We start from the raw sequence: 40,671 nt of genomic DNA on the forward strand, positions 1-40,671 counted from the left end.
GCGCTGTTGCGAGTGGTGCTTGCACAGCCGGTGCTGTGGGGGGTGCTGTGGGTGAAGCCACTGCTATGCTCCAGTTTAAACTGTCGACCAAAAATTTTATACAAAAAGAAATAGCAGCATTGGATGGTCGTGTTCCAACGGCAGAAGAACAAGCGCGTATCAATGCAAAGATTGAAGCACAGTTTTCTGATTTTAATGATCATGCCATTGATATCGCGCGCATAGCGGGGGGCTTTGCTGCTGCCCTTGCTGGTGGTGATGTCAATACTGGCGCGGATGCCGCTGGTAACGCCGCGGAGAATAATTTTCTTCCTGTGGTAGCAGCATTAGCAGCATTCATTGTATCGCTTACACCAGAAGAGTTGGCAGCTCTGTCTCTTTTTATGGCTGGCGGAGCAACTGTTGTTGGATCCTCTAGCAATGGGACGGCTATAGCTGATTTTCTTGCCTATTGGTTTGCATCAAAAAATGCAGAAGAAGATAGCGAAAAAACAAACCAAAACTCACAAGAAGAAAAAAATAAAGATTCTCAGAAGGAAAGTAAAAATAAGAAAAAAAACGGAAACAATAAAGAACCACAAAACAATAATGATGGAAAGGGTAACATACTTGCACAAGTCAGGAAGCATCATGACAAAAAGCGCGATGAAAAAAAACAAGAATTCAGGGATGAAGGATGTAGAATATGTAAAACAGAAATAGTATTCAAAACTAAGACGGATAAGGGGGTAGTAAGATCTCGTGCGGATATTGTTGGTATAAAGGATGGTAAACTGTTTGTTGGTGATGTAAAAACGGGAAAAGCTGGTTTAAGTGGAAACCAAAAGATTTTGAAAGAAGCATATAAAGAAGGAAATGCAGAGCCCACAAAAGGAAAACTTATAGAATTTTTTAAAGAGAACAAAGAGTTCTTAGAGAAATATCAAAAAGATTTCAAAGATTTTAAAGGAAGTAAGAAAGAATTGGAAAATGAGAATAGAAAATGGATTAAAGAACAATTGAATAATAAGTTAGACAAAATGGACTTTTACACTTTTCATTATCCAGGACTTTTTGAATGAAAGTGAATAGCGATGCGAACTAAAGACGTGACAGAGATTTTAAAAACGCTTGGCTGGGAACCTTATCGTGCTGAAGATGGTAGTATGTTTGCGCATTATCATCTTCCCGATCGCATTGTAGGCATTAGTTATGATGTTGTAGATTATGGAGAGGATGGGGGAAAGTTTCGGCTATCGGCTAATCTTACCACTGCTGCTTATTGCCTTGCTTGGGAATATGCTAGTGGTGAAGTATCACAGGATAAGTATGAAGATACGCTATTTTCTGCGAAAGAGGATTTCGATGTTACAGCTTTAGATCTCTCAGAAAGCCATGTTAAGGAATCTTTAAATAGGGTTATTGCTTGGGCGCAAGCACAAGATATTGAAAAAAAATTACATGAAGAAGCTGCTAATCATTCTGCTGTTGCAGAAGCATTACTTGGTGATATTGAGGCTTTAAAAAGTTCTAAGTTTACACCCCAATTACATGTACCAGAATTTGCAGATTACAAAACAATAGGGTGGATTGAGCGCCTCATTCTTTTTGCGCAAGCTTATAAAAACGGGGAGTTAGATGACACTTTAGCGTGTAAAAAACCTAAACAGTGGTCGATGAGTCTTACAGCAGCAACTCGCATTTTTAAAATTCAAGGGTGGTTTGCTACAGAGCTTGGGAAAATGTGGTTGGTTTTGCCGGATCGTTTTATTAAGTTAGATTTTGGCTTTGTACATCTCTATGATCAGTACAATATTCATCTCGAAGCTGAAATATCTAATGAAGAGATTTCTTTGGCTTGCTTGTATATTCATTTTTGTGGACAACGTAATCTTGTACGACCTACGGATATTTATCGATCTTTTAATACAATTGGAGGAGAGAATTTTCGTGGGGTTGATAAAGGAATTGATATTTGTGTAGAGATATTGAATGAGCAAGAGTTGACAAAAATCTCTGAGCGGGTGATACAGTGGGCACGTGCCCAAGATTTACAAGCATCAATAGAAAGCAAAACGCTTATCCAAAAATATAGCTATTATCCAGCTGTGATTTGGCATTTGGCTTGTTTAGCATTGACAGGTCAAATTGATGTCCTAAAATCCTATCAAGATTCTATCGCAGAGGATAAGATTCCTGAGCATTTGCAAAATCTTGATGAAGAACTGGAGGGGTATGTTAATCACGCTGTTGAATTTGCTGAAAGACATCTGAAAATCCTTAATGAGCGAAAAGCCATAGATGATCGTCTTAGTTTACAAGGTTTGTCTTTTCTTAATACAGTTTCTGAAGACTTAAAAAGGATAGACTGGACAGTCTATCGTGATAAAAATTACAATTGCAATGCTTATTTTATAAAGAAAGATCGTATCATTAATATAGTGTACGACCTTGATAAAAAAGGAGAGACACCATTTGTTACCTTCAAGGTTTCTCTTTCAACACTTGGTTTTTCTACAGCTTATCGATCTATTTTCATCGATACTCCCCAATATACAGTTCTTAAAGAATCAGAAGATGTGTATACAGTTTCTAGTACTGAATTGGATGAAGATAAGCTGAAACAGATCAGTGCGGATATTCTTGAATGGGCTGATAACCAAAACACCAACCAAATCATCTATGATTATGCGGCTTTGCCAACAAATAGTGAATATGATCTTATAATACGCCATTTTATTGCGCTTATTCTTATTGGGGATGTTGAAAAGCTCAAATTTTATAAAGAGAATTTTAGAAAGGGAAACTCTTTAGGCTTTGTGGAAGGTATCACGAAATATACGATTGACAACGCTCTTACTCTTGCACGGGGTTATCGAGCGGGTTTTCCAAAAAATGCTCCGATTTTGTCCCTTGATTCCCAAACAGCATCTGTTGCTTCTAAAACAACTTCTGTTGAAGTGGCAGAGGAAGTGGATGACACTGATGATCGTCTCACCATGGAAAGTGCTCATGCACTTTTAAAAAGCCTAGGCTGGTCAACCGAGAAAATCAATGAGAATGACCATATGGCAAGCTATCAATTGGCTGATCGTGAAGTAGACATTCTTTATAACGACGAAATTGCCAAAGATTACCCACAATTTGATAGCGCCTTTATGATTAGCACGGGCATTCTTTCCACCGCTTGTAAATTCATTGATCCTACCTACACGGAAGATATTCCAGATTTACAGCTTAATTTTGAAGCAAAGGGTTTAGAAATCTTTGAACCAGAAGTTACTGCGGATCGCTTAAAGCAAGCACTTGATGACGCGCTAAAATGGGCGGTAACAGACATTGACCTTTCTAAAAGACTTCGCTCTGATTATGGCACTGCTCCTTGGGAAAAAGGCGCCACGTCTAAAGCAGATGATACGGATTATGCTTTGCTTCATCTTGGCGCTCTTGCCTTATTGGGCAATATTGAGACCTTACAATCTTATCAGCAAAGCTTTACGGCAGGTGATCACCTAGGCTTTGACGAAAGCATCAACAAAACCCACCTTGAACGTGCATTAGCTTTAGCCAAAGAAGTAGCAAAAACCAAACAACTGAGCTACGCTTTAATTAAACAGGTGGCAAAAAAGCTTGATGATCACTCAGAGCTTTCTAGCGAGGAATAACCTCGCTCTTGGAAGGAGAGTTTATTTAAGTCTATTTAGAACAAAGAATAAATTGATTATTTTGAAAAAATCGAGGGGATTATGAATCATGAAATGGATAAAGAAAAAAAGTATGGGGGCAGCTGAGCCGGTGGAATTTAAAAGTCAAAAAGTTTATCAGGAAGATGAACTGTTTGAGCCCGAAACAGTTTCTTCTTGGAAAGAAGAAGGACAGATAGTAACGGGTACAAATGTGGAAAGAATGGTATCAGGAAGAGCACCTATTGGAGTCGATTTTAGACCTATTATGTTACATCCTGTGACACAAGAACAAGATAGTCCTCTCGTTGAGGTTCTCTACTCATTTTATCAAGGCAGGAGTTTGGTTGCTCCTATGAATCCAAAGACAAATTTTATCAGAAAAGTTATTTGTTGGATTTCAAAAAAAATTCCTAAGTAGGAAAAAAGAAAGAGTAATTATTGCAAATATTGAAATAATATCCCTAAAAGGCGCTCTCTAAACTTTAATGATCACCTCCTTTAATTCCATCATATATTGTAAATGCGAGATGATTGTACAGAGACAGATGAGAAAAGAGCTCCGTCAAGAACATATCTCTTATGATTTTATCAATCTCATCTCAATTCCATTGGCTATAGTAGAAAAAGATTGATCATTAGGAACACTCATTATGAGTAAAAACACGCTGTGACTTATGGAGAAAAATTTATGAAAAGTTATACTTTATCAGATGTTGCACAATATGTTGATATGTATAGGCATGTTATTAATTTTGGTACTCAAGATAATGCCCCTGATGATGTACGGATTAAAACAGCTGAGAACACTCTTGGTTTACAATTTACCTCTTCCTATAAGAATTTTTTAAAAAATTATGGAGGAGGAGAAATTGGAGGTGAAGAAATATTCAGTATTTATGAAATCTGTGCAGGTATTCCTGCTGGTGATATTGTTTACCGAAATTTGCTCGATAGAAGAGATGGCTTTACGGACCCCAAACAACTTGTTATCTGCACAACTGATTTTGGTGAAACCTTTTATTTTGATTATACGCAGTTTCGGGATGGTGAATGCCCACTCTATCTCAAGTATACATCTGAAGATTCCGAATATTACGCAAGTAATTTTTATGAATTTCTCTGCAAAAGAATTAAAGAGTATGCAGGGGAAGATTCATGAAAACCTATACCTTAGATGATGTTATACAACTAGTTGATAAATAGGATAATTGCGATTTATGAAAACATCTCAATAGAAACTGATCATTATAGAGATGAGCAAAATACCTTTTAATAGACCGTGTCAGTGTTGTCAGTTCTTTTTAGACCCTATATTATTTTTTTAATGATAAAAAAATTAAAACATTATATTTCAATAGGTTAGTGTTTTAAAAACATAACTCATATCAAGAGTACAACCTTTAAAGATAACCATGATGTGAATTGATTAAAACTTGTCAGTTATGTGTCAGTAAATTGAACTGACAAAATAGATTATTTTAGTGAGTGATTAAAATGTGCTTTATGATAAAGTATGTGATCCTTTAAAGCCTTTCAAAAGATAGCTTGTAATTCATAAGAAGTACTATCAAGACCATTATGGTTATGAGTTTTGAGTATTTTGAGGGTTCCTTTTACCCCCCCCTTTACATATTTTTCAATAAAAAATAAAAGTCATTATATTTCAATATATTATTTTTTATCAATTTTTCAAAAAACAACCTATATCAATAATACAACCTATAAATTCAACTAATGATGTATGTTTTGTAAGGGTTTTGAGGGTTTAAGAAACCTTCAAAACCTATAAGTAATATAAGAAAATGAATATACATAACCCTCTTTAAACAAAGCTTTTGATAACAATAAAGCTATCATTTTAGATTACGATATAACATCTTAAAGGCAATGTAAAAGAAGCGTATTCACTTTAAGATGGGATTTCTTAAAAGTCTTAAAGCAATCAAAATAAGAGTATTTAATAGTGCAAGTTTCTTCTTTTTAGAATAACGCATATAAACACTCCTTTTAAAGATTATATGTAAGCAATTTATAAAAGGGATATAATAACCTATAGGTATAAGACCTTATACCCCTTGTGAGTTTATTATACTCATCATGTGAGCATGCATTATAAGTTATTCAGTTTCTCTAATTTCTAGTTTTGGTAGGTTCTTAACGATTTTCATTGTCTCTAAACTTATGGTAATAACCCTCTGAAATAACTCTAGAGGGTAGGCAGGGTTGCCAATGGTTTCAACAGCATAGTGATTGGCATCATTCACAATACCACTCTTTTTATCAGTCTTTACGCATTGACGCCCCATAACCCATTCAAGAGCAGGTTTGCCATTGACGATATACTCATAAGTTTCAAGAGGGATATCTGTTATTGTGATATTGCTGTTATATATAACTGTTTATTTATCTTTCTCTTTACCTACTTTTGCGAATTTCATTTCTGTAACGTAATAGAGTTTCTCAGAATTAGAGATCTCTGTTTGTTTTGGATTACCCTTTTTAAATGTGACTGGATAAGGCTCTACATCTTCATAGTTTACATGCAAATGACCCAGTTTACGCCCTGCTGTTACAAACTTCCAAAAATCATTAGCACTCTTTACGCAAGGGATACGAGGCAATTCTTTAGAGAGGTTATCAGCATAACGAGTACGGTAATCTTCCGAATGAAGTAGACCGTAAACGTAATAGAATAGATCATCTTTTGTTATGGTCTCATTAGGATAAGCAGCTTTAAAATATGTTAGCCCTTCATCCGTAATGGCATCACGCTTCTGTAAACCAGCATTGATGCTTTTTTCTATAGAATTGGTAAATAAATGAGTTTGTTTCTTGTTTCTATCTTTTGAGACCGTAGTGTCTTCGTAAATATAGCGTGGAAAGCATTGCCCCGTATCTATTGCATGAAAATCAGGTAGATCTCTAGTCATAATAACAGAAAATCCACTTCTTGCTCCTATAGCAGAAACTTGTATCACTGTATTTTTGATCATTTTTTCTACAGGAAAGATACGAGGCATTTGATAAATTGCTTCATTAAAAATGCGATTATAATAAAGCCACTGTCGTGTAAAAGGACGATATAAACTTTGAACAAAACCATCTTCTTCAAATTTTAAAATATTACCTCTTGCTAATTGTTTTTTATATTCAAACTCCAACTTATCTTGCTTGTATCTGAATTAACAAAATTATCTACAGCCTTTGTACGTGATTTACTGTCAGTGTGCGCATAAGCATTATTAAAACGTTCTGCTTCACTGTTATAGAAGGCAATCATGTTACTCATATTTTTCGCTAAAATTGCACGACTTGAATTGTATGCCCAAAGATCACGACTTGTCATAATACCACGAGAAAACGTTTCAAACAGTTTTTTGTCATGCCCTTTCTTAACACCCAAGGCTAGAAATGTTTCAAAACTGTTATCACGTTGATTTATCCAATCCCCATGTTCATCCGGAGTAATTACTTTCCAACCGTTTTCACATGTAATACCACCAATACTACCAAAATATTGAAGCCTCTTAAGTTTTTTTTCGGTAGAAAGATTATCTCCAATATCATGATAGTAAATTTTACAATCTCCAGAAGCATTGGGATTTTTGATAAATAGCGTTACCGCAATACCCGTCATACTACCATTGCCGAAAATATTTTCACCTTCTTGAGCAACTCCATTGCTTAACATATTCTTGCGAAGATCCACTCGTAAATTAAGTACATAAATGCTCGTAAATTCTTTGGCTAAAGATTTTCGTAAACTGTTCATTGTCGATTTTTCTACGTAACCAGAGCCAGAAACAAAGCCGATTACCCCAGCATTATCAATACGGTCACTAGCCCAGCGTATAGCACGAATATAACTGTCATAAAAATTTCGCGTATTCATTGATTTAGATTGAGAAGCATAAGTCTCACTGATTCGTTTATCTAAAATAGGATAAGGAGTATTCTTCGCACTGTCATTGGCATTTTTTTGTCCCACTGAATAAGGAGGATTGCCAAAGATAACTTTGATATTTAGATTTTTCTGGAGTTCCAAATATTCACTGTTTTCTTTAAATAATTCTTGTAACAAATCTTTCTTTTCAAGCATTCGAAACGTATCAGCCAAACCAATATGCTTAAAAGGAATATACTCACCTTTCATAAGACTATGATAAGTCGATTCAATGTTAATGGCTGCTATGTAATAGGCGAGAAAGACAATCTCGTTGGCATGGATATCATGACGGAATTTATATTCCATGTCCTCTGGTTTGATCAGTTTAGATTGTAAAAGCTTTGTGATAAAGGTACCTGTTCCAGTGAAAGGGTCGAGAATGGAGACTCCTCGTGACCCCAAGCTTTTTCCAAACTCATTACGCAACACATCATCAACAGAATGAATGATAAAAGCACAGTTAAGATGAGAGAGCGTTCGACCAGAGTTAGAACGTTTCCATTGATAACCCAGGAGTAAATACTCCACGGAATAAAAGAGATTATTATGTTAAACATGGCGCATCCTCCTTTTTATATTTGATAGAAAACTTACCGCAAGTGCTTCGTTTTTTAGTTTCCGTATGAATATAAAAAACGCCACCCGGTTCACACTCTGTATCCTGTTTAATGGTCAACTGATAGGTATCTCCCGGATAAACTGCTTCAATGAACTTTACTTTTTTCAGCGCAACAGATGCGATATTTTTCGCCCTACCCTGCGTGGACAAAGCCAGAACCATCTCAATCAATAGTGAACCAGGACATACGGCGCGGGAGGGGAAATGTTCCTCAAAAAGCGGGTGATGCGCATTAAAGGAAAAAGTACAAGAATCTCCGGTTACGGAGGAAATCTTACATAAATCGCCTAGTAATGGAAGAGCGGCTTTCTCAGAACACGAGCTAAGGAAGCAGACCTTACTGACCATGATGATTGGCTGCGCAATAACGGCCCTGCCATTGCCGTATGGGCTGGCCTTACAGTGAATACGGTAGGTCTCATTAATGCGTTCAATATGTTCTTCAACGCATAACCGATCGCTATCAAAATGGGTGGTAGAGAAAAACTGTTCAACCATAACAGGGAGATAGCGATAAGTGAGATCCGAGTTTTTAGCCACCACGGTGGCGAATCGAACTGAAAACTGATGCAAGGCTTCGAGTAACAAGCCCTGTTTCAAATAGTTATGGGCTAAATTCCATTGAGAAATATCGATTTGTCCGCAAGCACGCATCGGTGCGGTTAAGGTGATACTCTGACATATACTCAAGAAATTTGGCTCGGTGCGATGCTTTATAGCCATAATTGGGGGACTTTTTTATATTTTTTTCTTAAATCCTTTGATGATAAATCGAAGGAATGAGCACTAAACCGCGCTTGATAGTGCGCGAGAAGTATCGGCATACGACAAACGAAAAAAGCCAACAATCCCAGCTCAGGAGAAGCCCGATGTTTGCTCATGATGCTTGCAATTAGAAAATCGACATTGGGTTGCAGTCCTGTATTGTCCGAAATAGATCGCGCAAGCGAACTGAAGGGGCGCATAGGCATCTGAAAGCGTGAAAAAAAGAAATCAACTCGGACATCCCGTTGCATAATCGGGTGACCAAACCCTAGCCAGGGTTTGTCTTTGCAATAATGCGTTACCGCCGGCCTCAAGATTCCCGGCTTCAATCTCATGGAGGACACTAGAAAGTCGCATGATAGCATATTTGCAGGCTCCCATATACGCGCCGGGGCCAGTGGCACAAAACTCACCGATTAGTGCAGAAATGACGTCGCTCTTGGTACTGGCAATAAATCTTATCGTGGTGGTTGTGGGTGTCACAATACCAAACCCGCCCAGCAGTAGAGACATGCACCGGCAAAGCATATCAATATCCCAGTCGGAAGAAGCTTCCTTGCTAGTTAATGCTAACCAAAAAGCACGCTCAAAGGTATTGCAATTTTCGATCTCCGGCAAATCGGAAAACTGTTGGGAAGAGCGCGCCAATGCAATAATCCACGGCATCAGCAAGATAATTTTAAGACAACCACCGTCGCTTACGGGAGCCATGACCTTACCCTGAGCCGCCGAAACCTCAACTTGCGATAATAACATCATAAAGCGCTGCGTTAAACTCAAAGATGGCAATGCATTGATCAGTTGATGCATCGCCTGCAGTTTGGCTGTAGGGTTCGTCTTTGCAGTTCGGCGCTAGCATTCTGAATCAGCCGATCCATCTGTTCTTCATTAAGAAGGTTGCCGGTCAGTGCAAACCATGCGTTCTGCAAATAAAGGTTTTCATCGGCAATATCAATCAAATTACATCCACGAATAAACAATACGTTATTATCTAAATCATAATTATCAATAACATCATCTGACATGATTTACTCCTGCTGCTCCGGTGACACGCTATAAAACCTGATGTTGACATTTATCGTATGCGAATTCCCTGATACAATTTCATTACACAAATTATCAAGTTGCATTACAGGACTCCCTTGCGTCATAAACTAGCAGGCATTTCCCTCTGGATGAGAAAAGAAAATCGCTATATTCGACGAGGGTGAGATTAATACGCCCGCGCTTTTTCATATAGGCTTCATAAATATCCGGCAAATGATAGATTTCCTCAGTTAGTTCGGACAAATCAAGGTTGTGAAATACTTCGCAGCAGATTTTAATATCCATAATCTCTTGTCTATCCGCGGATAAAGACAATACAATTTGAACAATCACATCGGGCAATCTTCGATTAATAATTTTGAATATTTTTTCATGGCTAATCAAATTTCCCATGAAATTAAAATCAACAGCATTGCGTTTAATACCTTCAAAATAGAGGTCACCATTTTCAACGGATAATGTGCCCATATCGCCCACGGAATATCTGATAAGTTTGCGCGAGACATCGGGATCCAGCGATGTTACTAGCAGCCCTCTCTTATCTTCATATTCAAAGAAGAAATCATCGCTGAAGAGCAGGTACCGATTAAGCCGCCCTTCGGAGGACATACCAATGAAACCGCACTCCGGCAAACCATATAAACCAATTATCCGCAGATCGGCGCCCAGCATCTCGCGCAGATAGTTTTCATGCACACCCAGCATCGATTCACCGGTAAAGACCACTTTTTTAATTGCCAGTGGAACCCCAAGGCTGAGCATAGCTTCAACGAACTGAACGATGGTGCTGGGCACGCCAAACAGTACCGAGAGCCGTATTTCAGTCAGAAACTCGAAATGACTCTTCAGCAGCAGGGCAATATCGCCAACCGGCACGACATGTGCACGGCAATGTTTTACAATTTCACACGCCAAGTAGTGTAAAGATGAAAACAGATTAATCGTAAACAGGTTGCCAACAACATCTCCTGGGGAAAAAAATTGCCGCGCGCGCAGGTTACGAATTAAATTATGCTCTGATGAGCTGACCGCTTCCTTACTGGATTTTAGACGAACGCTGACCATTTTCATCGCTCCGGTGGTGCCGCTTGTAGCACCAAGCAGCATGGGTAAGTGTTCAGCCGCAGAGTCCAGTTGAGTCAAAGAACCACTATCACCAGTGGTCGAATAAACGCGTGTACTTATCCTAACCGAATCGCGAAAAGCAATGTAATCGAGTGCATGGCAGCCAGTTATTGCCGTTATACGTGGTTGCATTTTTGCATACATTTCAGCACAGAAATAATCCATGATAACTCAGACCTTTTTAATGAAAATTTCACAGCCCAGAGCTGCTAGACCTTCTCCACGTCTCACTGTCCAGCTCATCTCACTAAGATCGCAGCCATATAAAAAATCGGTGATACCGGCTAATGTAAATTTTTCTTCTGTGGACATAGCTGCCACACCGCATTCACGACGTGATTGGTTAAAAACACCCAGTGCTGTTTCTTCTGCATCAGCTAGGGGTTCATGGATAATAATACGACCGCCGCGATCTAAAACACGGCACAACTCCTGTAATCCTTTTTTAGGTTCAGCCCAGTGATGAATTACGGAACGGGCATAAATCATTGAAAAGGAGTTATCGGGAAACGGTAAATTGCTGACGCTGGCTTCAATGATGTTGAATGCATGCTGGTATTTTAACTCGGTACATTTTTTAACACAAAACTGAACCATACGGGGATCAATATCAACCCCGTAAAAGAAATAGTCTGTGAGTTTTTGGGAGCGGTAAAGCTTGAAAAGCATGTGGCCAGTTCCCATGCCAATATCGAGAATTTTTTCTTCGCAGAAGTAACACCAGATGCTTCTTCCAGAATTCTTTCCATCAAATACGCATTCCACGGTGATGTACCTTCAGTAGCATATCTTTCATAGTGCTCAGGGGTGATATTTACCAGTAAATCATTCATCACATATTCCTCTAAATGAAGCTAGTTATGGCATTGCCATAAACTCGTTAAAAACTAACTGGGTATAGAAACGGTTACGTCCTCATATAAGAGGTCATCTAAAATAATTGATTGCAAACATGCATCCAGCAAAACAACTGTTATCACAGATTGACAAAGATAATAGCAGTTACAAATAAACGTCATCCCTTTAAACACAAATGTATTCCCAACGTACCGAAAAACACATCGCGTCCTGTCATGTTCAACTAAAAAGTAATCATTTATATCAAAAGTACACGCCGAGATGGCGCATAATGCCTTATACAAGCTCTCCATACAGCTAAATATTGTGGTGCATAGCCGATTATCCAGCACCTGCCCTGCTGGAAAGTCCGCGCATTTTTCACAGTAATCTAGCATAAATGGCCTCGGTAGTTTTTTTTCTCAATAAATTCGATATCAACCACGACAGACTGAATCCGCGGATCATTATTAAGCAACATAATACTTTTACTCCGTCCATGGCTCACAGAACTGTGTGACATCTTTACATCTGGCAAAATCCGTTTAAATATATCGATAAAAAGTACCTTCGCCATTTCACGGTGCAATATCATTCTCGATGTACGTCTCGTCGATACAGGCAAATAACGATGAAGCCTATCAATAGCTAAAAAATAGGTATAAAAAGAATGGCTCACAATGCACAGATAATTGTTTGCACGGCGATTAACATACACTCTGCTCATACCATGAGCTTTATCTACACGGTACATTTTATTTTCCCTGTATTTGTCGTGGCAATTTTTCTGATATTTACTTTAAATGCATACTGATACCATTTATCAGTCAATAGTTTAGTAACGACTTTAACCTGCTCACTATTTGCCGACATATCAAGGTTGAGATAAAGATCGCCGTTCTGTGCTTTTGAAAAGTAATGCCTTAAACATCCGGCATACTTAATAATGTCATTTGAGATCAGTTGAACTGGGATAAACTTACCATTGTGTTTAAATTCATTAACGGCTCTGGCTATCCAGTAATAGCATTCGGATTCATCTTTAACAAACAGGTCGCCGGAATCAAACCATTCATCACGCGGCTTTAATTGCAAGGAACTATCAACATAACCATCACACGCGAAAGGCGTTTTATAAAACATACGGCGCATTGAATCAGAAGCATCCGTCCGATCAATGGGGCGCAAATCAATTTTTATATCACTCACAAAAGCCTTACCCGGTGCTACAACGCCATATTTACTGGTTCTTTCATTATCGTGTAGCGAACAGATCTTATTATGAAACAAGCGCGGTCCGGATTCGGTCTGACCGAAGTTATTCCATAACGTCGTACATGATGAGAGGATACCCGATGCTTGTACGGTGAGCAAACGGTCGGATGCATTCAAGATATTTTGCACATGGATTCGGCTTTTGGTAAAAATGTCGCTTACTACCAGCATCCAGTCACCGATTAAAGGCAAGTTGGTAATGCTATAGTGCGAAACGAGTTCACCAATATTACTTATTTGAAATTTTTCAAATACCAGTTTGCTATCCGATAAGAAGGCACATAGCATAGTAGAGAGACCATACATATACTGCACTGGGAAATAACACAATGAGCAATCTTCATTACTTAGTCCAAGAGATTGGCTCACCGCGATGGCATTCTCAATCAGAATATTTTCATGATATTGAATCAACTTGGGTTTACTGGTTGTTCCGGAGGTACAAAAATAGAAATGCGCGCACGGATATGCTGTAAAATCAGCCAGATTTTTGTTTACAGTTGAAAGACAGTGATCAAACGCGATATTAATCCGGTGACTGATGATATTAATATCCCTGACTTCATGGCTCATTACAACAGCCGCAATGCAATCAGCATCAACCAGTATATCAACAATGTCTAAATCATGAATACTGACGATCCAAGCTTTCAATTTTAGCACAGACGCAACAAAATAGCTAATCATGCCTTCGAAATTATTTCTAATCACAAAAACAAACAGCTTATTTTGCTCCCCTTGCGGGCGATCACGACAATATCTAACTACTGTATCTGCACACCCTTTTGTCATCATGCTGACATCCTCTGCCGAATAATGACTGTGATGACAAATCACTTGCCAGTTTCTTTCTAATAAGGAATATATTGTTAGCATGAGGTGCCCCTTACAGATATTGTGGCTTCCCTAAAACCAAGCTGCTTGCGCCACCGCCCATACCAAATGAGTTTTTCAATGCGTATTTAAGCGGTCGGTACTGATGCTCCCTCACAAGCGCAATACCAGCGGGCAATTGAGGATCGATTTCATCACAATTCAAAATTTTGGGCAAAACATTGTTCCGAAAAGAAACCAGTACACCCAAAATTTCCATCGCACCGGCAGCAGCAATCAGATGCCCGTGCCAAGATTTTGTCGCCACAATCGCCGGGTTGTGCGCGCCAAAAACCGTTCTGATTGCACTGGCTTCGTGCTGATCATTTTGTACTGTCGATGTCCCATGTGCATTCACAAAATCAATAGCGGTACGGTCAACATCCGCATGTTCGATGGCCCGCTCCATCGACAGTTGCATTTCGAGATCATCTTTATGCGGCGCTACAATATGCTGTGCGCAAAGTGCACCGCCGTAACCCAATAAATAGGCCAACGGCTCACGCTGCCGCGCCAATACGTTAGATAATTTTTCAATAACAAACAGACCTGCGCCCTCCGCTAAAACAAATCCGCTACGATGCCGGTCAAAAGGCCGCGAACGCCGTGGTCCACTGTAGTTTTGATCAGTCGATATCACTCCCATTCCTTCTAATCGTGCAAGGTAAAAAATCCATTATTGCACCACCATCTTTACGCTTAATAAAAATGCAAGACAGTTTCTATCAACCTATTTACAACAGCAATATTATCATGACAGCTATCACTCGAAGTTTATGATTATATTGTGAATAGTCACTCTGCTTTTGAATGGGGTATGAGACACTAATGCGTTAAGATTAATAAAAAGAGTAGCATTATTAATGATAGCAATTACTACTCTGTTGAGATTATTAGCACTCGTTACTTATCTATTGGAATTTTTTCAACGAGTTATTACTATAAGCTTAGAAACCATGAAAGTCGTTAGAAACTTTACCAAAATTAGAAACTTAGAGAAACTGAATAGATTTATGAAGTTAACTTACCTCATAAGGATTTCTTGAGTACTCATTTAAAACTACAATCTATAAGTTAATCATTTTGTGTTGATTATATACAATCTTAAAAGGAATAATATATCATTGCGACCTCCTGAAAAGAGAGGATTTAAAATTTTGAAAACTCTTATTTAAATTGCTTTAAGACTTTTAAGAAATTCTCTATTAAACAAGATTAGATTTTTCTGGATTACCTTTAAGAGATTATATCACAATTTAAAATGAGAACTCTATACTATTCAAAAGTTTTTTAAGGTTAGTTTGACATATTCATTTTATTGAAATGAAATAATAGAGATTGAGCTTTCTTTTAAACACATTTTATTTGTTGTACTTATATTCGGTTGTAATGTCTATATGGGTTATTTTTTGAAAAATTGACAATACCTAACATATGTAAAAATAAGCTTTTTCTCTAAAATACCAACGTGCAAAATTCAAAGTCTCATTAAAATCATAAGAAGTATTTATTCAGTGAGTTGAAAAAATTGATACAATCTATGTCATAGGTTTATCATTTATATTTTAAAAATTATAATCGACTGAAATGTAGTTTTGTTATTTTTGAATAAGATTTTTTATAGGGTGCAGAATGAAGTGATAAAATCGATATAAGTTACAAAATTTAATTAAAAGAGATTTAAATAATGTGTATATGTATTGAATTTTCTCATGGATTAAGCTTTTTTTATTTAAGATATGGATGATATTAAAAAATATGGATGCAACCAATAGTGTTGATGAATTTTTAAACAAAATAAGTATATAGATATCTTAAAATAGCTGGATGAGGTGATTTTAAATGGTAGAATTAAAGGCACATACGGCTCTTTTAAGCTATCGAATGATTGGTTTTTGCTTATGTCCTGTTATTCCTTTTTATTTGTTCTTTCGTGCTATTCGTGGAAAAGAAGAGTGGTGTCGCAAAAAAGAGCGTTTAGGTAAAAGTTCTCATATACGCCCCCAAGGTTCGTTAGTTTGGTTGCATGCAGCAAGTGTTGGAGAAACACTTGCACTTGTTCCACTTATAAATTATATTTTATCATTGGAAATCAATGTATTATTGACAACTGGGACGGTGACATCTTCTACTCTTGTGAAAAAATATTTTGGTAATAGGTTGATTCATCAATATGCTCCTTTGGATTTAGATTTTGCAGTGCGCCGTTTTATTCGTCATTGGAAGCCTGATCTCGTCTTAATTTGTGAATCAGAAATTTGGCCTCTTCGTATTAAAGAACTTGCAAAAATGCGTATTCCGCAGATTTTGGTTAATGCCCATATGTCTGAACGTTCTTTTAAAGCTTGGCAAAAACGACGTGTTCTTGCCAAACATATTTTTAAGGATATTGATTTGGCGATTGGTCAAAATGAAAGAGATGTAGCTTATTACCATACACTTGGCGTAAAATCTGTTACATTTTCTGGTAATCTCAAGGCTGATGTTTTTCTGGTTGAAAATCAAGAATTGCTTGCACGTTATCGTAATGCTATCGGCAATCGCCCAGTTTGGGCAGCTGTTTCAACGCATGAAGGGGAAGAGGAGATTGCTTTTGAGGTCCATAAAATTGTTAAAAATTATTTGCCAGATTTATTAACAATTATTGTGCCTCGTCATCCAGAACGTTCAGAAGATCTTATCAGAAAATGCGATAATAAGGGGTTAAGTTTTATTCGTAGGAGTAGAGATGCTGTTCCAAACATGAATACCGATATTTTATGGGGAGATACCATTGGAGAAATGGGACTTTTTCTTCGCTTATCGAAAGTTTCTTTCGTTGGTAAATCGTTATGTGGAAATGGTGGGCACAATCCATTGGAATTGGCTTTGCTTGGTTCCGCTATTTTGACAGGGCCTCATGTTTCAAATTTTCAAGAGATGTTCAAACAATTTCTAACGCATGATGCAGCATATATGGTTCAAGATACAAAACAGCTTGCTATTCAGGTGTATAAGCTTTTAACAAATGAAACATTGCGGCAAGAAATGGTTGATAAGGCTCATGAAGTGGCGACAGATATGGCAGGTGCATTTGAGCGCACATTAAAGATTTTAGATCCATTTTTACAACCCCTTGTAATACAAACAGGGTTACGTCAGCGTCAGGGTAGATATGCATATTAGCGCCCCTCGTTTTTGGTGGAAAAATAAAAGCTTTTTGCGTTTTGTGTTAGCTCCAGTTTCATGGGGGTATGGTTATTTTTCAAGTCGTTTTATGACAAGACAGCCTCCCGTGATTGATCTGCCAGTTTTGTGTATTGGAAATTTTACATGTGGTGGTGCGGGTAAAACGCCGGTTGTTATTGCTTTTACAAAAGTGGCTAAAGAACTTGGTTTCGTACCTGGTATTATATCTCGTGGTTATGGTGGATCAGTTAAAGGGGTACATCTTGTAAATGAAAAATATGATACTCCATATAGTGTTGGAGATGAGGCACTTTTACTTGCACGGCATGCTTTTGTAGCTGTATCACCTAATCGTTATGCAGCGGCACAACGGCTTAAACAAGAGGGATGTAATCTTATTTTAATGGATGACGGATTTCAAAGTCGCCGTCTTTATATGGATTATGCGTTACTCGTTGTTGATGCGATGCGCGGTTTTGGTAATGGAGCTGTCTTTCCAGCAGGACCTTTGCGCGTACCATTAAAAACGCAGTTTTCTTTTATGGATAGTGTTTTATTGATTGGTCACTCCGATGCGCCTGATAATGTCGCTTTTCTTGTTTCGCGTACTGGAAAGCCTTTATATCGTGCTCATCTTAAAGCCAGTGCCTCTGATGAGGTTTCAGGAAAATCATTTTTGGCATTTGCTGGTATTGGCAATCCAGATAAATTTTTTAAATCTATTAAAGAATTGTCTGGTCATGTGGTGCAAACTTACATATATCCAGACCACTATTTTTTTACAGATAAAAATTTAAAAAGCCTTATACAAAAGGCTAAAATGCACAATTTATGGCTCGCAACAACAGCTAAAGATTATACCCGTATACAGACAATTCACATGCAAAAAGATTTGAAAAATCTTATTATCTTTGATGTGAATGTCGATTTTGTTCAAAAAGACTTCTGTCGTATGGTCCTTGAAGAGGTCATAACCCGCTTTAGAAAACGTTCCCTTGAATTTTCTTGTCTAAAAGGCAAAGGCTAAATTTATAGCTTTTGAGGGGTTATTTTTCTTTTGTTTTTAACAATTGCTTGAGATATGGGTTGCACTCAAGTTCGCGCTGATAGGAGATTTCACAACTAGCATATGCTTCTTGGCGGTGATGATTCCAATATTTTAAATCATCTATAGGGATTTTTTGTCCGCTAACAGCACAAATGGTATAGGTACCATATTCTATAATGTCATATCCGTTATTAGAATAATAAATTTTTGCTTCGCGTTCACCATTGGGAAACATTATAACTCCTTTTTACTTGATACAAGAGATTCAAGAAAAGTGCCATAAAATATATTATAAAGTCGAGAGTTAATTTTAAAATATTTTTCTTGTAAAAATGAAGAAGGGCTTATTTTCTGCCAAAAAGCCGTTCTATATCTGCTAATTTGAGTTCAATATAAGTAGGGCGTCCATGATTACATGTACTTGTATTAGGTATTGCCTCCATTTGTCGTAATAGTGTGTTCATTTCTTCGGGGCGTAAAAGGCGCCCTGACCGTATTGAGCCGTGACAGGCCATCGTTGCTGCAACATAATCAAGCATTGCTTTTAAATTATTTGTTGTATCATACTCAGCAGCCTCATCTGCGAGATCTTTAATAAGGGCTTGGACATTGATTTCTCCTAACATGGAAGGTGTTTCACGCACAACAATTGCTCCTGGTCCAAATGGTTCTATTCCTAATCCAAATTTTTGCAAAGCATCTTTATGCGTTAAAAGGCATGTTGCATCCTCTTCAGAGAGTTCTACAATTTCAGGAATAAGTAATAACTGTGAAGGAAGTGGTTTGGAATAAAGTGCATTTTTGAGTGCTTCATAAACCAATCGTTCGTGAGCTGCATGCTGATCGACAATGATCAAACTATCTTGTGTTTGGGCGATAATATAGTTTTTATGGATTTGTGCTCTGGCCGCTCCTAATGGATAAGATAACTCTTCTGATGAAGATGTCGTGCTTGGAATGTATGCATCCCCACTTGGTGTATTTAAGCCCTCCATAATAGGAGCGGCATCTTCTTTTAAATCAAAAGAGTGAGTACTATCCAATGGTTTTTGGACCATTGAAGCACTGGTAAAATGATGAGGTTGTGAACTGTAAGAAGAGAACTGGTGCGTGTTCTTAAAACTGCCTAATGGTTGTTGTGCTAATGATTGTTGTGTTTGAAATGCAGCAAGCATTGCTTCAGAACGGGTTGAAGTAGGACGAATACCAGATTGCTGCAATGCTTCACGAATAGCTCCAACAATCAAACCACGAATTAATCCTGGATCACGGAATCGTACATCAGCTTTGGCTGGGTGAACATTAACATCTACCTCAGCAGGTGGGAGGTCAATAAAAAGAATAGCGACAGGATAACGATCTCGTGTCATGACATCAGCATAAGCGCCTCGGATAGCGCCCCATAGAAATTTATCACGCACGGGACGTCCATTAACATAAGCAAATTGATGAAGGCTGTTATTTCGGTTGAAAGATGGCAAACAGGCAAAACCTGTTAAGCGCACCGCTTCGCGTTCAGCATTCAGCGCAATGCTATTAGGGGCGAATTCTTTTCCCATAATCTGCGTAATACGTTGTAATTGTCCTTGAATATTATTTTCTGTAGCAGACAATTCCATAGATGTTCTGTCTAGTCCTGAAAGAGAAAAGCGGATATGTGGAAATGCGATAGCAATTCGCTTAATCATATCGCTAATAGCATTTGTTTCAGCCCGATCAGTTTTCATAAATTTTAATCGTGCTGGTGTGACAAAGAAAAGATCACGAACTTCAACAATTGTTCCAAGATTCGCAGCAGCTGGTTTGGGTCCTACAATTTTTCCTGCAGTAACGGAAATTTCAGCAGCGCTCTCAGCATCTTTTGTTCGTGAAATGAGTTTAAGTTTAGCAACAGAACCAATAGAGGGGAGGGCTTCTCCTCTAAATCCAAGGAAGCAGATATTGTGTACGTCATCGGTAATCTTTGAGGTACAATGGCGAGAAACTGCTAAAGTTAATTGATCTGCAGGAATTCCATAACCATTATCACTCACCTTTATAAAATTTTTTCCACCATTTGCTGTAATAATTTCAATGCGTGTTGCACCAGCATCAATAGCGTTTTCAACAAGTTCTTTGACAACATTTGCTGGTCGTTCAATAACTTCACCGGCGGCGATTTGATTAATAATATTTTCGCTAAGATGGCGTATAATCATAATAAATTCTAACAGGAATCTTAAGGGTTCTATAGAAAATTATGATAACATCATTTGCGAGACATTCAAGAATAAGAGAGCATGAGAGGTATTATTTTTACAATACCTCCTATTTTATTTTATGTTAACAAGTCGGTTGGAAAAAACATAAAAATAGTTTTTATCACTTTAAAATAGCTTGCACCAGTTTATCATCTAGGTCAAAAAAGAAACAATGTAAAAAGGGAAGGCAATATATATGGCGCGTATAAGCGGTATTTTAGCAGATAGTGATATACAAGCTTTGATTGAGAATAACTTTCTCAAGGCTCAGTATCCATTTGATAGATCTCAAATACAACCAGCAAGTCTTGATCTTCGTTTAGGGGAGAAAGCTTATCGTATACGTGCTTCTTTTATGCCGGGACCTGATACAAAAGTTTTGGATAAGCTTGAACGGTTAAAGTTGCATGAGTTTGATTTACGAGGTGGAGCCGTTTTGGAAACGGGGTGTGTTTATATTGTTCCTCTTTTAGAAAGTTTAGCTTTACCAGAATTCTTATCTGCTGTTGCCAATCCCAAAAGTTCTACAGGACGATTAGATATTTTTACACGTGTCATTACGGATAATGCTCAGGAGTTTGATAAAATTTGTGCTGGTTATCATGGTCCACTTTATTTGGAAATTAGTCCACGCACATTTCCAATTTTGGTGCATACAGGCTCACATTTATCACAGCTTCGGTTTAGAAAAGGGCAAAGTTATTTAAATGAAATAGAGTTGCATACTTTGCAAAGGCAAGAAACACTGATATCGGATGATTTTCCTAATATTAGTGTTGGTGGTATTGGTCTTTCCATTAATTTAAAGGGAGACAAAAACGGGCTTATAGGTTATCGTGGTAAACATCATACAAGTGTTATTGATATTGATAAACGTGCCGTTGCCCACGTTTTAGATTTTTGGGAACCTCTTTTTGATCGTGGTCAAAGGGAGTTGGTTCTTGATCCTGATGAATTTTACATTTTAGTTTCACGAGAGTCTGTTCATGTGCCTCCGCTTTATGCCGCAGAAATGACACCTTTTGATCCTTTAGTTGGCGAGTTTAGGGTGCATTATGCAGGCTTTTTTGATCCAGGATTTGGGCATAAGGAGGCGGGTGGAAAAGGAGCAAGAGCGGTTTTAGAAGTGCGGAGCCATGAAGTTCCTTTTATCTTAGAGCATGGCCAAATTATTGGCCGTTTGGTCTATGAGCATATGCTTAATCGACCATCAACCCTTTATGGACATGATGTTGGATCACATTATCAAGCACAGGGTTTAAAGTTGTCCAAGCATTTTAAATGAGTTGGGAACCACGAATTTTGATAACATGTATGCAGAAAGCGTATTTTAGATAAAAGAAAATTTTGTGCTTCGCAAAACTGGCGTCATGCATTCTATTTTTAATTTCCAAGGTTATCTCATCTCTTGCATTTGAGAGGGTATGAGAGGCATTTTTACTTCTTTTTTCAAGAGGTTCTATCTATACGAACTCCATTTATGATGTGCAAAAGAATAGTTTTGATTATTTCATCATGACAAAATTTACAATGAAAGAATTTTACTATATTCAATATATTATTCATATTTATTATAATAAATCAATAGGTTAATAAAATTCAATATAACAGTAGCTACTCACTTTTCAAAGTAAATATGCGAGATTGGATGCTGCAATTGACTCAATTTTTCTAGAGTGTAATAACCAGTATATTTTATTCCGTATAAAAATTATCCTTAAGAGTTAATAAATAAGTTTTCACTCTAGTTTAGTAACAATTATTTTCAATAAACATTGTTCTAATTTTAGTAACTCATTTATAGCCTCAAGATATAATATTGCTAGAAAATTATTCAATTAAATATGAAGGTTTCTATTGGTATGAACATTAAAAGTTTTTATGCTTTATGTGAATTAGGCACTATATATTTTTATAAACTTTCATGAATAAGTAACAGATCTCAGTTTTGAATATTGATATAAGAAGATTTTTGCATGTATGCGACAGCTTTATTTCCAGTATTAATAAAGGATTTTTTCATCTTTTGGAGGAGATTATGATTTATACTTAATGACACTCTATATTCTTAATAACTGATAATGTAAGGATCTTTGGAGGGAGAAGCGACTTTAAATTATAACTAATTAAGCTACGGAGTAATCGCTTTCGAAGAGGGATTGCTTTAAAGAGAGTATAACATTTTAATTGCACATGAAGAATATATGAGTAGATACGTTATTAATGATACTTCATACTGTGAGATTTTAAATTTGGATAAGAGCAATAAAGACGTTGTTTTTATCAATTAGTTTTTTTAGAAAGTTGCAGTCTCTGTTGCTTCTATCTATTCAATAGAGTGCTTTGGGAGAATAGCGAATAGGTAGGTACATGGATTCGCTTTTATGCGTTTTAGGATGTTTCCTCTTTTCATTTAGGAACAATGGTGCCATCAATGATTATTTCTTCAACACTTGATTATCGTAAGGCAGCAAAGCGTCGTCTTCCTCCCTTTCTTTTTCACTATATTGATGGAGGGGCTTATGCTGAAGAAACGATGCGACGTAATTGTACAGATCTTCAAGCACTTGCATTGCGTCAAAGGATTCTAAGGCAAGTTGGTGAAGTTGATCTTTCAATCAAGCTTTTTGATCAGACACTTGATTTACCGATTGTACTTGCGCCTGTTGGGCTAACGGGCATGTATGCACGTCGTGGAGAGGTAAAAGCAGCGCGTGCCGCAGCGGCAAAAGGGATTCCTTTTACTCTATCCTCTGTTTCAGTTTGTCCTATTGCGGAAGTGCAAGAAGCGGTTGGAGGTGCATTTTGGTTTCAACTTTATGTTCTCAAAGATCGCGGTTTCATGCGTGATGCACTAGAACGGGCTTGGTTGGCTGGTGTACGCACGTTGGTTTTTACAGTTGATATGCCAATTCCTGGTGCACGTTATCGTGATGCGCATTCGGGAATGTCTGGTCCTTATGCTGGTTTACGTCGTTTTTTACAAGCTTTGACTCATCCATATTGGGCTTGGAACGTTGGTGTTATGGGGCGCCCTCATGATCTTGGAAATGTCTCTGCTTATCTCAAAAAGAAAATTGCATTGGATGATTACGTTGGTTGGCTTGGTGCAAATTTTGATCCATCAATTGGTTGGCATGATTTACAATGGATTCGCGATTTTTGGAAAGGAAAAATGATTTTGAAAGGTATTCTTGATCCAGAAGATGCACGAGAAGCAGTAAAATTTGGTGCGGATGGTATTGTTGTTTCTAATCACGGCGGACGTCAGCTTGATGGTGTATTATCAACAACACGAGCGTTGCCTGCAATTGCGGATGCTGTAAAGGATTATTTGACTATTTTAGTGGACTCAGGTGTTCGTTCTGGTCTTGATGTTGTACGCATGATAGCACAAGGTGCGGATGCTGTTATGATTGGCCGTGCTTTTGTTTATGCGCTTGCAGCAGCAGGTAAGAAAGGTGTTATGCATCTCCTTGATCTTTTTGCCAATGAAATGCGGGTAGCTATGACACTGACTGGTACTCAGACAATCAAAGATATTACACGCAAGAGTTTAGTAAATATAGATGTTTTTAAGCAATAAAAGCAATATGTTATACTTCTTTCAGAAAAAGAAAGTCTTTTTATAGAGGAGCATAATTATATATTTTAAAAAATATGTTGACAGTTAAAGTTAAATAGAAAAGATCAATAAGCTCCTCTATAAAATCACAGAAAATACTCAGTAACTACAATAATATTAAGTATTAATAATAATAAACACGAAAAAAAACAATAATAACATTGCATACATATTTTATTTACTTTATTAAAAGCTCATTCTACGGATAAAAAGGAACAAGCGCTGATATTAAAGGTAAAACAACTGTTGATATAGAAAAAATAGATATAAATAATGCTGTGAGCATTTTTCCCTCCTATATATAAAAAACATTAAAATATAATATGTTAATTACTTCTTTTTCCATATTGGCATAAAACGTAAATTTATAAAATCCATTTAGTTTTATTTTAATATAAATAATATTAATTATAGTATATAAATAATATTATTAAAAATGTCAATATGTATTTATTTTAATCTATAATTATAATAAAAAATGTATCTAATAAATAATATTTCTATAATCTATATATTATTTATATTAAGTTCATTGGATAATATATTATATGGATATGATATTGTTTTTATGGAGTACATTTTTAAGCAATGAAAAAATATCCGTACTATCTTTAAAAAAGCTCGTTTACTGAGAGCAAAACTGCGTGAATTAATGTGCTTTTCTTTCTTATTTTCTTGTATTCTCAATGATTTATGATGTTTTTGAACTGACGAGCATATTAGGAAGCAGTTGAATATTTTTTGTATAGTATGTCATTTCTAACACTATTTATGCGTTCTCGATTGATTTTATAACTTGTTAAAATATCAAGTTCGTTTTTATTGCAGATGGGGATGGTGGGGGGCCTAATGATACAAATTGGCATAGAATGTTTTGTTCCATAAGCGATTTAACAATTGCATCTCCAAGCTTCTCCTTTGATACTATGCTCTTCATAGACAACAACAGATTGGTGAGATTGGCATAACTCTAGCACTGATCTATTATCTCAAAGTTGAATTGTTGGCACACTTGTAAGCGTTGGGATAACTTCATGTTTTTTGAATCTCTTTAGCAACATCAAGACAAATCTGAACAGTTTCTTCAGTAGCAAGTAAGAGAACATCTTTTCCTTTTTTAAACAGAGGTTTTGCTGATATCAATTTTTGAAGCATTTTTATGAATATTCATAACAGCACGCTTTCCTAAACCTATATAAATAGGTACAAGATTACTCAGAGTAGAAAGAATTACAGTTTCCATTTGATCGAATTTCTACTCGTAAGTAATTGGATAATATTTACTTTATCGCTGAATAAAAAAGAAAAGTTTTTCTCTCTTTAAATAGAGGATGGATTGTCATCTAGCCAATAGGGATAGTTTGCGAGAAATTTGTTCGATGCAAAACGACTTAACATTGCAGTTACTTTTTATCATTTGAAGCTGTGAAAAGAAGGCTAAGATAGATGAAAGAATGTAAAAAATGATGGATACATTTTAAGATAAAAAATTATCATTCTGTTAATTCCACACCAGTTGCTGCTGATATTGGTAACAAAAGAAATTTGATCAAAAAAATATCAAAATTATTTGAGGACATTCCTCATGGCATGTAGACTAAACCTTTTTGTTGGTATGAGTGATATTTTCTTTGAACAGAAATTGATTCTATCTCCTGAAATCAGCAATAATCTCTCAGGTTATGTCGTAAACTTTTTAGGGATGTTACAACGCCACTATCGTCCTTTTATGAAAAATTTAGCATTTCAGATGAGCAGTTGTGAGGAATTTCAACGTTTAATACAGCAAGATCCAGAAACTCTCACGGATTTAGAACGGGCTTCAAGATTTTTATATTTACAGCGATTAAGTTTTAGAGGGAATGTAAATCGTACGATGAGAGTAGAAAACCATCGTAGCACGCGGGGGGCTTAAGCCCTTCCAATTTGAATGCGTGCTAAAACTTATTTTCCACTGTTTAGCAGGTGTTAGCATTGAACATTTAGACTGGTCTGATTTTATTGTGCGTTATGATCGCCTAAAAATCTTGTTTTATCTTTCACCACTTTAATTGTGGTTTTGAAGGTTATTAAAGAAAGGATTTTTATAAGCGGGAGGATTATCAGCCGATGTCTAAGCTGCTTGCATAATAAGAGGGAGTTTTTTGTCTTTAAACAATATGCTAGAAATTCAAAAAACTTTAGTTAACTTTATACACCATCTTATACAGATTGCTCTGCAAATAACACAATTGCTGGTAAGGAATGGGGCATCACCAATTTTGATTTCTAAAAAAGAAACAATACGTATTAAATAGTCTTTAACTTTACAGACTTTTTGAGAATCCTTTCAGAATCTTTTGAATAAAGTGAACTGATAGAAGATATTTCTATCAAAATATAGCAACTTTTCTAACAAGTTAGGAATAAATCTAAAAATATACATTAAATATAAAAACAGTACGATATGTAGGCAATCTGGGCTTTAGAAACAAGAATCAGAGCGTATAAAGATGCATAGAGGTGAGATTGAGACATATCATTTTTATGATTCAATAAAAAATAAAAATTAAAGAAAAAATTTTATATCAAAAATTTAAGGTGGTTTAAAAGGTGGACAGGCAATGCATGGAAGGATGAGCGAGAAGGTGAATTAGGGGAGAGCGATTTATAGATTATCAGTATCTTTGTAAAAGTATCTTCTCAAGATAAATATTGTGATGAAATAAGATTGTAGTTGAATGTTCGAAAAGATAATACGCACTCTTAATTTTTCCGTTATACACATCACAATAAAAGCCGTGAAAGGCATGGTCTTATTACAAACTTTCTCTAAAAGCAGTACATGAGTTTGCAAGATATTACCGTAATATTTTAAAAGAAGGATTTTATTTCAGAAAAAAATTATCTTAAAATAGTAAAGCAATATTTTTCAAGAAATTGCTAGGCGACTTTTGAAAGTAAAAAAGCTAAGTTAAAAAATAAAAGCAAAAATGGTTGCTGGTTTTCTCGACTGGAGTTGCATGTCATTTCCCACATAGGGAATTTACCTATAGAAAAATTAACAGCCAAGATCATTCACAATGTTTTCCCGCCGCTTTAGCATGAAAAAGCAGATACAGTGCGAAAGTATTTGCCTTATCGTACATCATTATTATAATTAGGAAGCTGAAGCAACGTCATTTACAAATCACATAAAAGCCTTACCATTATTCATTATATAGCTCCGTAGATTTCTTTTCTTCAAGCATGCCAGCTCCTAGATGTTATTTTTGTTGAAAACAGAGCCTTTGTGTATGATCAGTTCTTTGAACGACGATAGTAGTGCAATCCATAAAATCTTTTCTCATCTTCTTTTGATAGGATAACAAAGATGCCCTTAGAATACATCAATAGACTCAATCATTTTACACAAACATAATCTGTTGAATCCTTTAGTTTCAATTCAGACACCTCAGTTACTCTAATTAAATCTAATCGACCACCAGAGTGTTTTAATCCTTTAAGTGCTTTTACTTTTAATCTGAATGTATCCACCTCTTTCAAATCTTTTCATTGATTGATGTTTCAGAGGAATTATATTTTTATCACTTTATTTTCCGTTTATCTCTCCAACCACATAAACGTTCACCTTGTTCGTTATGTTTTAAAATATCTCTCGCCAAATTTGGACTAATGACATTGATATCTTGTCGATTCAAATAAATTGGCAGCCATCCAATACAAGAAGTTCGTTCATTCGTCGCGCAACCAGCTAGAAAGCTTAGTGCGCACATCAGCATCACTTTTCTTATTAATTTCATTTTCTACCTCAAGCCGTGTTGTCGCTATCTTGAAATCTTCTTTTGTTTGCTTTTGCTTCTCAACTTTTTTCCCAAGAAAAAAGGCTTTGACTAAAGCTATAAGAAAAGCTGCTATGAGCGCTGACGTCATTGTCAGATATTTTTTTATCCATAAAATCATAGACGGTGTTCCTGAAAACGTTTAGCAATGTATATCATAGCCGTACAAGCGGCTAAAACCATAATGCCTGCTAGAACCCATTGAACAGGACCATTTCCTGCAAAAAGACCTCCAAGCCCTGAAAAAGAACCTATGATTGGTGCAAGAGCTTCTACTTTGCAAATACCTGTTACGCCTTCTGGTTCTACTACATGATAATTGGGGGCAACATGAGCTCCTTTTGCCCACAATCCTGCTTCGGTTGCTCGGCGATTGACAAGACCTTGGATACGTTTTCCTCCCACTCTTGTCCATTTTTGCAATTCGGTTGGTATCGCTTCATATTCACCTTTATTAAGCTTTTTTAAAAGTGTAGAACTGCGAAATGCTGTGATTCCTACATTATAGCAAAATGATACTAATGCCGCGAATTGTTCATCGTTTAAAGGAACGGTAACGGCTTTTTCAACAACAGCTTCATACTCCCTCAAGTCCTGACAAAGGATTTTTTCAGCTTCTTTTTCCGTAATTTGCATATCTTTGTGAACGCTTGGGGCACCAGCAGCACTTGTATGTCCATAACCAATTGTCCAGACACCACCAGAATCTTCATAAGCTGATAAACGCAAGCCTTCCAATTGCTTAATCAATACAAGCCCTTCTTTTGATATTTTTCGCATTATTTTTACCTATAAAAAACTACACAAAGCAGGATATGAATTAAAAACTTACATCTACTCATTTTTAAGAACAGAACAGCGAAAGGGCATAATAAATTCAAAACATCCATAGTGGATTATTTTAAGATCTATATCATTTTTTTGAATAAAGATTATGCTAAATACTATTCATTTTGCAGCAATTGATCTCCATCTAAAGACAATAACTTTATAATAATTCCATTTATAATCAGATAGATTTCACTCATAAATTCTTACAGTTGATCCAGAATGATTTAGAAGAACTTTACTTGAAAAAACTTCAATAATTCCAATAACAAAAAGCATTTTTAACAAAAAATAAGAGACATAATAATTAATGAAATAATTAGGTGTTGATTTTTAAGTAATTTCAAAAGTCATAAATTGCACCACAGAATTTTTTTATAAAAACAAAAAAACATTATAATTTAACATTATATATCTAAAAAGTATCTTAGAATCAATAAAACATATACATAACGTGTTATACATATTTAATAAAAAAATCTATAGTTAATTTAATTATTCTTTGTTTTTTCCCCTAATTGCTTAATTTCATTAAAAAATACCTTTATGAAGGATTTTAAATAAACTGTTACATAAAAAACATAACGGATATTTCTCCTCTCTTACAGTCTGTTTCCAACTGAAACAATATATTAGTGGAGCATATTCAATATATAGACCAATGATATTTGATAGTTTTTTTAAGAATATTGTACTGTAATAAATTTGAACAATTAGTTCGGTTTCATATATTTTCTTTTTCATATGAAGCATTTGGTAGGGCGTTCGGGTCCAATGGTATCATCTTTGTCTGGTGTTGTATTGGCTACGTTTCCAGCAGCCTCTTAAACAAATCAATCAAGCTATTGAAATCTTTTTAGAGGCAATAGCACAAGAGACACAAAAGATTTTGACAAAAAGCTGCTTGACAATATAGGAAGCTCTCTCCTCCTAGCATCCCAGCCCATTCACATAACATAAAAAATAAAAAGGCAATGAGATGATATTTGATGATGGCAATAGATATGTAACAATACGTGAGTGTGCACAGCTTTTTAGTATATCCACAACAACGATTCGCAATTGGGTGCTTCAGAGGGGGCCGGAGCCATATAAGCTAGCGAGAGCAGTGAGGTGGAGAAAGAAAGAGATTTTAGCATTTACTCCAGAGAAAAATACGGAGCAAATAACAACAGATTAGATAAAATTGTATAAACCCTAGAAGGTGGTCTTCAAACAGATAATTAAAAAAATATATATTTCAATATGTTTAAGAAATAAAATGGTGCCGCATGCCGGATTCGAACCAGCGACCCCATCATTACGAATGATGTGCTCTACCAACTGAGCTAATGCGGCATAGGTTTGTAAGTCAATGAGACAAAACTAATTTGAGGGTAATAGCTAAAAGTACGTATAAAAGCAAGAATGCATTTTTTCAATAATTTATACATATGATAATAATTTGAAGGAGAATTATGTAAAAGTCAGAGGAAAGTATTCTTTGACCTTAATGCTATAAAATGCTTTTCAATTTACGATAGCACTTAAATTAAGAAGCTGGGAATGTAGATCTTTAGGATGAAAAATGGTGTCAAGATAACTTAGTAAAGATAAAAACATTTTCTGATTCTTAAGAAAGAAATTTGTTGCATAGAGTGATTGGGAAAATAAAGATCATCATAAACCTTTTATAATGTGCAAATAGATGATTAGAATTAGTTGAGAAGTTACTTCTCATTTTTATGGGAAGAAAAAGGGAGGAGGATTAATAAAATTAATCACGTTTTTTATTTTAGAGGGAGTAAAAATCATGTCGGATGAAGATCGGCTGATAGAATTAGAAATGAAGCTAGCTTACCAAGAAAAATTCATTGAGGAACTTTCTCGAGAGGTAACTAATCAATGGAAAAGTTTGGATGAGATATCTAAAAAAGTTGATATTTTAGCGAGACGATTTTCAGATTTAAAAGAACTAGAGTGTTACTGAAGCTGTTATCTTACCATTTTCTCAATAGGGAGAAGGTGCGAAATATTTTTTATCACAATTGCAATTATTTACAGATAAGTCTTTATTTCACGCATTTTGTTAGACTTGTAGAATAATTTTTATAAGCTTCTTCATTAATTTTAATAAGTTCCAATCTTATAAGGAGAGCTGATATTAGAAGACGTTTTTTTATGTGGGGTTTCTAGTACGAAAATTAAGAAAAGTTTTTGTAGAGTATTAAATAAGCAGCTATAGAAAAATATATGAACTGCAATATTTTAAGTTTTTTCTGTACAGAGTTTTCTTATAGATGGGAGGTAGATTTATTCGCTAATTTTTTTTAAATTGATACAAATAAAGTGATGTTATCGTTATCTATAGAAATCATAAGTGAGCGCCTATATTTATAATGAAGCGTTTTAATTTTTTCTGATGATCAAGTGATCTTCAGTTGTTTTAATAGAGTGAGGGGTTTTAAGCGACATCGATTATGTTATAGTACAGAGGGCTCTAGAAGTTTTTTTAAAGATCAAATGTACTCTTCGTTATATGTATATGATATTTTGTGAAAAGGCTTTTGTTTTTCGTAATTTAAGATACAAAATACTATTGCTAAAGCACCAAAGATAGACCATGCGGGTAAATAAGTGAGAGTAATGCAAATTGAGGACAGAAAATCAGGCATTACCTTGCATAGAGATTGATTAAGGTGATAGATATCTGTTTGCAGAAGGCTTGTTAAAATTTTATTAAAGGGGGTTGTTGTCCAATGTGATGTGATTACAGAGTGTGCGTTATCAATGACCAATGCTATAATGGTTAGTGTAACGAAAATGAAGGACATTAATTTAAATAAAGGGTGGAGCATATTTTTTCTTAAAACTTCAACGGGACATACGTATAATGCACAAAAAAATAAGGAGTTGCATTATGATAAGAAAATAAGTTTACGTTTGTTTTGTGTTTTTTGAAAGAGGTGCCTAATTTTTCAATAAAAGTTGAGGTTAAGTTCAACAAAAGTAGTGAGGCATGATGTCTGAAAAAAAGCACGAGGAATTGAAGCGTAGCCTTCAAAATCGCCATATTCAAATGATTGCTTTGGGTGGGGTTATTGGGACAGGACTTTTTTATGGGTCAACCGAGGCAATTCAATTAGCTGGTCCCTCAGTTATTTTATCTTATCTTGTAGGCGGGCTTATTATGTATTTCATTATGCGAATGCTTGGTGAAATGTCAGTAGAAGAACCGTCTTCAGGAGCATTTAGTTTTTTTGCTTATAAATATTGGGGGAGATTAGCTGGTTTCATAACAGGTTGGAATTATTGGTTTCTTTATATTCTTGTGAGCATGGCTGAACTTACAGTGATAGGGTTTTACCTTGATCATTGGATTTTGATTGATCATTGGAAGACATCTTTCATTGTTCTTTTATTTGTTACATTTGTTAATTTGTTTAATGTTCGTTTTTATGGAGAATTTGAATTTGCTTGCGCTTTGATCAAAGTGGCTGCTGTTATTGGTATGATTATTTTTGGAATTTTTCTCATTGTCACTGGACTAGGGGAAAATCAAGCGAATATTCATTATCTTTGGGACCATGGCGGTTTTTTCCCTTATGGAGCAGTAGGGGTTGTTTTAGCAACTTCTGTAGTAATGTTTTCTTTTGGAGGAACGGAGCTTATTGGTATTGCTGCTGGAGAGGCATCTAATCCACAAAAAACAATTCCAGCGGCTATTCGTCAAGTTATGTGGAGGATTATAATTTTTTATATTGGTTCTATCAGCATTATTATGATAATCAGCCCTTGGAATATGATTGGAAAAAATGGTAGTCCTTTTGTCACAATTTTCGAGACTATAGGAATTCCTGCTGCTGGTCATATTTTGAATTTTGTGGTGATTATGGCTGCTATTTCTGTTTACAATAGTGGCATTTATTCTAATGGCCGTATGCTTTATAGTTTAGCTGTACAAAAAAATGCACCACATATTTTTAGTAAACTGAGTGCTGCTCGTATTCCTTATATTGCTATCCTTTTTTCTTCATTATGTACGGCGTTGATTGTCGTTGTTAATGCTCTTGTTCCTGATAATAGTTTCATGCGGATCATGGCTCTTGCAACTGCAGCAGCAGTGATTACTTGGGCTATTATTGTTATTGTTCATTTGAAATTTCGCAATGCCCATAAGAACAGAAAGGGCGATTTTATTTATGCGTTTGGTTTATATCCTTACGCTAACTATCTTTGCCTCTGCTTTCTTGCTTTATTATTTGGCATTATGTTTGTCAGTGGTTTTGGGAAAAATGGATTGATGACTCGACTTTTTGATATGATAGGAATAAGCGTGCCTTTCCTTGAAGCATATATTCCTGTACAGATGCCTGATATGAGTTTGGCAGTCATTATTATTCCTCTATGGTGCTTGTTATTACTTTTAGGTTATAAACTGAAACGATAGAGAAAGAAGAGCTAATAAAAGGGATTGATTGGAATAAATCTTGGGGACTATAAAATTTGATGAGGTAACACAAGTTTTTGGTGATTTGTGTGTTTTAAGAAATATTACTGTACAGCTTACCGAAAAACGAATTGCTGTTATAGGTGCGAATGGTTCTGGAAAAAGTACATTTGTTCGTCTTATTAATGGACTCCAATTACCATCTCACGGTTTTGTAAGCGTTGATGGGCTTGATACCAAGCGCGATGCAAAAGCAGTAAAGCGTAAAGTTGGATTTGTATTTCAGAATCCCGATAATCAGATTGTTTTACCATTAGTTGAAGAGGATTTATCCTTTGGTCTCAAAAATTTAAAGCTTAATAAAGATGAAATTAAGGAGCGTGTAGATGAAATTTTACAACGCTATGAACTTCAAGATTTCAGAAATCACGCTGTCCATTTATTAAGTGGTGGGCAAAAACAACTCGTTGCTATTTCCGGTGTAGTTGCAATGAAACCAGACTACATTATTTTTGATGAGCCGACGACATTACTTGATTTGCGAAATAAGCATCGCGTTACGCAAGTGATAGAAGAATTACCACAAACGGCAATAGTTGTATCGCATGATTTGGAGTTTTTGAAAAAGTTTGATAGAGTGCTGGTTTTTGATAAGGGGGAGATAGCAATTGATGATGTACCTTTTGTTGCTATCAAGGAGTATATAAGAAGAATGTCATGATCGGTTTATATATTCCAAGGGGTACGTTTATTCATAGGTTAAGTCCTGGAGTTAAGTTATTATTTCTTACGGCGTGTGGAACTTTTATAATAATGGTTTCTTCCATAGCGCTTCTTGGGTTATTTTTGTTGTTGGTCATCTTATTCTATAGAGTCGCCAAGGTCCCTTTCAAAACTGCGATAAAGCAATTTAAATCGATGGGATTGCTTTTAGTTCTTCTATTTGTATTTCAAACTATTTTTAGTGGTTGGCTTACGGGGGTTGAGGTCATATTACGTCTTGTTATCCTCTTTTCTTTATCGTCACTTATTTCATTCACAACAAAAGTTTCAGATATGGTGGATGCAATTGAAGCAGGCCTCCAGCCCTTTCGTTCTTTTGGTATAAATCCATCAAAAGTGAGTATGGTTATCTCTATGGCGATCAGGTTTATTCCTCTTTTGAGTGAAAAGTTTAATGAGGTACATGAAGCACAGCAAGCACGGGGACTTAACACTAACATTGTCGCTCTTGCGATACCTTTAATTATACGGACTATAAGAATGGCGTCAGAAGTGGCTGAAGCATTGGAAGCGCGTTCTTATGATGCTGATACCATTGATACAGCATCTCATAATAATCAAAGTTTTTTATAGTGAAAGAAGAATCAAATGAATACAAAAGATTTAGTTTATATTGCCTTATTTGCCGCTGTTTATGCTATTTTGGGCCTTTTCCCTTCTATTTATCTTCCTTTTCTTCTAGGGGTACCTATTACAGCTCAATCGATGGGACCGATGCTAGCAGGGTCTATTCTTGGGGCAAAAAGGGGTGCTTTAGCGTCACTCCTTTTTCTTGTTCTTGTTGCGATTGGATTACCTCTGTTGCCTGGTGGACGTGGTGGAATCAGTGTCTTTTCAGGAATTGCAAGTGGTTATTTAATAGGTTTTCCATTTGCCGCATTTTTTATTGGTTTAATGGTAGAGTTGTTTTGGCAGCGGTTAAATTTTATAACATTATTTATAATAAATACTTTTGGTGGCATTGGGATAGTTTATTCTTTTGGTGTTCCATGGACAGCGTATATGACCAAAGTTTCTTTACTGAAGGTTTTAATGGCTTCATCAGTTTTTTTGATAGGCGATTGTTTAAAAGTGTTGATTGCATCCTTTATTGCACTCGCGATTAAAAGATCTGTTCCTCTCATTCATTCAAAGCATAATAACTAAAATAAATGTATTATTTTGTTATTATATAATATTCATATATCACTATTATTGAATTTAAATATAGTAATTTATGATGTAATTAAACATTGTAGAATCTAATATGATTCATATAAGTGATGTTATTAAAATAAATTATTATAGTATTTTTCTCTATATCTAAGGCATTTAAAGTGTACTTTTATAAATCTGATACTTTTTATTAATTATACAACAATAACGAAAGCTTTTCCCTAGTGAAGGAATAATTCAGTGAATACAAAAGATTTAGTTTATATTGCTTTATTTGCCGCTATTTACGCTGTTTTGAGTCTTTTTCCTCCTATTTATCTTCCTTTTTTGCTGGGTGTCCCTATTACAGCTCAGTCTATGGCTCCGATGTTAGCAGGCTCTATACTTGGAGCGAAAAGGGGAGCTTTAGCATCACTTCTTTTCCTTGTTCTTATTGCGATTGGGTTACCTCTATTGCCTAGTGGTCGTGGTGGAATTAGTGTTTTTTCAGGAGTTACGAGTGGTTATCTGATTAGTTTTCCATTTGCTGCATTTTTTATTGGCTTTATGGTAGAATTATTTTGGCACCGGTTAAATTTTATAATATTATTTGTGATAAATACTGTGGGTGGCATTGGGATAGTCTATTCTTTTGGAATACCATGGGTGGCTTATATGACACAGGTCCCTTTGCTGACAGTTTTAATAAGTTCATTAGGTTTTTTGGTTAGTGGTTTCTTGAAAGTGCTGATTGCATCCTTTGTAGCGTTGACCATTAAAAAAACCGTTCCTCTCATTCATTCGGAAAAAGGGGCAGTTCTGTACTGAAGAACAAGTTTTGCCAAATGTATGTAGCTTAAAAAGCACCACGGAATACCATTTTGTTTTGTCTACTTTTTATTGGTATTTTTATCTGCATAGCTCTCAGAGATAGCCATACGAAAATTGAATGTTTCGGCACCAAAATTCATTTTTGCTTTCAGGAGCAGCTCCCAAATAGCCAATTAATATCATTTTATTCAACATGCTTGTAAGTTTTATTCGATTTGCATATTATATGCATAAAGCCTTAGAATAATTTATTATTTTTTTAATATTTTTAGTTAATTAATCACTAATTTTTAAATTATTATTATATTAATTTTACAAAAACATGGATAATTAAGTGTTCATCTAAAACTCTTGATGTATATAATACCCTTATAAATGTGTTAATATAAGTAAATGTGTTAATATAAGGTATAAAAATGAGATTTGAATGGAATGAAGCTAAAACAAAAAGTAATCTTAGAAAGCACCGTGTAAAGTTTTGAAATAGCTGCATATGTTTTTTCTGATCTATTCTCCATAGCTAAACAAGAGCGTGTTGAAAATGGAGAGTATGGTTAGCAAGCTTTAGTGCTTGTGGAGTTTTTTTTTATTACTATTCGTAGTGCATACTGTCCATGACGATAAAGATGGCATAGAGGTAATCCGTATTATTTCAGCACAGAGAGCCAACTCGAAAGAAAAGAAACGTTATAAAGAAGAAAGTTCGTTATAAAATCGAGGTAGGTAACTTATCGGCTTTGACAGATGAACAGAGAGTTGAAATTGATAAATTGGCTGTAATGTCGGATAGTGCAATTGATCATAGAGATATTCTGTCACTCAATGATGAGTTCTGGAAAGACACCGTTTTCAATCCATTCTGTAAACCCATGAAAACTGTCACAACTGTGCGTGTGGATTCAGACGTACTAGCGTGACTTTAAAAGTCAAGGGAAAGGATATCAAACGCGGATTAACGCCATTTTACGTGATGCCATGCTTCGTTCAATGCACTGATTTCTCCTCCACTTAAAAGCAGGGAAGGGGGAGCCCATATTCTAAAAATCTAACTAGCTCTCACTGCAGAGTTCTCTAAAGTTCGTATTGCTTTTGCAATTAAAATTTTATAGCCTTAATTTTCAGCCAAACGATTCTAAATGACCCAGTATATTTGCGATACACTACACTCCCATAGTCACTAAGATAACTTAGGCAACATCTACCACCCGATAAGACTATAGACATTGTAATTATGTTAATTTTATGAATACCCTTAACTTTCTTTCTTATAAATATAAAATAGATCCAGCCTCAGAATTAGTTAATATCAATGATGCTGATAAATTTTTAGAGGAAGGAACATACCGTTTTAACCGTGATAATCAATGTGTTACCTTAATAATTGAAAAGTTTTCTGTGAACTCGAAGATCTGCTATTGGATTTATGTTTTAACGGGAGAAAATAGTCCTTATAATCCCGAAGTGATTGATTCTGAAAATGACTTTCAGAATATTCCTAACCCACGTCCTAGAAAATATGTTGAACAGAATAAGCAATATTTTGGAATTTTGATTCCTATAGAGTTTACTCTTTTTTCTTCAAATAAAGAGTTAAACAAATTCTTGCAGCTACACTACAAAAAAACTTTCATAAAGGTTTATAATAAGATTCTGTTTTGCATGAGTTTCGGTAATCTCTGCTGTACAGAACGTGACACTTTTGTAAAATTTATCAAGATCTTTCGTTTTCTCTTCAATATTGGTTTTATCAAGTTCTGTTAAGATTTTTTCCATGGCTTGCGAAATGGCATTGTTTTGTACAAATTCATTGCCTTCAAACAAAGCTTCAAACACAGGACGCGTGACAAGATGTTGCGCTAACATCTCAATCGCTTCTTCTTGTTTGATTTCACTGTTTAAATTGGTTTGTAATTCTTTATGAAATACATCAAAAGCATGAAAGGCTTCACTGGTTTCATCAGCAAGCAAGTTTTGGAGATGCGTGATATGGTTTTGTGCAATCTCAGCAACATTACCCGCCCAATTTTCCCAATAATCCGCAATAGCAAATTTCTTCGCAATAAGGGTTTTCAGAGCATTGGGAAACTCTTTATAAAAAGGTAATCTTCCTGTTACACTATGAATAGTTTGTGGTTCATGAGCGGCTTTTCCAATCTCAAGTCCCATATGTTCTGATTTTTCATGGATATGAAGTTTATCCTCAACCGCGGTCATGCTCTTTAAGGCGACAATCTCCAAAGAATCACTAACATCTTGCCCCAAAATCATCTGGTTAAGGGTGATTTCAAAATTCTCGTCATGAGCAAGCAAAGCATTGATCACTTGCCAGACCACCTTGTATCTCTTGTTGTAGCGTAAAGCATGCCCCAGCAGGGATCCCAACGGGTAAAATGATGTAGCCTCTTTTCTTGCCCTTTGCACGGCGCATGATACGCCCCACCGCCTGTATGACATCCACATAACTTTTACGCGGGTGTAAAAACATAATGGCATCAAGAGCGGGTACATCCACCCCTTCAGACAGACATCTTACATTGGTGAGCACACGGCAAGTATTTTCCCCCACATCTTCCTTAAGCCAATCAAGGGCTTTATTGCGTGATTTGGCACTTTGTGTTCCGTCAATATGATCAAAGGTACAGTGAAGAGGCGGGGTATCTTTATAGAGTTGATGAAGATTAAATAATTCTTCTTGTATTTCTTCAGAATTGAAGGTTTTACGAATGCGTTTAGAAGTCTTGATATCTTTACAAAATGCTAAAGCCCGCCGCATGGGATTGGGGTCATCACTTAGATCAACTTTTAGATCTATTTTAGCAAGGGCTTGATAACAACCTATGATCTTGGTTTTATCATCAAGAATAAGTTCATAATTTTCATCGGTCATCAGATGTTGAATGGATTGACTTACTTCCTCTTCATTAACACCCAAAACAATAATCTTATAAGGTGCTAAAAGTTCATTCTGAACGGCTTTTGAGAAAGTATAGGTATAAAGCTCTTTTCCATAGAGCTCTTCATCATCCATAGATGCTAGAACGGCATTGATTTCATTGGCTTTCTTTTTGGCATCATCGGTAAAGATCTTGGGCGTTGCTGTCATATAGAGGCGTTTTTTGCCTCGAATGATGTTGTTATCATGAACCTTGATAAATTCAGATTCATTGTCTTCAGTTCCCAATGAAGCCCCAGTGGTTCTATGCGCTTCATCACAGATGATCAAATCAAATTCGGGTAAACCATGGTCTTTTTGTGCATCCGAAATCACTTGGATTGAATGATAAGTGGAAAAGACCACGGTCATCAGATCATGTGAAACCTTACCCGCTTTGCTAGCCAGTTCTTTTGCATCCGTGGTAGCAGGCAAGGCAAGATCAGAGCTATCAAATTCAAGAGCATCATTTTTATTATTCTTACGACGCTTACCCACTTGTGTATCGGAACACACGGCAAAGGAACGCAAAGGCACTTCTGTATCTTCTGTCCATTCACGAATTGTTTGAGAGATAAGAGCAAGGGAGGGCACTAGAAACAATACGCGCTTGCCTTGACCCGCTATGGTTTCTGCTATCTTCAAACTGGTGAAAGTCTTGCCCGTTCCACATGCCATAATAAGCTTGCCACGGTCTGCTTCTTGTAAACCTTCACAGACTTTCTCAAGGGCTTCTTTTTGATGATCTAAAAGCTTTTTTTTGGGTTGCTCTTTAAGAACGGCTTGTCCTTGTTCTTTATACGCCCCCCAATCGATTTGACTGCTTTCCAAATCAAAAAGGTTTATGCGTTGAATACGAACCTCTTGCCCCTCACAAGTTAGTTCAACATTGTCACTCCAATCTGTTTCAGTGCTATCAACCAGAATACGACGGGTGAAGATCTTTTTGCCAGACGCTGCTATAAAACTATCAATATCTTCTTTTTTAATTATGTGAGAGGCATCATAGCATTTACATTGAATGGCAGCATAGCCTCCTTCATCACGGATTGTAGCGACCAGATCAATGCCAATATCAGTTCCATCTTCTCCATGCTCTTTAGCCCATTCCAAATAGGTTTGAACCTTTTCGTATTCTTGCTTTTGTAAAGGGTCGTTTGTCAAATAAGCCATGACAAGGTTTTCAAACATGGTTCCCAATTCACGGGGTGATTTTGCTTGTTGACGATAATATTCTAAGAGAGAGCGTAAAGTGACATGTTCATTATCATACTTAATAGATTGAAGCATAAAGAATAGACTCCATGGCAATATATTCTATTGATTAATTCCCTTCAAAAGTAATCAAAATGGAGTTTATTAAATTGATTCAAACCAAATATCGAGTGCAAAATGAGTTAAAGTCATTCAAAAGCCGATAAACTTTTTCAAAAAGTTTTTTAAAGGCTGTTTATCCACAGCCCATGAGAGAGGTCAGATCAGCAAAATAGTGAAATTTGCTGTTTATTTGATGTGTTAATTGACCTGTTAATCAAGACAAATGCACCATGGAATTTAAAACATCAGAATAAGTATTTTGATAGGTTTTATGAATTATTTTATAGATAGGTTTTGTCTGTTTTTAAAACCCCCAAAACACCTACAAAACCCTCTTAGATATATATTAAAAATTGTATTTAT

At 36.0% G+C, this 40,671-nt stretch carries 31 protein-coding genes, 1 tRNA gene and 4 pseudogenes; 18 read left to right on the forward strand and 18 right to left on the reverse strand.

The annotated features are described in order from the left end of the window. From ACFINH_RS06850 to ACFINH_RS06865, 4 genes are all read left to right on the forward strand, one after another. Positions 1-1,061: VENN motif pre-toxin domain-containing protein (locus ACFINH_RS06850; RefSeq protein WP_375632477.1), on the forward strand; the 1,061-nt coding region annotated here is incomplete at its 5' end. A gap of 12 nt (positions 1,062-1,073) precedes the next feature. After that, a complete protein-coding gene (locus ACFINH_RS06855; RefSeq protein ID WP_375632478.1) occupies positions 1,074-3,644 on the forward strand; it encodes a DUF6990 domain-containing protein in 2,571 nt (856 codons plus the stop codon). Between the two features lie 88 nt (positions 3,645-3,732). After that, complete coding sequence (locus ACFINH_RS06860; RefSeq protein ID WP_375618707.1) at positions 3,733-4,083, forward strand: HNH/ENDO VII family nuclease; 351 nt, start codon at positions 3,733-3,735, stop codon at positions 4,081-4,083. 270 nt (positions 4,084-4,353) lie between these two features. Further along, positions 4,354-4,824: an SMI1/KNR4 family protein gene (locus ACFINH_RS06865; RefSeq protein ID WP_375632479.1), complete on the forward strand. Its 471-nt coding sequence runs from the start codon at positions 4,354-4,356 to the stop codon at positions 4,822-4,824. 958 nt (positions 4,825-5,782) lie between these two features. Here the strand turns inward: ACFINH_RS06865 and ACFINH_RS06870 are convergent. From ACFINH_RS06870 to ACFINH_RS06920, 11 genes and pseudogenes are all read right to left on the reverse strand, one after another. Further along, a pseudogene (locus ACFINH_RS06870) lies at positions 5,783-8,064 on the reverse strand (type ISP restriction/modification enzyme); the annotation flags it as partial. A 91-nt stretch (positions 8,065-8,155) separates the two neighbouring features. Next, positions 8,156-8,953: a beta-hydroxyacyl-ACP dehydratase gene (locus ACFINH_RS06875; RefSeq protein ID WP_375632480.1), complete on the reverse strand. Its 798-nt coding sequence runs from the start codon at positions 8,951-8,953 to the stop codon at positions 8,156-8,158. Then, complete coding sequence (locus ACFINH_RS06880) at positions 8,944-9,246, reverse strand: hypothetical protein (protein ID WP_375632481.1); 303 nt, start codon at positions 9,244-9,246, stop codon at positions 8,944-8,946. Before ACFINH_RS06880 ends, ACFINH_RS06875 begins: the two co-directional genes overlap by 10 nt. Next, positions 9,224-9,805, reverse strand: coding sequence for a hypothetical protein (locus ACFINH_RS06885; RefSeq protein ID WP_375632482.1), 582 nt, complete (start codon positions 9,803-9,805; stop codon positions 9,224-9,226). Before ACFINH_RS06885 ends, ACFINH_RS06880 begins: the two co-directional genes overlap by 23 nt. Further along, positions 9,793-10,020 carry a hypothetical protein gene (locus tag ACFINH_RS06890; protein WP_375632483.1) on the reverse strand — a complete coding sequence of 76 codons (228 nt, stop codon included), beginning with the start codon at positions 10,018-10,020 and terminating at the stop codon, positions 9,793-9,795. The genes ACFINH_RS06885 and ACFINH_RS06890 overlap by 13 nt, the downstream gene beginning before the upstream one ends. A 94-nt stretch (positions 10,021-10,114) precedes the next feature. After that, positions 10,115-11,332 carry a hypothetical protein gene (locus ACFINH_RS06895; RefSeq protein ID WP_375632484.1) on the reverse strand — a complete coding sequence of 406 codons (1,218 nt, stop codon included), beginning with the start codon at positions 11,330-11,332 and terminating at the stop codon, positions 10,115-10,117. 6 nt (positions 11,333-11,338) lie between these two features. Beyond that, positions 11,339-11,836, reverse strand: a complete 498-nt coding sequence (locus ACFINH_RS06900; RefSeq protein ID WP_375632496.1) for a class I SAM-dependent methyltransferase — start codon at positions 11,834-11,836, stop codon at positions 11,339-11,341. Continuing rightward, positions 11,728-12,000 (reverse strand): hypothetical protein, encoded by a 273-nt coding sequence (locus ACFINH_RS06905; protein ID WP_375632498.1) that lies wholly within the window; start codon positions 11,998-12,000, stop codon positions 11,728-11,730. Before ACFINH_RS06905 ends, ACFINH_RS06900 begins: the two co-directional genes overlap by 109 nt. A 395-nt stretch (positions 12,001-12,395) precedes the next feature. Beyond that, on the reverse strand, positions 12,396-12,758 hold the full coding sequence (locus tag ACFINH_RS06910) for a hypothetical protein (RefSeq protein ID WP_375632485.1): 363 nt from the start codon (positions 12,756-12,758) through the stop codon (positions 12,396-12,398). Further along, positions 12,746-14,155 carry an AMP-binding protein gene (locus ACFINH_RS06915; RefSeq protein ID WP_375632486.1) on the reverse strand — a complete coding sequence of 470 codons (1,410 nt, stop codon included), beginning with the start codon at positions 14,153-14,155 and terminating at the stop codon, positions 12,746-12,748. Before ACFINH_RS06915 ends, ACFINH_RS06910 begins: the two co-directional genes overlap by 13 nt. A gap of 10 nt (positions 14,156-14,165) precedes the next feature. Beyond that, positions 14,166-14,792, reverse strand: coding sequence for a hypothetical protein (locus ACFINH_RS06920; RefSeq protein ID WP_375632487.1), 627 nt, complete (start codon positions 14,790-14,792; stop codon positions 14,166-14,168). Between the two features lie 1,202 nt (positions 14,793-15,994). On the opposite strand from ACFINH_RS06920, the gene waaA reads away from it, so the two are divergent. Beyond that, a complete protein-coding gene (gene waaA, locus ACFINH_RS06925) occupies positions 15,995-17,317 on the forward strand; it encodes a lipid IV(A) 3-deoxy-D-manno-octulosonic acid transferase (RefSeq protein ID WP_375632488.1) in 1,323 nt (440 codons plus the stop codon). After that, positions 17,307-18,347 carry a tetraacyldisaccharide 4'-kinase gene (gene lpxK / locus ACFINH_RS06930; protein WP_375632489.1) on the forward strand — a complete coding sequence of 347 codons (1,041 nt, stop codon included), beginning with the start codon at positions 17,307-17,309 and terminating at the stop codon, positions 18,345-18,347. Before waaA ends, lpxK begins: the two co-directional genes overlap by 11 nt. Before the next feature lie 19 nt (positions 18,348-18,366). Here the strand turns inward: lpxK and ACFINH_RS06935 are convergent, their stop codons facing one another. Further along, a complete protein-coding gene (locus ACFINH_RS06935; protein WP_375612380.1) occupies positions 18,367-18,603 on the reverse strand; it encodes a DUF2093 domain-containing protein in 237 nt (78 codons plus the stop codon). A gap of 109 nt (positions 18,604-18,712) precedes the next feature. Next, positions 18,713-20,566 carry a DNA mismatch repair endonuclease MutL gene (gene mutL, locus ACFINH_RS06940; RefSeq protein WP_375613514.1) on the reverse strand — a complete coding sequence of 618 codons (1,854 nt, stop codon included), beginning with the start codon at positions 20,564-20,566 and terminating at the stop codon, positions 18,713-18,715. A 238-nt stretch (positions 20,567-20,804) separates the two neighbouring features. Here mutL and ACFINH_RS06945 point away from each other — a divergent pair, with 238 nt between their 5' ends. Together ACFINH_RS06945 and lldD are read left to right on the forward strand one after the other, a co-directional pair. Continuing rightward, the gene (locus ACFINH_RS06945) at positions 20,805-21,893 is read left to right on the forward strand and encodes a 2'-deoxycytidine 5'-triphosphate deaminase (protein WP_375632490.1); all 1,089 of its coding nucleotides are present in this window, start codon (positions 20,805-20,807) and stop codon (positions 21,891-21,893) included. A 1,149-nt stretch (positions 21,894-23,042) separates the two neighbouring features. Then, entirely contained in the window at positions 23,043-24,194 is a 1,152-nt protein-coding gene (gene lldD, locus ACFINH_RS06950; protein ID WP_375632491.1) for an FMN-dependent L-lactate dehydrogenase LldD, read from the forward strand. 1,156 nt (positions 24,195-25,350) lie between these two features. On the opposite strand, the gene ACFINH_RS06955 is transcribed toward lldD, so the two are convergent. Next, complete coding sequence (locus tag ACFINH_RS06955) at positions 25,351-25,476, reverse strand: hypothetical protein (RefSeq protein ID WP_375612384.1); 126 nt, start codon at positions 25,474-25,476, stop codon at positions 25,351-25,353. A gap of 342 nt (positions 25,477-25,818) precedes the next feature. Here ACFINH_RS06955 and ACFINH_RS06960 point away from each other — a divergent pair, with 342 nt between their 5' ends. Together ACFINH_RS06960 and ACFINH_RS06965 are read left to right on the forward strand one after the other, a co-directional pair. Next, positions 25,819-26,148: a hypothetical protein gene (locus ACFINH_RS06960; RefSeq protein ID WP_375632492.1), complete on the forward strand. Its 330-nt coding sequence runs from the start codon at positions 25,819-25,821 to the stop codon at positions 26,146-26,148. A 730-nt stretch (positions 26,149-26,878) separates the two neighbouring features. Continuing rightward, a pseudogene (locus tag ACFINH_RS06965) lies at positions 26,879-27,312 on the forward strand (integrase); the annotation flags it as partial. Positions 27,313-27,947: 635 nt separating this feature from the next. Here the strand turns inward: ACFINH_RS06965 and ACFINH_RS06970 are convergent. Both ACFINH_RS06970 and ACFINH_RS06975 read right to left on the reverse strand, forming a co-directional pair. Beyond that, positions 27,948-28,175 carry a hypothetical protein gene (locus ACFINH_RS06970; RefSeq protein ID WP_375618608.1) on the reverse strand — a complete coding sequence of 76 codons (228 nt, stop codon included), beginning with the start codon at positions 28,173-28,175 and terminating at the stop codon, positions 27,948-27,950. Continuing rightward, positions 28,172-28,834 (reverse strand): lysozyme, encoded by a 663-nt coding sequence (locus ACFINH_RS06975; protein WP_375612387.1) that lies wholly within the window; start codon positions 28,832-28,834, stop codon positions 28,172-28,174. Before ACFINH_RS06975 ends, ACFINH_RS06970 begins: the two co-directional genes overlap by 4 nt. A 1,027-nt stretch (positions 28,835-29,861) precedes the next feature. Here ACFINH_RS06975 and ACFINH_RS06980 point away from each other — a divergent pair. After that, the gene (locus tag ACFINH_RS06980; RefSeq protein WP_375632493.1) at positions 29,862-30,062 is read left to right on the forward strand and encodes a helix-turn-helix transcriptional regulator; all 201 of its coding nucleotides are present in this window, start codon (positions 29,862-29,864) and stop codon (positions 30,060-30,062) included. 82 nt (positions 30,063-30,144) lie between these two features. Here ACFINH_RS06980 and ACFINH_RS06985 read toward each other — a convergent pair. Further along, positions 30,145-30,220 (reverse strand) — tRNA-Thr (locus tag ACFINH_RS06985). Positions 30,221-30,674: 454 nt separating this feature from the next. Between ACFINH_RS06985 and ACFINH_RS06990 the strand changes: the two genes are divergently transcribed. From ACFINH_RS06990 to ACFINH_RS07020, 7 genes and pseudogenes are all read left to right on the forward strand, one after another. Further along, entirely contained in the window at positions 30,675-30,851 is a 177-nt protein-coding gene (locus ACFINH_RS06990; RefSeq protein ID WP_375612388.1) for a SlyX family protein, read from the forward strand. Between the two features lie 1,032 nt (positions 30,852-31,883). After that, positions 31,884-33,311: an amino acid permease gene (locus ACFINH_RS06995; protein WP_375632497.1), complete on the forward strand. Its 1,428-nt coding sequence runs from the start codon at positions 31,884-31,886 to the stop codon at positions 33,309-33,311. A 40-nt stretch (positions 33,312-33,351) separates the two neighbouring features. Then, positions 33,352-34,032, forward strand: coding sequence for an energy-coupling factor ABC transporter ATP-binding protein (locus tag ACFINH_RS07000; RefSeq protein WP_375618715.1), 681 nt, complete (start codon positions 33,352-33,354; stop codon positions 34,030-34,032). After that, positions 34,029-34,667 (forward strand): energy-coupling factor transporter transmembrane component T family protein, encoded by a 639-nt coding sequence (locus ACFINH_RS07005; protein WP_375632494.1) that lies wholly within the window; start codon positions 34,029-34,031, stop codon positions 34,665-34,667. The genes ACFINH_RS07000 and ACFINH_RS07005 overlap by 4 nt, the downstream gene beginning before the upstream one ends. 15 nt (positions 34,668-34,682) lie before the next feature. Further along, the gene (locus ACFINH_RS07010; protein ID WP_375632495.1) at positions 34,683-35,240 is read left to right on the forward strand and encodes a biotin transporter BioY; all 558 of its coding nucleotides are present in this window, start codon (positions 34,683-34,685) and stop codon (positions 35,238-35,240) included. Positions 35,241-35,489: 249 nt separating this feature from the next. Continuing rightward, the gene (locus ACFINH_RS07015; protein WP_375629706.1) at positions 35,490-36,056 is read left to right on the forward strand and encodes a biotin transporter BioY; all 567 of its coding nucleotides are present in this window, start codon (positions 35,490-35,492) and stop codon (positions 36,054-36,056) included. Between the two features lie 948 nt (positions 36,057-37,004). Beyond that, positions 37,005-37,055 (forward strand): annotated as a pseudogene (locus ACFINH_RS07020) (hypothetical protein); the annotation flags it as partial. A gap of 621 nt (positions 37,056-37,676) precedes the next feature. Here ACFINH_RS07020 and ACFINH_RS07025 read toward each other — a convergent pair. Then, positions 37,677-40,281 (reverse strand): annotated as a pseudogene (locus ACFINH_RS07025) (DEAD/DEAH box helicase family protein); the annotation flags it as partial. Positions 40,282-40,671 lie beyond the last annotated feature (390 nt).

The sequence above is a fragment of the Bartonella sp. AA74HLJMH genome, assembly GCF_042197045.1.
GTDB lineage: Bacteria > Pseudomonadota > Alphaproteobacteria > Rhizobiales > Rhizobiaceae > Bartonella.

What these genes read in the sequence shown, in the direction of transcription:
- ACFINH_RS06855 (WP_375632478.1), top strand. Translation starts at nt 1,074, where the DNA reads ATGCGAACTAAAGACGTGACAGAGATTTTAAAAACGCTTGGCTGGGAA.
- ACFINH_RS06860 (WP_375618707.1), top strand. Translation starts at nt 3,733, where the DNA reads ATGAAATGGATAAAGAAAAAAAGTATGGGGGCAGCTGAGCCGGTGGAA.
- ACFINH_RS06865 (WP_375632479.1), top strand. Translation starts at nt 4,354, where the DNA reads ATGAAAAGTTATACTTTATCAGATGTTGCACAATATGTTGATATGTAT.
- ACFINH_RS06875 (WP_375632480.1), bottom strand. Translation starts at nt 8,953, where the DNA reads ATGGCTATAAAGCATCGCACCGAGCCAAATTTCTTGAGTATATGTCAG.
- ACFINH_RS06880 (WP_375632481.1), bottom strand. Translation starts at nt 9,246, where the DNA reads ATGCAACGGGATGTCCGAGTTGATTTCTTTTTTTCACGCTTTCAGATG.
- ACFINH_RS06885 (WP_375632482.1), bottom strand. Translation starts at nt 9,805, where the DNA reads ATGCATCAACTGATCAATGCATTGCCATCTTTGAGTTTAACGCAGCGC.
- ACFINH_RS06890 (WP_375632483.1), bottom strand. Translation starts at nt 10,020, where the DNA reads ATGTCAGATGATGTTATTGATAATTATGATTTAGATAATAACGTATTG.
- ACFINH_RS06895 (WP_375632484.1), bottom strand. Translation starts at nt 11,332, where the DNA reads ATGGATTATTTCTGTGCTGAAATGTATGCAAAAATGCAACCACGTATA.
- ACFINH_RS06900 (WP_375632496.1), bottom strand. Translation starts at nt 11,836, where the DNA reads ATGCTTTTCAAGCTTTACCGCTCCCAAAAACTCACAGACTATTTCTTT.
- ACFINH_RS06905 (WP_375632498.1), bottom strand. Translation starts at nt 12,000, where the DNA reads ATGAATGATTTACTGGTAAATATCACCCCTGAGCACTATGAAAGATAT.
- ACFINH_RS06910 (WP_375632485.1), bottom strand. Translation starts at nt 12,758, where the DNA reads ATGTACCGTGTAGATAAAGCTCATGGTATGAGCAGAGTGTATGTTAAT.
- ACFINH_RS06915 (WP_375632486.1), bottom strand. Translation starts at nt 14,155, where the DNA reads ATGCTAACAATATATTCCTTATTAGAAAGAAACTGGCAAGTGATTTGT.
- waaA (WP_375632488.1), top strand. Translation starts at nt 15,995, where the DNA reads ATGGTAGAATTAAAGGCACATACGGCTCTTTTAAGCTATCGAATGATT.
- lpxK (WP_375632489.1), top strand. Translation starts at nt 17,307, where the DNA reads ATGCATATTAGCGCCCCTCGTTTTTGGTGGAAAAATAAAAGCTTTTTG.
- ACFINH_RS06935 (WP_375612380.1), bottom strand. Translation starts at nt 18,603, where the DNA reads ATGTTTCCCAATGGTGAACGCGAAGCAAAAATTTATTATTCTAATAAC.
- mutL (WP_375613514.1), bottom strand. Translation starts at nt 20,566, where the DNA reads ATGATTATACGCCATCTTAGCGAAAATATTATTAATCAAATCGCCGCC.
- ACFINH_RS06945 (WP_375632490.1), top strand. Translation starts at nt 20,805, where the DNA reads ATGGCGCGTATAAGCGGTATTTTAGCAGATAGTGATATACAAGCTTTG.
- lldD (WP_375632491.1), top strand. Translation starts at nt 23,043, where the DNA reads ATGATTATTTCTTCAACACTTGATTATCGTAAGGCAGCAAAGCGTCGT.
- ACFINH_RS06955 (WP_375612384.1), bottom strand. Translation starts at nt 25,476, where the DNA reads ATGGAAACTGTAATTCTTTCTACTCTGAGTAATCTTGTACCTATTTAT.
- ACFINH_RS06960 (WP_375632492.1), top strand. Translation starts at nt 25,819, where the DNA reads ATGGCATGTAGACTAAACCTTTTTGTTGGTATGAGTGATATTTTCTTT.
- ACFINH_RS06970 (WP_375618608.1), bottom strand. Translation starts at nt 28,175, where the DNA reads ATGATTTTATGGATAAAAAAATATCTGACAATGACGTCAGCGCTCATA.
- ACFINH_RS06975 (WP_375612387.1), bottom strand. Translation starts at nt 28,834, where the DNA reads ATGCGAAAAATATCAAAAGAAGGGCTTGTATTGATTAAGCAATTGGAA.
- ACFINH_RS06980 (WP_375632493.1), top strand. Translation starts at nt 29,862, where the DNA reads ATGATATTTGATGATGGCAATAGATATGTAACAATACGTGAGTGTGCA.
- ACFINH_RS06990 (WP_375612388.1), top strand. Translation starts at nt 30,675, where the DNA reads ATGTCGGATGAAGATCGGCTGATAGAATTAGAAATGAAGCTAGCTTAC.
- ACFINH_RS06995 (WP_375632497.1), top strand. Translation starts at nt 31,884, where the DNA reads ATGTCTGAAAAAAAGCACGAGGAATTGAAGCGTAGCCTTCAAAATCGC.
- ACFINH_RS07005 (WP_375632494.1), top strand. Translation starts at nt 34,029, where the DNA reads ATGATCGGTTTATATATTCCAAGGGGTACGTTTATTCATAGGTTAAGT.
- ACFINH_RS07010 (WP_375632495.1), top strand. Translation starts at nt 34,683, where the DNA reads ATGAATACAAAAGATTTAGTTTATATTGCCTTATTTGCCGCTGTTTAT.